The organism is Lysinibacillus sp. NPDC092081 (assembly GCF_044755845.1).
Classification (GTDB): Bacteria; Bacillota; Bacilli; order Bacillales_A; family Planococcaceae; genus Lysinibacillus.
Genome location: NZ_JBIVRU010000015.1, coordinates 1 through 55221, shown reverse-complemented (window position 1 = coordinate 55221; position 55221 = coordinate 1). Strand labels below are relative to the sequence as shown.

At 35.8% G+C, this 55221-nt stretch carries 71 protein-coding genes and 4 pseudogenes (1 of these 75 only partly in view); 12 read left to right on the top strand and 63 right to left on the bottom strand.

Annotated elements, in window-relative coordinates; translation table 11 throughout:
• The 19 genes from ACIQLB_RS18610 to ACIQLB_RS18520 all read right to left on the bottom strand — a co-directional run.
• A protein-coding gene (locus tag ACIQLB_RS18610) for a phage protein (protein WP_400729050.1) crosses the window boundary here: on the bottom strand, positions 1-351 show its 5' portion. Its footprint begins 486 nt before the window's first position; only the first 351 of its 837 coding nucleotides appear in the window; it begins with the start codon at positions 349-351; its stop codon lies beyond the left edge, outside the window.
• Positions 344-670: a phage baseplate plug family protein gene (locus ACIQLB_RS18605; protein WP_400729047.1), complete on the bottom strand. Its 327-nt coding sequence runs from the start codon at positions 668-670 to the stop codon at positions 344-346. Before ACIQLB_RS18605 ends, ACIQLB_RS18610 begins: the two co-directional genes overlap by 8 nt.
• Positions 667-1176 carry a phage baseplate protein gene (locus tag ACIQLB_RS18600; RefSeq protein WP_400729044.1) on the bottom strand — a complete coding sequence of 170 codons (510 nt, stop codon included), beginning with the start codon at positions 1174-1176 and terminating at the stop codon, positions 667-669. Before ACIQLB_RS18600 ends, ACIQLB_RS18605 begins: the two co-directional genes overlap by 4 nt.
• 11 nt (positions 1177-1187) lie before the next feature.
• Entirely contained in the window at positions 1188-3248 is a 2061-nt protein-coding gene (locus ACIQLB_RS18595; RefSeq protein WP_400729041.1) for a tape measure protein, read from the bottom strand.
• 183 nt (positions 3249-3431) lie between these two features.
• A complete protein-coding gene (locus ACIQLB_RS18590) occupies positions 3432-3698 on the bottom strand; it encodes a hypothetical protein (protein WP_400729038.1) in 267 nt (88 codons plus the stop codon).
• A 5-nt stretch (positions 3699-3703) separates the two neighbouring features.
• Positions 3704-4096 carry a phage structural protein gene (locus ACIQLB_RS18585; RefSeq protein ID WP_400729035.1) on the bottom strand — a complete coding sequence of 131 codons (393 nt, stop codon included), beginning with the start codon at positions 4094-4096 and terminating at the stop codon, positions 3704-3706.
• Positions 4097-4109: 13 nt separating this feature from the next.
• The gene (locus ACIQLB_RS18580; RefSeq protein ID WP_400729032.1) at positions 4110-5132 is read right to left on the bottom strand and encodes a DUF3383 family protein; all 1023 of its coding nucleotides are present in this window, start codon (positions 5130-5132) and stop codon (positions 4110-4112) included.
• Between the two features lie 4 nt (positions 5133-5136).
• Positions 5137-5619 carry a phage neck terminator protein gene (locus ACIQLB_RS18575; protein WP_400729029.1) on the bottom strand — a complete coding sequence of 161 codons (483 nt, stop codon included), beginning with the start codon at positions 5617-5619 and terminating at the stop codon, positions 5137-5139.
• Complete coding sequence (locus ACIQLB_RS18570) at positions 5616-5975, bottom strand: hypothetical protein (RefSeq protein ID WP_400729026.1); 360 nt, start codon at positions 5973-5975, stop codon at positions 5616-5618. The genes ACIQLB_RS18575 and ACIQLB_RS18570 overlap by 4 nt, the downstream gene beginning before the upstream one ends.
• Entirely contained in the window at positions 5975-6436 is a 462-nt protein-coding gene (locus ACIQLB_RS18565; RefSeq protein WP_400729023.1) for a hypothetical protein, read from the bottom strand. Before ACIQLB_RS18565 ends, ACIQLB_RS18570 begins: the two co-directional genes overlap by 1 nt.
• A gap of 1 nt (position 6437) precedes the next feature.
• The gene (locus ACIQLB_RS18560) at positions 6438-6797 is read right to left on the bottom strand and encodes a DUF4054 domain-containing protein (RefSeq protein WP_400729020.1); all 360 of its coding nucleotides are present in this window, start codon (positions 6795-6797) and stop codon (positions 6438-6440) included.
• Between the two features lie 11 nt (positions 6798-6808).
• Entirely contained in the window at positions 6809-7120 is a 312-nt protein-coding gene (locus tag ACIQLB_RS18555) for a hypothetical protein (RefSeq protein WP_400729017.1), read from the bottom strand.
• 13 nt (positions 7121-7133) lie between these two features.
• The gene (locus ACIQLB_RS18550; RefSeq protein ID WP_400729014.1) at positions 7134-8039 is read right to left on the bottom strand and encodes a DUF2184 domain-containing protein; all 906 of its coding nucleotides are present in this window, start codon (positions 8037-8039) and stop codon (positions 7134-7136) included.
• A 14-nt stretch (positions 8040-8053) separates the two neighbouring features.
• Positions 8054-8500: a structural cement protein Gp24 gene (locus tag ACIQLB_RS18545; protein ID WP_400729011.1), complete on the bottom strand. Its 447-nt coding sequence runs from the start codon at positions 8498-8500 to the stop codon at positions 8054-8056.
• 13 nt (positions 8501-8513) lie between these two features.
• Positions 8514-9593 (bottom strand): DUF2213 domain-containing protein, encoded by a 1080-nt coding sequence (locus ACIQLB_RS18540; RefSeq protein WP_400729008.1) that lies wholly within the window; start codon positions 9591-9593, stop codon positions 8514-8516.
• A 15-nt stretch (positions 9594-9608) separates the two neighbouring features.
• Positions 9609-10394 (bottom strand): minor capsid protein, encoded by a 786-nt coding sequence (locus ACIQLB_RS18535; RefSeq protein ID WP_400729005.1) that lies wholly within the window; start codon positions 10392-10394, stop codon positions 9609-9611.
• A complete protein-coding gene (locus ACIQLB_RS18530) occupies positions 10387-11721 on the bottom strand; it encodes an anti-CBASS protein Acb1 family protein (RefSeq protein ID WP_400729002.1) in 1335 nt (444 codons plus the stop codon). The genes ACIQLB_RS18535 and ACIQLB_RS18530 overlap by 8 nt, the downstream gene beginning before the upstream one ends.
• Positions 11722-11729: 8 nt before the next feature.
• Positions 11730-13193: a phage terminase large subunit gene (gene terL / locus ACIQLB_RS18525; RefSeq protein ID WP_400728999.1), complete on the bottom strand. Its 1464-nt coding sequence runs from the start codon at positions 13191-13193 to the stop codon at positions 11730-11732.
• Entirely contained in the window at positions 13174-14076 is a 903-nt protein-coding gene (locus ACIQLB_RS18520; protein ID WP_400728996.1) for a terminase small subunit, read from the bottom strand. The genes terL and ACIQLB_RS18520 overlap by 20 nt, the downstream gene beginning before the upstream one ends.
• Positions 14077-14158: 82 nt before the next feature.
• On the opposite strand from ACIQLB_RS18520, the gene ACIQLB_RS18515 reads away from it, so the two are divergent.
• Complete coding sequence (locus ACIQLB_RS18515) at positions 14159-14335, top strand: hypothetical protein (RefSeq protein WP_400728993.1); 177 nt, start codon at positions 14159-14161, stop codon at positions 14333-14335.
• 133 nt (positions 14336-14468) lie between these two features.
• On the opposite strand, the gene ACIQLB_RS18510 is transcribed toward ACIQLB_RS18515, so the two are convergent.
• The 5 genes from ACIQLB_RS18510 to ACIQLB_RS18490 all read right to left on the bottom strand — a co-directional run bounded on the left by ACIQLB_RS18510 (position 14469) and on the right by ACIQLB_RS18490 (position 17099).
• Positions 14469-14633 (bottom strand): hypothetical protein, encoded by a 165-nt coding sequence (locus tag ACIQLB_RS18510; protein WP_400728990.1) that lies wholly within the window; start codon positions 14631-14633, stop codon positions 14469-14471.
• Between the two features lie 81 nt (positions 14634-14714).
• Positions 14715-15476 (bottom strand): hypothetical protein, encoded by a 762-nt coding sequence (locus ACIQLB_RS18505; RefSeq protein WP_400728987.1) that lies wholly within the window; start codon positions 15474-15476, stop codon positions 14715-14717.
• Positions 15477-15633: 157 nt separating this feature from the next.
• A complete protein-coding gene (locus tag ACIQLB_RS18500; RefSeq protein ID WP_400729202.1) occupies positions 15634-15837 on the bottom strand; it encodes an Acb2/Tad1 domain-containing protein in 204 nt (67 codons plus the stop codon).
• A 20-nt stretch (positions 15838-15857) separates the two neighbouring features.
• Positions 15858-16103 carry a DUF2829 domain-containing protein gene (locus ACIQLB_RS18495; RefSeq protein WP_400728984.1) on the bottom strand — a complete coding sequence of 82 codons (246 nt, stop codon included), beginning with the start codon at positions 16101-16103 and terminating at the stop codon, positions 15858-15860.
• A 498-nt stretch (positions 16104-16601) separates the two neighbouring features.
• Positions 16602-17099 (bottom strand): sigma-70 family RNA polymerase sigma factor, encoded by a 498-nt coding sequence (locus ACIQLB_RS18490; protein WP_400728981.1) that lies wholly within the window; start codon positions 17097-17099, stop codon positions 16602-16604.
• 149 nt (positions 17100-17248) lie between these two features.
• On the opposite strand from ACIQLB_RS18490, the gene ACIQLB_RS18485 reads away from it, so the two are divergent.
• Entirely contained in the window at positions 17249-17536 is a 288-nt protein-coding gene (locus ACIQLB_RS18485) for a transposase (RefSeq protein WP_400728978.1), read from the top strand.
• Between the two features lie 27 nt (positions 17537-17563).
• Here ACIQLB_RS18485 and ACIQLB_RS18480 read toward each other — a convergent pair whose 3' ends face one another.
• The 21 genes from ACIQLB_RS18480 to ACIQLB_RS18380 form a co-directional block, all read right to left on the bottom strand.
• Entirely contained in the window at positions 17564-18067 is a 504-nt protein-coding gene (locus tag ACIQLB_RS18480; RefSeq protein ID WP_400728975.1) for a hypothetical protein, read from the bottom strand.
• 395 nt (positions 18068-18462) lie between these two features.
• Entirely contained in the window at positions 18463-18879 is a 417-nt protein-coding gene (locus tag ACIQLB_RS18475) for a RusA family crossover junction endodeoxyribonuclease (protein ID WP_400728972.1), read from the bottom strand.
• 78 nt (positions 18880-18957) lie between these two features.
• Entirely contained in the window at positions 18958-19449 is a 492-nt protein-coding gene (locus ACIQLB_RS18470; RefSeq protein WP_400728969.1) for a dUTP diphosphatase, read from the bottom strand.
• A gap of 200 nt (positions 19450-19649) precedes the next feature.
• A complete protein-coding gene (gene ssb / locus ACIQLB_RS18465) occupies positions 19650-20156 on the bottom strand; it encodes a single-stranded DNA-binding protein (protein ID WP_400728966.1) in 507 nt (168 codons plus the stop codon).
• Positions 20153-20539 (bottom strand): YopX family protein, encoded by a 387-nt coding sequence (locus ACIQLB_RS18460; RefSeq protein ID WP_400728963.1) that lies wholly within the window; start codon positions 20537-20539, stop codon positions 20153-20155. Before ACIQLB_RS18460 ends, ssb begins: the two co-directional genes overlap by 4 nt.
• Positions 20536-20775: a hypothetical protein gene (locus tag ACIQLB_RS18455; protein WP_400728960.1), complete on the bottom strand. Its 240-nt coding sequence runs from the start codon at positions 20773-20775 to the stop codon at positions 20536-20538. Before ACIQLB_RS18455 ends, ACIQLB_RS18460 begins: the two co-directional genes overlap by 4 nt.
• A complete protein-coding gene (locus ACIQLB_RS18450) occupies positions 20772-20978 on the bottom strand; it encodes a hypothetical protein (protein WP_400728957.1) in 207 nt (68 codons plus the stop codon). Before ACIQLB_RS18450 ends, ACIQLB_RS18455 begins: the two co-directional genes overlap by 4 nt.
• On the bottom strand, positions 20975-21397 hold the full coding sequence (locus ACIQLB_RS18445) for an ead/Ea22-like family protein (RefSeq protein WP_400728954.1): 423 nt from the start codon (positions 21395-21397) through the stop codon (positions 20975-20977). The genes ACIQLB_RS18450 and ACIQLB_RS18445 overlap by 4 nt, the downstream gene beginning before the upstream one ends.
• A gap of 133 nt (positions 21398-21530) precedes the next feature.
• The gene (locus ACIQLB_RS18440) at positions 21531-21779 is read right to left on the bottom strand and encodes a hypothetical protein (RefSeq protein WP_400728951.1); all 249 of its coding nucleotides are present in this window, start codon (positions 21777-21779) and stop codon (positions 21531-21533) included.
• 35 nt (positions 21780-21814) lie between these two features.
• Positions 21815-22621, bottom strand: coding sequence for a DnaA ATPase domain-containing protein (locus ACIQLB_RS18435; RefSeq protein ID WP_400729199.1), 807 nt, complete (start codon positions 22619-22621; stop codon positions 21815-21817).
• Positions 22569-23360, bottom strand: coding sequence for a DnaD domain protein (locus ACIQLB_RS18430; RefSeq protein ID WP_400728949.1), 792 nt, complete (start codon positions 23358-23360; stop codon positions 22569-22571). The genes ACIQLB_RS18435 and ACIQLB_RS18430 overlap by 53 nt, the downstream gene beginning before the upstream one ends.
• A 15-nt stretch (positions 23361-23375) precedes the next feature.
• A complete protein-coding gene (locus tag ACIQLB_RS18425; RefSeq protein WP_400728946.1) occupies positions 23376-23771 on the bottom strand; it encodes a hypothetical protein in 396 nt (131 codons plus the stop codon).
• Between the two features lie 68 nt (positions 23772-23839).
• Complete coding sequence (locus ACIQLB_RS18420) at positions 23840-24808, bottom strand: DNA-methyltransferase (RefSeq protein ID WP_400728943.1); 969 nt, start codon at positions 24806-24808, stop codon at positions 23840-23842.
• Between the two features lie 194 nt (positions 24809-25002).
• Positions 25003-25806 carry a recombination protein RecT gene (gene recT / locus ACIQLB_RS18415; RefSeq protein WP_400728940.1) on the bottom strand — a complete coding sequence of 268 codons (804 nt, stop codon included), beginning with the start codon at positions 25804-25806 and terminating at the stop codon, positions 25003-25005.
• Positions 25807-25808: 2 nt separating this feature from the next.
• Positions 25809-26738: a YqaJ viral recombinase family nuclease gene (locus tag ACIQLB_RS18410; protein WP_400728937.1), complete on the bottom strand. Its 930-nt coding sequence runs from the start codon at positions 26736-26738 to the stop codon at positions 25809-25811.
• 68 nt (positions 26739-26806) lie between these two features.
• Positions 26807-27031, bottom strand: a complete 225-nt coding sequence (locus tag ACIQLB_RS18405) for a YqaI family protein (protein ID WP_400728934.1) — start codon at positions 27029-27031, stop codon at positions 26807-26809.
• Positions 27032-27558: 527 nt separating this feature from the next.
• Complete coding sequence (locus ACIQLB_RS18400; RefSeq protein WP_400728931.1) at positions 27559-27813, bottom strand: hypothetical protein; 255 nt, start codon at positions 27811-27813, stop codon at positions 27559-27561.
• Positions 27801-28094 (bottom strand): helix-turn-helix domain-containing protein, encoded by a 294-nt coding sequence (locus ACIQLB_RS18395; protein ID WP_400728928.1) that lies wholly within the window; start codon positions 28092-28094, stop codon positions 27801-27803. Before ACIQLB_RS18395 ends, ACIQLB_RS18400 begins: the two co-directional genes overlap by 13 nt.
• Positions 28095-28286: 192 nt before the next feature.
• The gene (locus ACIQLB_RS18390) at positions 28287-28508 is read right to left on the bottom strand and encodes a hypothetical protein (protein WP_400728925.1); all 222 of its coding nucleotides are present in this window, start codon (positions 28506-28508) and stop codon (positions 28287-28289) included.
• Positions 28505-29284 carry a phage antirepressor gene (locus ACIQLB_RS18385; RefSeq protein WP_400728922.1) on the bottom strand — a complete coding sequence of 260 codons (780 nt, stop codon included), beginning with the start codon at positions 29282-29284 and terminating at the stop codon, positions 28505-28507. Before ACIQLB_RS18385 ends, ACIQLB_RS18390 begins: the two co-directional genes overlap by 4 nt.
• A gap of 64 nt (positions 29285-29348) precedes the next feature.
• Positions 29349-29585 carry a helix-turn-helix transcriptional regulator gene (locus ACIQLB_RS18380; protein ID WP_400728918.1) on the bottom strand — a complete coding sequence of 79 codons (237 nt, stop codon included), beginning with the start codon at positions 29583-29585 and terminating at the stop codon, positions 29349-29351.
• A gap of 165 nt (positions 29586-29750) precedes the next feature.
• On the opposite strand from ACIQLB_RS18380, the gene ACIQLB_RS18375 reads away from it, so the two are divergent.
• From ACIQLB_RS18375 to ACIQLB_RS18365, 3 genes are all read left to right on the top strand, one after another.
• Positions 29751-30257 carry a helix-turn-helix domain-containing protein gene (locus ACIQLB_RS18375; RefSeq protein ID WP_400728915.1) on the top strand — a complete coding sequence of 169 codons (507 nt, stop codon included), beginning with the start codon at positions 29751-29753 and terminating at the stop codon, positions 30255-30257.
• Between the two features lie 20 nt (positions 30258-30277).
• Entirely contained in the window at positions 30278-30718 is a 441-nt protein-coding gene (locus ACIQLB_RS18370; protein ID WP_400728913.1) for an ImmA/IrrE family metallo-endopeptidase, read from the top strand.
• A gap of 94 nt (positions 30719-30812) precedes the next feature.
• Positions 30813-31973 carry a tyrosine-type recombinase/integrase gene (locus ACIQLB_RS18365; protein WP_400728910.1) on the top strand — a complete coding sequence of 387 codons (1161 nt, stop codon included), beginning with the start codon at positions 30813-30815 and terminating at the stop codon, positions 31971-31973.
• Between the two features lie 1025 nt (positions 31974-32998).
• Here the strand turns inward: ACIQLB_RS18365 and ACIQLB_RS24645 are convergent.
• Positions 32999-33160 (bottom strand): annotated as a pseudogene (locus ACIQLB_RS24645) (hypothetical protein); the annotation flags it as partial.
• A gap of 322 nt (positions 33161-33482) precedes the next feature.
• Positions 33483-34097: a helicase gene (locus ACIQLB_RS18360; protein WP_400728907.1), complete on the bottom strand. Its 615-nt coding sequence runs from the start codon at positions 34095-34097 to the stop codon at positions 33483-33485.
• A gap of 1433 nt (positions 34098-35530) precedes the next feature.
• On the opposite strand from ACIQLB_RS18360, the gene ACIQLB_RS18355 reads away from it, so the two are divergent.
• From ACIQLB_RS18355 to ACIQLB_RS18340, 4 genes and pseudogenes are all read left to right on the top strand, one after another.
• Complete coding sequence (locus ACIQLB_RS18355) at positions 35531-36166, top strand: GDSL-type esterase/lipase family protein (RefSeq protein WP_400728904.1); 636 nt, start codon at positions 35531-35533, stop codon at positions 36164-36166.
• A gap of 401 nt (positions 36167-36567) precedes the next feature.
• Positions 36568-37089: pseudogene (locus ACIQLB_RS18350) on the top strand (LysE family translocator); the annotation flags it as partial.
• 424 nt (positions 37090-37513) lie between these two features.
• Positions 37514-37660 carry a YjcZ family sporulation protein gene (locus ACIQLB_RS18345; RefSeq protein ID WP_400728901.1) on the top strand — a complete coding sequence of 49 codons (147 nt, stop codon included), beginning with the start codon at positions 37514-37516 and terminating at the stop codon, positions 37658-37660.
• Between the two features lie 140 nt (positions 37661-37800).
• Positions 37801-38322, top strand: a complete 522-nt coding sequence (locus ACIQLB_RS18340; protein ID WP_400728898.1) for a GNAT family N-acetyltransferase — start codon at positions 37801-37803, stop codon at positions 38320-38322.
• Positions 38323-38560: 238 nt separating this feature from the next.
• On the opposite strand, the pseudogene ACIQLB_RS18335 reads toward ACIQLB_RS18340, so the two are convergent.
• From ACIQLB_RS18335 to ACIQLB_RS18320, 4 genes and pseudogenes are all read right to left on the bottom strand, one after another.
• Positions 38561-38851, bottom strand: a pseudogene (locus ACIQLB_RS18335) (phosphoenolpyruvate hydrolase family protein); the annotation flags it as partial.
• Between the two features lie 174 nt (positions 38852-39025).
• Positions 39026-40203 (bottom strand): annotated as a pseudogene (locus ACIQLB_RS18330) (RNA-guided endonuclease InsQ/TnpB family protein).
• 934 nt (positions 40204-41137) lie between these two features.
• Complete coding sequence (locus ACIQLB_RS18325; protein WP_400728895.1) at positions 41138-41707, bottom strand: histidine phosphatase family protein; 570 nt, start codon at positions 41705-41707, stop codon at positions 41138-41140.
• Positions 41708-41805: 98 nt separating this feature from the next.
• A complete protein-coding gene (locus tag ACIQLB_RS18320) occupies positions 41806-42291 on the bottom strand; it encodes an Lrp/AsnC family transcriptional regulator (protein ID WP_400728892.1) in 486 nt (161 codons plus the stop codon).
• A gap of 233 nt (positions 42292-42524) precedes the next feature.
• Between ACIQLB_RS18320 and ACIQLB_RS18315 the strand changes: the two genes are divergently transcribed.
• Positions 42525-43403 (top strand): DMT family transporter, encoded by an 879-nt coding sequence (locus ACIQLB_RS18315; protein WP_400729196.1) that lies wholly within the window; start codon positions 42525-42527, stop codon positions 43401-43403.
• 667 nt (positions 43404-44070) lie between these two features.
• Positions 44071-44529, top strand: coding sequence for a putative iron-sulfur cluster-binding metallochaperone (locus tag ACIQLB_RS18310; protein WP_400728889.1), 459 nt, complete (start codon positions 44071-44073; stop codon positions 44527-44529).
• Between the two features lie 117 nt (positions 44530-44646).
• On the opposite strand, the gene ACIQLB_RS18305 is transcribed toward ACIQLB_RS18310, so the two are convergent.
• The 5 genes from ACIQLB_RS18305 to ACIQLB_RS18285 all read right to left on the bottom strand — a co-directional run bounded on the left by ACIQLB_RS18305 (position 44647) and on the right by ACIQLB_RS18285 (position 48274).
• Positions 44647-45456: a hypothetical protein gene (locus ACIQLB_RS18305; RefSeq protein WP_400728887.1), complete on the bottom strand. Its 810-nt coding sequence runs from the start codon at positions 45454-45456 to the stop codon at positions 44647-44649.
• Positions 45457-45635: 179 nt separating this feature from the next.
• Positions 45636-45929, bottom strand: coding sequence for a DJ-1/PfpI family protein (locus tag ACIQLB_RS18300; RefSeq protein WP_400728884.1), 294 nt, complete (start codon positions 45927-45929; stop codon positions 45636-45638).
• Entirely contained in the window at positions 45923-46156 is a 234-nt protein-coding gene (locus ACIQLB_RS18295; protein WP_400728881.1) for a helix-turn-helix transcriptional regulator, read from the bottom strand. Before ACIQLB_RS18295 ends, ACIQLB_RS18300 begins: the two co-directional genes overlap by 7 nt.
• 47 nt (positions 46157-46203) lie before the next feature.
• Positions 46204-46830, bottom strand: coding sequence for a DUF3267 domain-containing protein (locus ACIQLB_RS18290; protein WP_400728879.1), 627 nt, complete (start codon positions 46828-46830; stop codon positions 46204-46206).
• Positions 46831-46864: 34 nt separating this feature from the next.
• Positions 46865-48274, bottom strand: coding sequence for an aminotransferase-like domain-containing protein (locus tag ACIQLB_RS18285; RefSeq protein WP_400728877.1), 1410 nt, complete (start codon positions 48272-48274; stop codon positions 46865-46867).
• A 331-nt stretch (positions 48275-48605) separates the two neighbouring features.
• Between ACIQLB_RS18285 and ACIQLB_RS18280 the strand changes: the two genes are divergently transcribed.
• Positions 48606-49517 (top strand): DMT family transporter, encoded by a 912-nt coding sequence (locus ACIQLB_RS18280; protein ID WP_400728874.1) that lies wholly within the window; start codon positions 48606-48608, stop codon positions 49515-49517.
• A 301-nt stretch (positions 49518-49818) separates the two neighbouring features.
• Here ACIQLB_RS18280 and ACIQLB_RS18275 read toward each other — a convergent pair whose 3' ends face one another.
• The 7 genes from ACIQLB_RS18275 to ACIQLB_RS18245 all read right to left on the bottom strand — a co-directional run bounded on the left by ACIQLB_RS18275 (position 49819) and on the right by ACIQLB_RS18245 (position 55005).
• Positions 49819-50562: an amidohydrolase family protein gene (locus ACIQLB_RS18275; protein ID WP_400728872.1), complete on the bottom strand. Its 744-nt coding sequence runs from the start codon at positions 50560-50562 to the stop codon at positions 49819-49821.
• A 152-nt stretch (positions 50563-50714) separates the two neighbouring features.
• The gene (locus tag ACIQLB_RS18270) at positions 50715-50900 is read right to left on the bottom strand and encodes a hypothetical protein (RefSeq protein ID WP_400728869.1); all 186 of its coding nucleotides are present in this window, start codon (positions 50898-50900) and stop codon (positions 50715-50717) included.
• Between the two features lie 86 nt (positions 50901-50986).
• Positions 50987-51679 carry an ABC transporter permease gene (locus tag ACIQLB_RS18265; protein ID WP_400728866.1) on the bottom strand — a complete coding sequence of 231 codons (693 nt, stop codon included), beginning with the start codon at positions 51677-51679 and terminating at the stop codon, positions 50987-50989.
• A gap of 25 nt (positions 51680-51704) precedes the next feature.
• Positions 51705-52010: a hypothetical protein gene (locus ACIQLB_RS18260; RefSeq protein WP_400728863.1), complete on the bottom strand. Its 306-nt coding sequence runs from the start codon at positions 52008-52010 to the stop codon at positions 51705-51707.
• Between the two features lie 492 nt (positions 52011-52502).
• Complete coding sequence (locus ACIQLB_RS18255) at positions 52503-53405, bottom strand: DMT family transporter (RefSeq protein WP_400728860.1); 903 nt, start codon at positions 53403-53405, stop codon at positions 52503-52505.
• A gap of 83 nt (positions 53406-53488) precedes the next feature.
• Positions 53489-53809, bottom strand: coding sequence for an ArsR/SmtB family transcription factor (locus ACIQLB_RS18250; protein ID WP_400728858.1), 321 nt, complete (start codon positions 53807-53809; stop codon positions 53489-53491).
• 428 nt (positions 53810-54237) lie between these two features.
• Entirely contained in the window at positions 54238-55005 is a 768-nt protein-coding gene (locus ACIQLB_RS18245) for a GNAT family N-acetyltransferase (RefSeq protein ID WP_400728856.1), read from the bottom strand.
• Positions 55006-55221: the final 216 nt, after the last annotated feature.

Here is a 55221-nt window from a genome sequence, read left to right as displayed (position 1 = left end):
ATGAGTATTCCTTCCGTATGTCCTCTTTATAATCCCTTGTGTATAGTCCAAGCTACAATCAATACACTTGAATGTCGTGATTTTATCTAGATCTTCCCACTTCGTTTCCTTCTTTTTAAGTGTGCCACTGAAGATAACACCACTCTCGTCTACATATCCAGCGCTTAAAATAGCTACTTGATTGGTAGTAATAGCGTTTATCGTTTCATCTTTCAAGTTATATACTTGAATATCAATCGTATCTACCTTTTCGTTGTCACCAAACGGAACATTAAATTTGATAGTTAATGGATCCGTAATTTCTCGGCCACTTACTAAAAATGTAGTTTTACGCATGTATAAATTACTCATCTGTTTCACCTACATATAAAAAGACCGTCTCATTCAGATTTTCGTAGGCGATACGAGTAGCTGAATTAGCTCGGTCTTTAGGTATTAATTGTACTTTTGGCAATTCAATATTTACATGGTTTCGAAATAATGGTCGATTAAGAATTAACTTTTCGCCAATCACTAGTACACCACCATCTTTGAACAAATCAACAGTAAAAAAATCATGAGCTTGATTGTAATTTACTTCTAACTCAAAAATTTCTCCTGCTAACTCAACTTCAAAAGAGTACGGTATTTCATTTTTATCAATATCGATATACTCAATATACTCGTTCACTTACGCCCCACCTTTTTAGACGATTTATTTTTTGGTGGCGTTGTATATTTCTTTTTGCTAGATTTCGATGTAGATTTTGGCGTTTTTTTCGTCTGTTGACGCCCCTTTTTACTAACTGGTTTAGTCTGTTGCTTAACTGGTACTGACACACTCACGAACTTAGCAACCTTAGCTACTTTTATCTGTTTTAGTGTCATTGTAAAAGCATAACCATCTTTGTTTTTGGCTCCGTAATCACGATTAAAATCAGTAATGACAACATGTTTTAGGGTTGTCATATAATTAAAATCGATGATTTCGCCTTTTTCCCTGTATTCACGTAACTTCAAAACTTTCGCCTCTGTATCATCAAGCATAATGCCAGTTAACGAGATAGTGATAGGATTACTTTTCACATGATCAGTAATCTGCTCACCATCTTCAAGAGCATGGTCCGTTGTAGTAGAGGATTCAGGCGCTGATACACCTGTAATTACATCGATTAATACATCTTTAATGTATGGCATTACTTCACCACCTACGTTGTTTGCATTTCAGAATCAAGCATATCGCTTATTACCTCACGAACTTTTTGAGCTATATCTTGAGGACTATCACCTGTAATATGGAAAATAAATTGATGACCGCCACCGCCTGCATTTGGTGATTGCTGATTTGCACCTCCGCCACTGCCATCGCCTCCCATGTTCAGCTCTGGTGTACCATTTGAGTTTTGAGATAACATTCCTGCATTTCTTAGGGCGTTGGATTGTTGCGCTGTCAATACAGATTCGTCTTTATGGAGTTTGGCGAAATACCCATCATAAGGTACCCGTTCTAACCCCGTAGCATGCTCTGGTACTAATCCGCCAGCCGACACCTTATTGATTGCTTTTTTTCCTTGTCCGTTGTTCACATTTCCCCATTCCACCTTGGGGATGATAGGGACGTTCACGCCAGGTATGGCATTAATCTTTTCAATTAACCAGTTGATACTACCAATAACATCGTTAACGGCGTTTGCTGCTGATACCTTGATACCGTTCCAAACGTTTTCCCAAACGCTTTTTGTGCTATCCCATTGTTCGGCCATAGTGACCGCTGTTCGGATAATTTGCCCTATTGGACCCAACACTAATGTGGCTACCCCTTTAAATGCACCAAGTTTATTCCACAACTCTCCTGTTTTTGTTCGCACGATATCCCAATTTTGATATAAAAGTATACCAGCTGAAATTAATAACCCTATGCCAGTTGCGACAAGTCCGATAGGGTTTGCACGTAATGCTGCATTAAAACCTTGTGTAGCGATAGTAGTTAATATTGTACTGTTTTTAAATAAATCTAATGCTGTTTTTACGGTAGAGATAGTTTTAAATACAGCAAAGCCGCCTGCAATACCTGTTGTAGCTGCTATTACGGTATCTTTATTGTCTTTAATCCAACTTAAACCAGTTTTAAATCCTTCTAATGTTGGTATTGCTACACTTTTAACAGTTTCAAATCCTTGTGTTAGTTTATCTCCCAACTGTTTTCCGTCGATACCTTTTATTTTTTCAGCAACAAGACCTAAAGTTTTACTAAATCCTTTACCTATTAAACCAAATATATTCTCAATTGATTTTAATGGTGTTCCCTTGAGTACCTCTTGAATTGATTGGATGATACCTGCAACACCACGCGTAACTGCCGTGTTCATATTACTGAATGATGTACCGATACCAGCACTACCATCTTTAGCAATTTCGGCGAATCCACCGACACCACCATTCAAATCAATAAGTTTATTATTAAATTGATCAAACGTGATTTTACCTTTTTGTAAGGCTTTATATAAATCTTGTTGTGCTGATTTTCCTGTGAAACCAAATGCTGAGGCTGTTTTATTAAGCGCAAACCCCATCGTCTCTTGCAACGTACTCCAACTATCAGCCTCGACTTTTCCTTTAGACAACATTTTTACATACTGATCAAGACCACGTTCTGCATCCATAGCATCTGATCCAGATGCTAAAAAAGCGTTATTTAAGGTTAAAGCTGTGTCAGTCGCTTTATCTAAGTCACCTGTCATAAGAGAGATAGTTTGCGTACTACCTACAATGCCATCTAGTGTCGTTGGTAGGCCTTGAATACCATCAGCAAGTTTGTTAATACCTCCTGTTGCTTGTTCACTAGTAAAGCCCATTTTCTCCATAACCACAGGGAATCCTGCTAATGTATCAACACGATTGATTGCACCATCCACAGCACCTTTAACCATACTCATAGCTTTATCAATAACCTTGATTGCACCAACTGCCGTTCCAACACCGATGATTGTACTTTTTAAACTAGCAAAACCCCGTCCAGTTTCTCCGACTTTCTGGTTGAGTTTTCCGACACTTTGTACGCCATCGTTCATACCTTTACTAACAGATGCAGCCGAACTCACCCCAACTTTCCCCATCGAACTAAAACCAGATGATGTTTTGCCTAGTTTTGTTCCGAGTCCCATTACCGTACGTTCGGCTTCATCCATCTTTTTATCAATTTGATCAAGAACTTTAGATGCTTCGTCTTGAAAGTAAATGCCAACGAACATATCGCGCATGCTACTCATTTAATCACCCCTAGCATTTTTAAGGATGAAAGTGTTTCTAAAATTGTATCGTTATCCCATAGTTCTACAGAATGAGGATCAATTTTATAGTGGAAACCAATTACGTATTTCCACCACTTCTCACTTGCCTTTTTTTCATAAAAAGAAGGGATGCTTTGCACCCCTGAAAGAAATTTTATTTTATTACTGTCCTGTTCGAAGAAAGTTAAAGGCTTCGGTAGTGACCTCCTCTAACTCTTCCCATGTGTCAAAATCGTCCATAGTTAATCCATTTGGTACGACTACAACATGTTCTAGCATTTGAGGCATCATATTAGAATTCAGAACTTTCCCGTGTAATCCGGTTCCGTTATCTATAATTTCAGCTTGTTTCGAATTAGGTACGTTTTGGAAAGTATATTCATTGCCTGCTTTTGATTTAAATTCTTTTGTTTTTGCTGTAAATGCCATATGAATTAATCCTCCTTGTATTGTGCTGCTAAAATTTTGTATTCAACGCCATCAACTTCAGCTCCACGTGAAAAGTTTGGGTTTTTCGCGAAACGACAATCCAAACCATTCACACGTTTCTTACGTTTAGAATCATTGAGCGAAACATTAAATGATTCTTTTGATTTTAATAAAGTATCTAGCATAGGTAATACGCTAGAGTCTTGTTTTAATGTAAATGTAAAGGTGCCTGTTTCATCTGCTGATTCGTTATAAGTAACAGATCCATCAGCACCAACATGTTGACTAAAATTATCTTCGTTTTTCTCTGCCTCAATTGGAGTGCCGTCCATAAATCCGGTTAGAATAATTCCTCCAACGATTGCAACTGTATCTTTAAAATTAAATGTTTCTGACATTTAATAACCCTCCTTAAACAGTTAGTACACCACGGATTTGCACTTTTTCGAATGCTCCTGAAATAGTAGCAGTCCATTGAATATCTGGAAGAATACGTTGAGCAAGTGTATTTTTAGGAATATCTTTTCTTCTTGGGAAAGTAATTGTATACATTGGATTACCTGCTTCATCGCGTGCAATAATGCCTTCTCCAGTTGTTGTGTTTTCTACTGTCGAAGCTAGAACACCCTCTACTTCAGCGACAGCCAAACCGATACCAGTATCAGTACCTGGAACTTTGTCTCTCAATGCAAGCAATCTGAATACACTTTCAGCAATACGTGCTTTAAGATAATGTGTTGCTTGAATCACATCGATGTATTCACCACTTGTTGTAACCCCTTTCGAGTTCAATAACAGACCTGCTTCATTGATGTACGTCGATGCATTTGCCTCATGAATACGATTAATCATTGTATTGTCATACTTTACTGCAGGCACACCCTGTACATTTTTAAATGTCCATGTATAAGCGCCTATTTTCTTCGGTGCACATGTTCCTATTAATCCTTCAGCTACATACGTATCTGGTTTATCATGTACAAGGATAAATGTATTATCGTACAGTCCTTTTATCGTTTCGGCCAATTCAACATTCGAAGTCGTAACTCCGTATAACTTGTCTTGTGTATTGGTCCACTCTGCAAGTGCGGTAATCTCCTCATCGCCTTGTTCAGTACAAACAACATAATAAAAATCGTTATGTGTTTTAATTAATTCATTCATCTTTGCTGTCAGTGCTGTCGCTCCATCTGCTTTTGCATCATAAGCAAATCCGTATACCGCTATTTCAGAAGGTCTTAAAGCCTGACCAAACATTCGAGACAGTAATTTATATTCTCTTGTATTTTCTTTAAAATCAGCAGCTACATCACCAATATCCGTATATTCCTTGTAATCCATTTCTTTACTAGTAGCTAATAACAAAGGTAATCCAAAGCCTTTTTCAGAAATTGGCTTTGTTTCTCTTGAAATTTGCACATCAACATAGCGCATTTAATCACCTTCCTAATTTCATTTCTACTTCTACTTTGTCGAAGTAGTCTACTTCCTTTTCATCAATGTCTAGGTATCGAATAATTACATCAAAACCCCATTTTTCATCGTAAGAATCGACTAAAAAAGTAGTTCGATTATCTATATCTGACATACTTACAATTGCAACATTGATTTCTTCTAAAAACAAAAAACCTCGATATTCAAACCACTTCCGAAGTTTTGTAGCTACTTCAAAAGCGTTATCATACGAAGTTCCGTAAATGTTAAGCGATATGGTTGAATTGCGTTCTTGTATTCGAGTTTCTACTAATGCATCAGGAAAATCAGCATATGAGACATCTTCTTGACCTACACCAAATCGATCTCCAATAACCTTATATGTCACATAAGGTAATTCCGGTAAATCACCTGGTTGATCAGCTCGAATTATCGTTATGTCCGTATCGGTAGCTAACTGATTTCGAATTAATTTTACTAAATTCATTTTTTTCGCCACCTCATGATGTAGATGTGAACGTCAGTGTAATCCGTAAAATCGGTAAAAGCTTGCACAGTGTACTTTTGCTCTTTGTATTCAACTAGAGTACCTTCAGGTATTTCAGTTGTCGTAAGCAATTTCCGTTCTTTAGTAGTGTACTTGCCATTCTCCATATAACTGAGCGCTTCACCAACACTTTTTGTTCCAGCTGTAAGTGGTAAAATAACACCGATTAATTCTTCTGGTTTAGGTATACCGTCTACCCATTCACCATCAATATAACCACCTTCACTCTGCAAATGAGCAATAAATGAGACACCTTGAGACTGGATAATGTCACCGAACAACATTTTTTCTGGCATTATCGACTCACCACCCTATAAGTAATGCGTTGACGTAATCCACCTAACTCAATTAGCGGATTACTAGAGCCTTTTTGGGCAATAGTTGAAGGTGCATTTGGAGGACTTTTGATATCAGTTATTTTCTTTTGAATATCACCAACCATTAGTGCTCCAAGACGTTCACATAATGTACGAGCATCTAATTTTGATTCTAATACAAGTGGTAATTGCTTCTTTACAAATTTAGTCCACGAATCCTGTTTTTCATCAAATGTTGATCGCATGAAAGAGCGTTCAGGAATATTGATATTCGCTTTTTTCGTTCTAATTGTCATACCGAATTCATGAACTCTAGCAATCATTACGTATTCTCCATCACCGAATATACCAACCTCAACAGCGTAGCTTTTTAATTCCTTTAAGGTTTGTTTTAATTGTGGAATCCTAGTAACATTTTTTACTTTTACGTTATTGCCCATATTACATCACCAGCAAATTGATTGTTTTTTTGGGTGTTAATTGTTCATCCAACTCATCTAAAATACGTTGATATTCTTGGCCCCACCTTGTTGCTAGAAGTCCAATATTTTTACTTGGGTCGCTGTATTGACGCTCAATAATGTCCATTTTCTCACGAATTACTGTTTGATCTTTAGAAACGCTTAAAATAGCTAAATGAGCAGCTAAATAACGTGTTAATCGCTCTTGATATAACTCAGGAGCATTTAAAGAGGACACTTCAAGTGAAGCATCCTCAATGTACATCGTTAATCGTTCATCCGAAACCGAAGTAAATTCATCACTAAGCATGCGAATACGTTCAATTGACGTTAATGGCATGTGAATCCTCCTTATTTTTCGGGATTTTTCAATTCTTCAATGCGTTTATCGATAGCATCCAGAACTGTTTTACGGTCCTCTTCAGCTTTCAAAGCTTCAAGCATGTCAATATCAAACGCATCTTCAATCATTGCGATTGCATCCTTTGCAGATGGCTTTGTTTTCTCACTGTCATAGGCAAATTCGCCTTTGTCATTGAGATGTTTCATCAGTGGATGAGTCAGAAAACTTTCAAATTCCTTCTCATCCACTTTATTTGTGCCTGGAACTAGCGTTAAATCATTTGCTGTATACGAGTAATTACCTTTGTTTTGCACTAACATTGATTAATCCCCCTTAAATTCCATCTGCGCGGCAAATTGCCATAGGATATCGAATAATCAAGCCTGTTGTACGTTCTTCAAACGGCACTTTTGTATTTGGGAATGCGTACTCTTGTGGATGACGCATAATATCTAATGGAATCCCAAGCTCTACAACGTCCGGTGAAGAATCAAGGACAACAAAGCATTCTGAATTAGCTAATCCTTTTTTAGCTAAATCGTTTACTGTTTCAATACGTTTAAACCAGTTTTGAGATTTAATGTACTCCAACACAGATTGTTGTGTGTACTCATTGAATGTTTTTTCTAACTCCTCAAATGAGTCTGGAGTTAATAACAATGTATCAGCTTCATGCCCATTCAATTTATTGATCATATTTTTTGCTTTACGAATGTCAGCAACGATTTCTTTACCTGTCTTGTCCTTCCATTTCGTAGAAGTGCCGCCCTCATTATTTGGTGTAGCATATACCTGAATTCCAACTGAATCCGTTAAGCCTTTAATTCTATGAATTTTATCACCTGAGAAGGCGATTTGATTTTCCTTTTCTGCGATTGCTTTGCGAACAGTATCAGCTTTAGTAACATCAATTGGACGACCTGACATCTGTGCCTCACGTACTCCCTGAACAGAAATATTAAATGCCGCAGCAATGGAATAAATTTTAACTGTTTCTTCCGTTAAATCCGCGTCTACCAATGGCACATCAGTTGCACCTGGAGCTAAGATTTTAGCAGCACCTGAGCGAGTCATTACGTCATAGCTGTAAGTTTTAGCTCCTGCTGGAATATCTGTTTTTAAATTAAAAATAGATCGTGCTTTTAACTCTGAAGCGTGTGGTTCGTACACACGCTTGTCAATTGCGTTTAAGTCTTGCGGGCGAATTAAAGCATCTCCGCGATATGATGGAATTGTCATGTAAAGGTTCCTCCTTAAGGTAAGTTAATTTCGATTTCTACTAATTGATCTGCTGTAGCGTTCGCTTTGAATACAGCACCATTGATAGCGATTGCGCCATCTGCAGTAAACTTTTGGGTAGCAGGGTCTACTTTAACAGCTTGACCGTTGATAACATCACTGCCAGCAACAACAAAAATACGACCACGTTTAACAATCGCTGCTGGTTCACCAACAGGATAGTTCTGGTCGTCCTTCTTTTCCACCCAGTCGTGAATATTTTGAGCTAAAGCAATACCAATAACTGCACCACCAGTTGCAATTGGTTTAATTGCTGTGCCAGTGGAATTTAATTGAACTGCTGCACCATATGGTACTGTCGCTTCTACTGCATATGTGTCTGCTGTGTAATCTTGATAGCTAGATAATTGACCAGCTTTACCTGCCGGCTGCATATAATCAGGATAATTTGTAATAGGCATGTGTATGTCCTCCTTATGAACGCATGTTTAAGCGTTTATTTTTAAGATCTTCTAACTGTTTATTGTTAGCTACATCACCTGTGTATGCACTATTAGGACCAGTGCTCGAGAAACCATTTGATTGGACCTGTTCTACAGTTGCATCAAAAAAGGCGTTGATATAGTCATCTGACTTACCATCACCTTTAAATTCTGCTTTAGCAGTCGATATAACAGCCTCTTTAATATCGCGCTCTGATTTGCCTGTATAATCAAATGAATCGCCTAAAATCGGCTGTGACGCATTAATTAAAGCTACTCGTTCTTCTACTTTCTTATCTAACTCATCAGCAGAAAGAGATTTCTCTTTTAAAGTTGCAATCTCTTGATCTTTTGCTTTTAATGTCACATCTAACGCATCGAGGCGACCTTGTAATGCATCTGCACTATCACCTTTCACCTTCGCTGTTTCTTCCTTAGCTTTTAAAGCGTCAATATGTGCTTTTACTGCTGGGTCTACCTCGTACTCTGTACCTTCAATTTTGATTTTTGCCATTTCGGTGTTTCCTCCTTCTTTTTCATCAATTTGCCATGCGTCCGAATCGGAACGTATAGCAACCTCTGGACCTGCACGACCTTTTTCTACAATCGCGATATGATTAATTTCAACATTTCGCTGAACATATTCGTACTGATCGCCGTTGTATGTTCCACTTTCTGCAACAACATCCGATAAGAAACCAATGCTGATTTCGTTGTACCCATCATGTATTTTTTCAATGAGTGCCTTATCTGTCACTGTCAATGAGATATAAAGCTTAAAGTCTTCCACACGTGAATCTGTGTGGCTCATCCCTTTTGCGTAAGATTGATAATTATCAATAGTTACAGGTTCATTAGGATGACCATCTGTAACAGGCTTAGATCGCGCTGAATAGATGGTACGGTCACTAAAGATTTCATCAGGTAACTTCGCCTCCATTTGTACTGTGCCATCTTTGCGCGCATACGGAAAAACACCAGGGCGAGTAATCGGTACATTGACCGTTAAATACCCTTCTGGTGTTTCCATGTAATCTTTAATATAAGATGTGTCGTAGCGTTGTAGTTTCAATGTTTCACCTCCTTCCTAATCTTCATCATCATCAAAGACTGGTATAGCGACACATCTACAACGATAATCCTCGCCAGGTAATACCACTCGACCATTTACAGTAGGTGGGTCATCATAAGAAAATGGTTTATCGCTAAGGTCCTTATGCGAATCTCTAACTCTCTCATCCTGAGATGTAAGCCATTTAAACTTATCTATGCCGATTTGTTGGTGTCTTTCAGCAGTCATTTGACCCAAAATAGAACCTGCTTGGTCAACAGCTATGAATTGAGCTCTACTTTTCGAAATGCCTACTTCATTCATAAGTTGTTCACGCATCGATTTAATAGATGCACCACTTTTCACACCGTCATTAACAACATTCTCAATGCGATTAAAATAGTCCTCGTGTATTGTTTTGATATAGTCTACATTGTCTGAAATTTTCTTGTGCATGAAATCTTTTAACCATGGTTCTGTAGCTACTAGATCAATTCCCTTAACCCTCATCTGTTGCTCAAAGTTATGACGATTAAAACGATTGATACTATTTACGAAAGACGATGCAGCACGTTCACTTTGAGTAGTTGTGAAAATTTTACTCGCTTTATTTTTCAAAGAATGAAACATTTTCTTTAAGCCATCTAATATGCCATCTTCAGTATAATAAGCATCTTGCCTTGTTGTTAGTTGAGGCACAACGTGCTTATCGAATAGCTTTAATGTTTCGGCACCAAGTGCTGTAATCATCTTTTCTATAGCTCGACTGTAAGTAACTGTTGCGGCATCTGGAAAACGAGTGATTGGTACTTTTTTAACCATTGCGCTCACTGTATCCTTTGTACACGCTATCAGCTAGGCTCTTGAGGTCTGCTTCATCTCCACTAAATTTAAGAGTATCTGATAAACCAAACTGACCGAAGCGTGCCTCACGGATTTCATCAGATGTAACGATATTGTTGAGTAAGTAAATCTGATCCGTCTCTGCTACAATCTTTCTTATTTCAGCATCTGTTTTAGCATCCACATTCCAAAGAGGGTTGAATTGTATCTCCCATTCCAATGATTCAGGGTCAATACGTCCTCCAAGCTCTTTTTCAGCCATCAACAACATACGAATTAGCTTTTCTAAGTGAGGCTTCATTTCACTCTCTTGATCTGCAACAATACGAGTATAATAGTTCATCACATCATACTGCGCTCCTGCTATAGTACCCGACTCTTGACCTTTGATTACTGTTTTCGGCATTCGTGAAGCACTAGCTAACAAATCCCACACATAGTCTAGTAGATAATTAATGCCGCCGACGGATGTTGTTTCCTTTTTCAACTCTTCATCTGCAGCAATCATAGCTAGTGCCTCAGTTCGGAACATAAAATCCATAATCATTGACAGTTCTTTTTTGTCCTGCGAACTCATTTCTTCAATATCTTTCGATTTATACACTTTAAAAGTGAAGTCGTGAAGAATCTGACCAACAGACCAAACAGACGTATCAAAAACCGTCAGAATGTCGTATAACGGTTCTAAAAGCGAGCGCCCTTGCGCTTCTCCTTCGAATCGCCTTGTCTGGCTGTGGAGTAATCTAGAGATGTGTACAGATGATTCCGTTGTTTGTGTCTGCAAACCGTGACTAGATGCTCGATTAATACATAATTGCTCCAACTGTCCATATTTAACATCGAATACGTCCTCGTTAATCAGGAAGTCATTTACTTTCATGGAACTGAAAGCGTGCAAATAATCAACCGAATACAATTTATCCATTTCTAACTTTTTATCTAACTCGAATTTTGGGAATTGTGTCACTCCTAAACTAATAAAACCATCTCCACGGAGACGGTCATAAGTAAACATTTCTTTAAATGCTTTCTTTGCATTAAGATCAGCAAGCTTACTCATAATATTTCGGGCCAATTGCTCATCTTCCATCTTTAAAGTAAACCAGTTACGCGTCATATCCTCTGCAGGTATATCGATGATATTCTGAACAATGCGGCTATCACCATATAAGTTCGTTATTTCATCATGCGATAACTTCCGACCAACACCAGCGACCTGTCTGGTCAGTTTATCTTTTTTATTTGCCTTGCCGTTACCTTGCATAAAGTCATTTCGCATTTCCTTTACTCTATCTAGCAATTTCATTTCCTCACCTACTTTCCTAATAAGTTTTTATAGCGATCTAATGGATTAGAATTGCTTGTATATAGCTGATTCAATGCTTGTGTTGTCATATCCACCAAGTCGTCATGTGCTGCGTTAGGGAATGATACGAGCTCCTCTATTAGGTCCTCAACCCAAGGACACATGTTAGGATGAGGTAAATATACATTTCCAGCCTCAAACAAAGGAGACACCGCATTAGCACGTGCCTCCTTTCCTCCATCTGGATCGACTGGAACAATACCGCTAATCTCATCTTTTAACATTTCGATGATAGCTGTACCGTTTGCCTTATCCTCAATATATTTACTTCTAGCTTTCGGCCACTTGTCGGACATAGCGCGAATCGCTTTCATAGTATCCGCAAAGCCCATTCTTCTATGGTCAATATCGAACAAGAAATACTGTGCTTTTTTACGGCCCCACACGCCACCAGCAACAAAGTCGCTAGTATCGGTACCTTTAAAAGTACAATCCCATGATTGAGCCATTTTATCAAAATGAATCGGCAATACTACTACATCTTCACTTAAGCCCCATTCACGATGTTGCTCTTTAGTGCGGACATAATAACGAATCCATTCACGCTTAAAGATTGAACCGCCTGCCGGAGAAGGTCTTTGTTGGTATAATGCGTTCCATGTACGGCTTCCGACTTCAGATTTTTTATCTTCTGCCCACTTTTCGTTAAACCCCAGCTCTCGACATAACGGCTCTCCTGGTGCACGTCCTAATAAATCATCTTCATCCTCTGCAATAGCAGGCAATCGTAACCTAACCCAATCACGCGGACTACGTGCAAGTAAGCGACCAATTAAATCATCTTCGTGCCAACGGGTCATAATCACAATAACTGATGCACCATCATGTAAACGAGTAGAAAGAGTAGCCTCCCATTCATCCCATATGTTATCTCGGATAGTTTGTGAGCTTGCTTCTTTCATGTTTTTAATAGGGTCATCGATAATCATTAAATCGGCACCTTGACCTGTAATAGAACCGCCAATACCCGTAGCAATCATGCCACCTTGTTTACCTTCAACGCCCCAGTCTTTAACTGCTGCATTCGCTTCTGATAAATGAACGTCAAATAATTCGTGAGCATATTCATTAAACTTATTACGGTTCAATCTACCGAACTTTTTCGCTAACCCATCAGAATAAGCTGCCGCAATTACTCGTTTATCAGGATTTTTCATTAAATAGTAACTAGGGAAGGATTCGGTTACTGTCATTGATTTACCGTGACGAGGAGGCATTTCTATTAACATCGAAAGTTGCTCACCGTTTGCAATACGTTGTAGTACTTCACAAATTAGCTCCGTATGCCTGTAGTGCTCGTAATGACCATTATGAACAAACTCTACATAATCACGATAAAACTGACGAGCGAGTTCTTTGCTTGCTTCATAGGCTAGCGCATCCAATTGCTCATCACTTATTTCTTGCAGCAAGTGCCCTCAACTCCTCTGTGGTTAAACTACTTAAATCCACTGTACTAACAGTTGCATTGCCATTACCTTTTGTTTCAGAACGAGTCTTCACTATATCAACTTTGATTTTTTCTTCTTTTAATTTCTTCAACTCATTTTCACTAAGCAAGTCAGTATACTTAGCCAAGAAAGCCATCGCGGTCATTTTATCAGCGAGCTTAACTTTAAACATTCCGTCTTTACCTTTAGATAATTCAGTAATAAGTGTTCCATCAATCTCTTCTGAATGGTGCATCGAGAATTTTGTGTACGTGTATGGTACTACTTCTGTTTTCTCGGACTTCTTTGAGCCATCAGGATTATATTCAACTGATGTTTCTGTCGCTTCTGACTCGACTTGAGTAAAGTCAATAAAGTCTGTAATGTCAGCAAAAGCTATGTCGATGTACTTTTGAAGAACAGCTCTGGCATCAATCAAAATGCCGTTAGCTATATCTTCTTTCATACGATTGATTTCGGTTTTAATGCTATCATTTGCTATCAGTCTTGCACCATTTGCTCTACCTTGATTGTAAGGAACTTCATAGGCTTTTTGATAAGCTTTTGTAGCATTCCAATACTTAGTGTAATACAAACAAAAAAGCCATTGCTTATCAGTTAAATCACCATTTTCGTTAGTGGTAATCTCTTCTGATTCAACGGCTCTTTTCATTAGAGTTGCATCCTCTTTTACGGTTGCAACCTTTTGTATTTTGGTTGCATCCTTTTCAGTTGCATCCCTCGACCATTTCTCACGGCTCTTACGACTCTTCAATGTACCAAGTTTTATATCATGCTTTTCAGCAAGTGCTTTAAGCGTTATATCAGTTGTCTCATACTCATTTTTAATTTGTATCCATTTCATTTTACATTAAGCACCTACCTCCAATATAATTAAAATAGTAAATATTAACATTACTAATATACTTTTCAGGAGCGTGATTTCTATGCAACACGATAAAGCACATGAATTAAGCGAAAAATGGGGTGATAAGCCTTGTGATCACCCTCGTTTACAAAAAGAATACATGCTTGGCGCTCATACAGGTGACTATATCTGTACAACATGTGGTAGAACAGGATGGGGTAGAGATTGGCCTGAAAAAGAAAAGAAATCAGTATAACTTTTAACCACCTTTTTGGTGGTTTTTTTTGCTCTCAAAAGTAAGTACCGTTGTCCAGCAGTCAAAGTGGGGGAGACTGCTCGATACTCACTTTTCAGAACAAAATAAAAAGCCACTCGTTTGAGCGACCTTATCATTTTAACCATTTTATTTTTCTTAGATTTTTTTCTAACCAATTCACTATTTCATATATTTTAAATGCTTTAATTAGTTCGGTTTTTAAGTTATTCCACGCTTCTTGAGCTAATTTTCGTTGCTCTTCGCGTTTCTTGATTAATTCATCGAATTCACGTTCCAACACCATCACCTCCATTATTTGTTTGTTTTATAATCACCCCATTATGCTATTTGCTTAGTGAAATAAAAAAAGACACCTAAATCAGATGTCTAAATTCCGTCTGTTAAGTGCTATTCTAAGCTCGCCGTTAAAAAAATCTGTTATTTTAAATTTAGTAGCGATATCAGAAATATCGCCTATATCTAATACATATGGAGTTTCAGAATAAACGTTATCTAGTAATATTCGATACTCGTTTTGACATTTGAAGAAATCGTCTTTTATAAAACAAACATTAGGGCTTTCTAAATCCCGATACTTTTTAATGCGGCTTTCATAATTTTTACTAAAATCAAGATACTCAACTTTATTCATTTTGCATTTAATGTTTAAATCTTCACATTTCCTTTTTACCCTTAATGCAAATTCGTATGCATTGAGAACATACATGTTATCCCCAAAATCCTTTATAAGTTTTTCGAGTTCGCTTTTTTCAAGATGCGCAATAGTATAAACATAATCCTCATCTTCAGAAACAACCTTTAGGACATCCTTGTCCACTGCAAACATACAGAAAACAGGTGTGTTTACTCTCTCAATTGAATGAAAATTTAGTTTTGCTATTTTCCCATCAGCAAGGACTTCATTTGTATCAGGGTTTATTAATGACGCACTCACTTCTGAATATACAGCAGATGCTTCGTATGCGTCACCTACGCCGCGGATACCACTTTCTTTTTCGAGATCAATGAAGTACTTTAATGTATTCATATAAAGTTTCCCATCAACAAATGAATCTTCGAATTCTGGTTTTATAAACTTTAGTAAAAAAATAGACTTACCTTTTGGTAATTCAATAGCCATATATCTCACCTCCAACCCAATCATAAACCAGAAGGTGAAATATATGTAACAACTTTTTGCTCTCAAAACCACACCAAACTCTGCCCTCTCAACTCGTAGTGTTTTGGCTGTTTGATGCAGTTTTCAAAGCAAAAGAAAAAGCCTTCGAAGAAGGCTCTTAATTACGTGCAATTGAAGCATTAGCCCACATTACAGCAGTTTCTAAATTAGTCATAGCAACTGACTTCTCACGGCTGTTTGGACATAATTCGTCAATCATGTGTGCTAGCTCTTTCGCCTTTTCGCGAATAGCCTCATACTTTTCTGGTTGCCCATCTTTTGGAGCATGATACTTAAAGTTATTCTCGATCTGTGGGTTAATGTAATCTCCTGGCTTTAGCATTATTCAACAACCTCCCAGTCCTCTGATAACATATCTGTTTGTGAAGCTAACCAAGGAACACGACTTTTCGGAGCATTCTCATTGTCCGTTTGAAGTCCTGTCGTATCAATGTAGATGTAATGATGCGTCATTTTAGAATGTGTATCAGGCACTTGCAACTCCACGAAAATACCTTTGCCATTCCAACCTTTTCGAGCTACTTTCTCGCCCGATTTTAAAGCTTCAATTGCTTGACCAAAATTCATCTTAATTCCTCCATTAAGCATAATAAAAAGCCTTACCGTGCTAGGTGTAAGGCTCGTCTACTGCGGTATAATATTTAATTGTCGAGTTAGCTCACTTTCGACATCGTGGTAGAGCTGCACCACGTTATTATTGTAAAGCGAATTGTGTTAGTGCATTTCCGTGCACTTGTTGCTCAGTAAGTTTGTTTTAGTAAGTTTGACTGAATTATGGAAAGTGGACGAAGTTCACATAATAACCACTCCTTCAGTTTTATTTGCTTTTTTCCCTATATCTCTTAAAAAAATATAGGCCGGCTGTGTTTGTCTTGCCTCGAACAAGTTTATGAGGCGCAGGTCGGTCGTCGGTCTGTCTTTCCCTAATATTTAGGATTTTATAAATACCAAGGAAAGAAACATTTACCTGTCCGACCTCCCCTCCATTTTACACTTCGTATTTTATTGGAAACAAATATGCATGATTTTGTCTCATTTGTCTCATCTGTCGCATTTGTCTTGGAATTAATCTAAATCTCCATATAACAAAAACGTTTCCATCTGTTCATTTTCCAATAGCTGTTGAATGATATCTTTCTTCTGTCTTTGTACATTGTCCTTAGAGATCATAAGGTGTAAAGCTATCTCTCTGTAAGACATTCCCTCCAGTAAACAATCATAAATAACTTTTTGAGTTTCGTTTTGAAGCGTATCACCTAGTGTTTCTAGTAGATAAACCTCTGTCTCGTAACGTCTTAATCGGTTATTGCGTTTTTCCTCAAGTGATTCAATGCGTTTAATCTCTGCCATACTTTTGCCCTTAGAACCTCTTGGCATTGCTGCCTCAACTCCATATTGTGCTACACCCCAATTCTGAATAGGTAAGCTTTGTCCGTATAAAAGTTTTTGAAGCCTTTGGACCTCGTTACGCATCCATTTGAAGTCCTTAATCATTTGAGTGATGATGTTGAACATATCACCCTGTTCTTCCATTTTTCTTGCTGTAGATTGGTTAGTTAACATAGTTTTGCCCTCCTATGTGGTATAATGCTATTACTGACTAAACCACAAAAGGGTAACCAATTCTGAGCTGTAGCGTCTGAACACGCTGCGGCTTTTCTGTTTATCTACAAATCCTCAAGGGTATAATGTGTAAAAAAAGGAGTGATATTTTGAAAATCTTATTAGTTTCCTCCAGCATAGTTGTGCCTGTGGTTATGCTTTATCTACAACATAAAAACGATAAATTCAAGATGATTTTTAATATAGCTGCTGTTATATCAACAATAATTTTCGGTAGTATTGCGTCCACAAAAATTTACCAAATCATTGTCGATGATGCTGTGTTTATGACTACAATTCATGCCATCTTTTTAAATCCCGTTTTCTTGGTGACTGGTGCTTACCTTGGGGTATTCATCATTTTCAGATTAATGATTCTGACATTGGAAGATAGATAACATTTTCCTCATATTGTGCAGTAGTCACTATTTATCTAAATCAGTTTCTTCCCACTTACACCATGCTTCAAAACCCTTTTCTGTTGGATCATCTTCTCTATCCTTATCTTCAACAATGTAAGCTACCTTTTTAACCTCTAAAATATATACATGTTCATCTCCAGACAAGCTCTCTTCCATGATTGACTCCTTAGCAGCCTCATAATCCTTCAATGCCTCTTTATAAGTATCATGTAAGTTAAATTCGTTATAAGTTGAATCATATACAGCAAACTTGTCTGGTCTAAGAACTAACTTGCTGTACTCTAATTCATTAGCATAGCCCTCACTAAATGCTAAGGCTAAAATACAGAATGTTTCTTCGTCACCATACTTATTAATTGCTTCACTTGGTACACCTACTGCATTTAACTTTTCGTGATTAACTGCATTATTTTCAACAAGAATATAAGCATCTTCTCCACCATTTTGTTCGATTACCTCTAAACCGTTTAGGACATTTAAGATTGCTTGTTTATCAATTGTTTTCATACTTGTTACCTCCAATTGTTTATTTGTATTTGTTGAACAATTTCTTTCTATTAACCTTTACGAAAGTTTTCAGAAAAGTTACACTATTGATATCCTTAATAATATTTATTTTTTCCTCGAGAAGGTCTTGCTAGGACTCCCTTTCTCGAGGATTTTTAATTTTCAACTAACCTGTTTCCCTAGCAATCCACCAGCTCGCGGCCTAATCTTTCCTGTCATTTCTAAATCCATTGCAATCAACGCCACACTCACCTTACTTGTATTAAGCCTTTGAGCTATCTTGTTGATTGAATGCCCTTAATTCCACATGGCTATAAAGTTTCCAATCTGTTGTACTGTAAAATCAAACTTAACCGTTTCATGAACTTCACCTGTAAAAAGGATGTACCTACTATCTACTTTTCTACCCATTCAATCGTCACCTCGGCTCTAGGATTATCTGAATACCACTTACGAGCAACTAACTCCGTTACTTGGCTATCGTCATGCCATATAACCTTGCTCAAACCGTCTTTAATGCCCTTTGCTAGATTGTCGATGTCTGGTTTGGTTGTTGGTCTTAAAACGCCATCAACGGCTTGCTGATGCTTCTTTTTACTGTTGCTGATAGCTTTTGGCATCTTACGGTACACATCAATGCTCAATCTTATTTCCTCGGTAATAAGCGTATCTGGCGCAACCTGTGAGGCTACCAACCTCACGAATGATTTATAGTCCTTAGATTCTTTTGGATCAAATGTGCCGTTTCGTGTCACTCGTGGTCGTTGCTGTGCCTGTACATCACCTGGTATTTCAATTTTGAGTACGTTCATGTTTGCCCTCCTGTTAGCGCTCTTAGAAGTCTGCTGATAAAACAACCAAATGCCGTTCTACCAGCAGCGTGTATTTAGTTAATAATTATTGTTTTGGCGATTATGATTCACTTGCATCTTCTTGTAATAAGCGTTAACTAATTGGTCTACTGTATAAAAATCTTCAGCAAGCATTAATGGCAGCATAACTAAGTAATATTCGTCGAATTCTTTATTTGCCAAATCACTACTTAGCTCAGATATGATAAACAAGACATTATCTGTATTGATATATTTGTTTGGTTTTTGATAATCATTCTGCAGATTAACCAAGTTGTCAGTAGTAACACCTTCTTGCAATCCAATACTTAACCCAAAAGCCAATAAATCCGCTAATTCATCAAGTTGCTTTTCTTGCGACTTCCCTTTGTTTTGTTTCCAATCTTTGAAAAATTCACGCGTATTGATCCACTCGATAAATTCCACTAAGTACGCTACCCTGGTACTCTTTTCATTTTCAAGTACCACTCTGCTATCAAATTCTTTTTGAGTGTTTAATAGTTTTTCAAAAGTTTTAACTGCTATATTCATAAACTCACCTGTTCCCTTTCTGTATCGAATTGCATTAATATTTGATATGGTCTTGAGTGATAAGGAAAATGATTAACTCTACTTGCTACTTCTCAACCTCTCTCCATATCATCAGCAATCATTCGATCTAATTCTTGTGATGTTCTAGCCTTGGTGATTTTCTTTAGTTGCGCCATATTTATCACCTCGAATATTTTTATTTAGAAAGGCAAATCATCCTGACTTACCTCAATCGGTCCCTTACTATTAGCAAACGGATCTTCATCTGCTCTTGTATAATTCGGCTGATTATTACCGTAATTCTGACCCTGTGGAGCGCCTGTATTTGCTCCGTGATAATTTGTACTAGATTCGTAGTTTGAAGTGCCCTGTGAGCCTCCTGTGCTGTTTCTCGGCTCTAAAAACTGAATGCTATCGGCAACAATGTCTGTAGTGTATACACGTTTGCCATCCTGCCCCTCATAGCTGCCTGTTTGGATTCGCCCTTCCAAACCTATTAGGCTAGCTTTCTTCATGAAGTTGGCTAGATTCTCAGCTTGCTTCCGCCATGCTTGACAGCTAATGTAGTCTGCCTCACGATCACCCTGTTGGTTTTGAAATGTTCGATTAACTGCAACCGTGAACCGACATGATGCAACGCCATTTGGTGTATAGCGCAATTCAGGATCTTTTGTAAGTCGGCCAACTAATACGACTCGGTTAATCATGCTGTTTCCTCCAACAATTCAGGGTTTTCGTAGATGTTGCCGATGACTTCATATTCTTCAGCTAACTCTAAGTTTTCAGCAATTCCATGAGAAATGCCTCGTTTTCCTTTACCTACACAATGCATAACTCCACAAAAACCATATTCAATGTACTCAACTACTAGGTGATAATTGTATTCACCCTCATCTTGGTAAGGATAACTATCAGCAGTTAATATATCCCCCTCATAAATCTCCTTGCAGTTCTTGTCCTTTAAGCCTGTGTATTGCATCAGTACGCGTTCATCTGTCTCACTAACAACATCATTAGTCACGAAACCGAAATTAGTTAACATTTCACATTCGTTTTTCAACCAACTACGAAACTTAATCTCTCTACTCATGCCGTTGCCTCCCTCTTATCCCACTTCTCAGTGATTCTATAGCCTGCTTTTTTCAGCTCTTTGAAATCCGGATGCATCAGCGGAACCATGGTCCAGATTTTTTGACCGCCATCACATTTGTACATAGTCACATAAACGTTGTACTGGTTGTATTCTGAAGGTTTTTTAGTTTTTACCATTGGTGCCTGATTACGAGCACCAGGAATATCTATTGGAATGCCGTTACGTTTTCTCACGCAATCAACTCCTCTTTCTGAGCCGTGTAATAAACCCTTGGCTCATATTTGTGGTAGAAATCGCTTGGCTCTTTATGACGATCAAGCATTCTTTCGATGTCCTCGTCATCGTTGCAAATTGTTCGATACTTGGCCTCATCACCATCGCGCCAGATGATAACTGCGTATGGAGTAACACCGTAGCCTAAAAATGTTGGAATCATTTAGATTCACCGCCTAATGCCTGACGTGCTTTTTCACCCGCATCTTGCATTACAAGTGATTCTGCATGCATATCAGCTCTGAAATGATTATTTTCACTTGCATAAAACTCAAGAGCTTTCTTAAAACTGTTAATTTTGTCGGTTGCTTTAAACGTTGCTTTTTCCATAATTTCATAACACTTTTCTGTTTGCGCTAGTCTTTTTTGCAACCTCTCAACCTCTGCAACAAGCGCTGGCACATCTTTATGAGCATTGGCTATAAATTCAGCATCGTTAACATCATAGGTATGTGCTACGAACTCTTCCTCATTTCCTACCGAATAATGTGTTCTAACGTGACCGGTGTCCATGCTTCTCCATTCTCCAGGTGTAGCATTCCCCACACGTTCTTTAATGGCATTCAACTGTTTTTGATCCATCACTCATTCACTCCCCAATAATTTGTTAAAAGCCTCACGGTCCCTAATAGCCAAAGCCTTGTCGATGGCATTAGCGATGTTAAATGCTTCAATTTCAATCATGAGGCCGTCCATTTCTATTTCACGATTAATTTCAATTGCTTTTGCTACCACTGAGAAAAAGTCTGAAAATGAACCAAAGCTGTTCATTTATTGCACCTACCTTTGCCTCTTTATGGATTTCATTCAGTGCAAAATAACACTCCTGTCCAGCTGTTTTAGCTATATCCAATGCTTCATGAGGCGTGTAGCCTTCTTCTTCAACCAAGGCTGTTAATCCAGTAACAATGAACATCATGCCTTTGCTTGAATGTAGCTTATTGTGAAAATCATTGCGGTTCATCCCTTCGCCCTCCAATCAAGGGGCTTTGCGCCCCTCTATCTATTTTCAAATACCTTGCGTAATCGATAATTCACCTTCATATCCTTCGGAATAGTTACCGTGAAATCTTGAGCCATTTCAAACAACCGACTCGTTAACGCCTCATCGATGTATAGCATGTCATCTAATGATAATTCGCTGGATATAAGCAACGGCTTGTTGTTAAGGTAGCGATAGTTAACCACTTCAAAGATGGATTCAGCCTGCCAAGCTTTTACATCAACCTTTCCTCCAATCGGCTTGAATAGGTCATCGATAAACAGAACATCAACTTCCTTCATACGGTCCATAATTTCGTTTTTACGTTCAAAGTTGTTAGCAGCAAGATTGTTCATCCCATCCTTGTAAAGGAAATAGAGAACAGGCACTTGCTTTGTATGAATCAGGTAGTTTGAGATAGCCGTTAACAAATGTGTTTTGCCGCAACCAGGTTGTCCAATTAACATGATGCTGTTCTGTCTAAAACCTTTAATCTGCTCAAATGCTGCATAATATTGATTCGCCTTACTTTTCATTTCAGCGATCTTTGGATGTACACCATCAGTCGAGAAGTTTTTAAAACTCATTTTCTGGAATTCTTCTGTAATTGCACTAGATTTAATGAGTCTATTAATCTTGAGCATTTTGCTACACTCACACTCGACGTAATAGTCTTGTTCAACTTCAACCCCTCGGATAAAGTAACCGTTCTTTTTGCGGACTAAGTAACTGCCAGCATCTTTGCATCTAGGACAGTTGTAATCAGGTTCCTCAGCTACTGTAGTCTCCGAACACAACTGGCTTCTCGCTCGAAGTTCCTCCATTACTGCTGCCATTCGGTCGCCCATTCTTTCCATCAATCTTCACCTGCCAATCTGCGTATGATTTAACTCCTTTTTCAGTGGACCAATTATGAAGAATACCTCTTACATACTCGACACTTGATTTACCTAAGTCTGCAGTAAGTTTGATGGCTTCGATAATGAGTAAGTAGTCAGGATACAGTTCTAGGAGCATGTCCATTTTTCGATGATCCGTAAAGTTACTGATTCGAATTGTTGAATCATAGCAATTTTTAATTTCCAAGAACGGATTGACCGACCGACTCTCTTCTCTCTCTGTCAGTACTTGGTTATTATCAGTATTTGGTTTATTCAATACTTGGTTATTATCAGTACTTAGTAGTGTTCGATTTTCTACTTCTTGAAAACCTACTTCTTGGTTTTCTACTTCTTGCTTTTCTACTTCTTGAAAATCGGTAAGTAGAGAATTTATAGGTACTTCATGAACGATCGTTTCCCATTCTTTAATTCTTTGCCCTTCACGAATAGGTTTCCGTTCGATGTATCCGCATGTCTTTAGCTCATTGAAACCAGCTCTGAATGATGCCTTGCCATCTGTTGAGTGAGTCATTAATTCGTCCATATAAAACACCCAATCATCTGGCATTGAAAGCATGTATGCCATTATGCCTTTAGCTTTCCAAGATAGCCGGTTGTCGTTCAATGCCGTTCGATTCATCACTACATAGTTGCTGTTCTTAGCCACTCGGATGATACCCATTTGCCCTCACCTCTCCTACTTGCTTTTACGGTGTGTTAATTGCTTCATTCGTTTAAATCGTCTTCGTTCTTTCTGCAGTGCTTGATTGAAGTGATTTTCTGCGTGATTCCACATACCGTTGATCGCTTTATAATTCAAAGAACGATTACTTGTAACACTTCGATGGAAACCTTTTGTTTTGAACTCAGTTGTTAGCCCATACGTTTTAATTGACCAACAACCATTTGTGCAATGCTTGGTTTCGTAACCCGTTTCATGCCACTCTGAATAATCAACTACTTCAGAACCGCACACTGTACACTTTTTATCTTTAAAGCCCCAAGAATACTGGTCATATGCTTCTGATTTCCCAAACTCTCTACAAAGAGCTGAGAAAATTGCTCGTTTACGTTCTCTGTATATTCCAGTCATTTGCCATCACCTCTCCTTATGTCGCAATATTCGAATTTTTAACCATAGGTTTATAAATCCACATTAGTTCAGCAACCTAATTCGTGAATTAATTCCAGCTGTACTTCGCTTAATCGCTTTTCTGCAATTTTTATATATTCAGGATTAAGTTCTATTCCAATAAAATTACGGCCATGTTTTAGAGAAACCAACCCTGTAGTTCCTGACCCAAAGAATGGATCCATTACAACCCCATCCATTGGACATCCTGCTAAAACACACGGCTCTATTAAGTCTTCCGGAAAGGTGGCAAAATGAGCTTCTCTTAGTGGTTTTGTTGTAACTGTCCACACTGAGCGTTTATTTCTTTTTTCTCGAATTGCTCTAAAAGCCTCGTTACCATACTTACCATCAAAGGAACCTCTAGGCTTATTAGTACGCCTTGCTTTTTGAGGTTGTCCAAATGCTCCTCGAGATCCCTTAATATCTTGTGTCCCATAAATTGCTGGCTCTTTTATTGATTCATTATCGTAATAATAAAGTTGAGATTTGCTTAGTAAAAAAATATATTCATGGGATTTAGTTGGTCTATCTTTAACCGATTCTGGCATAGGATTTGGTTTACTCCAGACTATATCTTGTCTTAAGTACCAACCGTCTTGCTGTAATGCGAATGCAACTCGCCAAGGAATTCCTATTAGATCCTTCGATTTAAGATATTCATGAGAGCCTCCACCAGCTCTTAACATATAGTCTTTACTTTTCCCAGTATTCCCGATATATTCTAAGCCGTTCTTACTTCTATTTGCCCAATAACAATCGCCAAGATTCAACCAAACTGTCCCATCATCTTTTAATATCCTTTTAATTTCACGAAACACTTGAACCATATTTTCAACATATTTTTCTGGAGTTTCTTCAAGCCCGATTTGACCTTCTACTCCATAATCACGAAGCCCCCAGTAAGGTGGACTTGTAACCACTGTATTTACAGTTTCGTTAGGTAAAGTTTTAAGTATATCTATACAATGCCCTTGATATATTTTATTGAGTTCCAACTTGTCACCACCCTGTTGCAAAAATTTCTTATAACAGCCCGTCATGCCTCTCGCAAACTGCGAAACTACCACTCACTTTGGTAACTCGATAGTTTGGGTATCTAGTCATGTATTGCAGCACCAGACGTCTGATTTCATCGTTATCCTTCGCCCGCTCAAATATCCAAGCAGGCAGAAGGACTTTGTGTGGTACGTTATTCATTCACTTCTTCTACTACAAGTTCAGGTGCATCAACGAAAAATTCTGTTTCTGGAGTGATGTCTTTCATTTCACGTTTTGGTGCTGTACCCTCGTCATAAGCTACCTGTTGTTGCATTTCCACGCTAATCGGAAGGTACTTCCACATGTGTCGTACAACGGTCTTTTTAGCCATCTCTTCGTAATCTGTAGCCCATGGTGAATATGATGAATTGGCAGCCTTTGAGCGACCTTTACGCTTCTCGATATCGGCTTTTGACATGAACTCAAATTGATAGCCTCCATCCTTGAAATGAGCTACTGAATAAGCACCTACAAAATTGCCTTTATCTACGTCCATACAAGGCTTGTGCTTTAACTTAGGGTCTAATCCTAGTTCGTACTCAAACTCATCTTTCTCGTACACTGCATGAGCGTAAATCGACTGTATATGACCACTACGTCTTGCAAGGTCAATCATGCCTTTATATCCAATGATGAATTGAACTTCAGTAATGCCCTTTTTGTTATTTTTGAACGGTAGTAAGTAGCAGTGACCCATTAAACCAGGTTCTAATCCTAGTTGGGCAGCTTGCATAACTGCACCTAGTAAACTAGAAACATCTGCATCCTTAAGCGCTGGAGTTGTACGAATAGTAGTCATCGCTAGTCGCATTAGACGGTCAACATCCATGTGTTTTGGTAAAGCTTGTGCCATTGCTGGAGCCATTTGTTTTAAGTAATCATCAATTGTTTTAGGTTTTGCTTGAGTAGATGGTGCTTGTTGCATTTGAGCTTTCAAATCATTTGTAGTTGCCATTGTTAGTTAGCCTCCTTAATTGTTAAACGTCTTGATGGTGATTCTTTGCAATACTTTTTGTACAAGTCAGGATTCTCATCTTTCAATCTTTTGCTATCAAATCGATTGGAGAAGATGGTTTTATATGATACTTTAAAGCGATTAGAGTGCCCTTCGGCAGCCTCTCCAAGAGTCATTTTGAGCTGATTTTCATATTCTTTACGTTGCTTTTCCAATTGCTTTTCCTCGACTTTTATCGATTCGATTGCCTCTATTAATGTGTTGGATTGCTCGTCCAACATAATCGCTGAGCCATCATCTTGTGGGTACATTTTGGCTAGTAATTCTGTAGCCGATGTACTACCATCAATAACCGGAGGCTCATTAGCTAATACATGATTCTCCCAAAACTCTTTCTCATGTTGGATCATCAACTCGATAAATTCATCATCCCTTGCAACTTCTTTCCAAACGAACTTGTTACCACCTATTAATACAGCGATATAAGCTTTTTCGTAGCCAGTTACCGCAAGATAATGTTGCAACTGACAAAGGTATGCTGCTGGAACATCTTCACCATTCCAACTGTCCTTCAAGTACTCACTTGCTGTTTTGCATTCCAAAAATGCTTTTTCACCAACAACATCCCTATCTAAGTTTGCTGTCATAAAATAATGATTAGGATGTCGCAGCATTCTATTGATCTTCCGAATTTTCTTGCCTGTTCGTTTTGCAAACTCTCTAGCTACAACATCTTCAAGAACATTGCCCCAGTATGCAGCCTCGCTATCTGATTCGTCGATAATATCCGATGTCTTTTCAATGTATAGTTGAAACGCTGATTTCCAACGATTAAAACCAAGAATTGCTGATGCATCAGAACCACCAATACCACTCTTACGGAGCTGTAGCCATTCGATGCGATCCATTTCTAATGTAGAAACTGCTTCCATTCTTTTGCCCTCCTGTGCTAAAATCTGATTAATAAATGTTTTTCTAAGCCACTATTGTGAGTAGTGGTTTATTTTTTTGTACAAAATTCTGCTCCGAAGCAATCTTCTGCATAAGTGTGTAAGTTGTCCAAATGAACAATGTCATCGTTCGGAAACCTCATGTAGTCATCGTTACTAACTATTAACGAACCATACTTATCACGAAAATCTCTTTCGACATATCGGAATGTCGGTACCTTATTGATAGGTTCAATTGTTCCTAACACCATCGGATTTTCCACTAGTAGATTCATATTCTCACCTTCTTTCTGATGGATAACCACCAATCTACTTACAAAACTGTCATCGCATCTGGGGCCGTTTGGCTGTCGCTCGCTCCTAAAAGCAGGTCATGGTGTACTGTGCTAGGCTTTATAAATAGATTGCTAGTCCCATCAAGCAGCTCATAATGTGTTTGGCTAACCAACCAATTCGAGAAGATTATGAACTGCTTGACGAGAGCGAGTTAACACTCGCAAACGTCTGTAATTTTTGTTGACTATTTACTTTTTCTGTTTTATATTTACAATATCCATGTGCTGTTTAACAGGAAACTGTTAGGCAGCCTTTTTTTACTGTTAAGCCCAATGATTGGTTAAAAATATATCTTTCTCCTTTTCTGTGTTATAATAAAATAGATTTCATAATTATTTTCATGCTGTTTAATCGTTCCTGCGATTAAGCAGCTTTTTTATTGCCATTTAACTTCTCCAGCATGTTCTTATCACAATAGAAATGCACATATATTAACCTCTGCTTTAATGTCATGTATCGCCATGCTCTAGGCTTGATGCGCAACCTTCTTCACCACCTCTATGTTAATTCCTTTGTCTACAAACTTGAGTGCTGTTAAGTACAACCCTTTTTGTCGTTCTAAATGCTGAATACGAGCTATTGAATTTTGCATGTCACAACCACGATCTGCAGCTAGTTGATAACGACCATCTTGCGTATGGATTGTTACCTCTTTAACTAGGTCCTCGATACATGCTTTCTCTTTTATAATTTGGTTGTTAATTAGTTTTAAAGCATCCAACTTATAAACCCTCCTACTATTGATGGAACTGTTTGTGATAAGTGTGCAAGCATATTTGCCATTTCCATTCCGAACATCAAAGCTGTTCCAGCAAGCTCCGAATCAGTAATTTTCAACCATGAAGCGAAGGTGAAAATATCTATTGTCTTTCTGCCACTTTCTAATTTACTTACAGCTGATTGTGTACTATCTAATCGCTCCGCCATTTCTTCCTGAGTAATATTTGCATCGATGCGGAATTTCTTTAACATCTTTCCGACTTTCGCAAAATCTGCAACCATATCTTTTTGCCCCTTTATTCCAATTTCGAATATATTCCTTTATCGAATACCAATTTCGACCAAGTTAACTTAATATAAAGATAAGAGGTAGATTTGCCCCTACCTCTTAGATTTCTACTAGATTGGTAGTTTGACGAGGCCATTTGCCCTGGCCTCTCCTATTAAATTGCACCTGCTCGTGCTTATATATTTTTAAGACCATTCATTCATAATGATATTTTTTATTGTTTCTTTTGTTGGTTCTGCAAGCCAAACCCTCTTACTACGTGGTTTTGGCTTTCTTTCATAGCGTTTAATTCTTGGATCGCGCAGTAGATTAGCTTCAAGGAAAGTTTTTCTGTATCGTGTTTCTCGAATGATGTCATCTATATCCCAAAAAAGCGTTACTTCATCTTTGATTTGATCTTGAATCATATAGCGACCACCTTCGTAAGGAACTTTTTAATAAAATAGGCTTGTCCTTTTCCGGTGATTTTTGATGTTCTGTTAATACTAATTTCTCCACTATTGTGGTAAATTGGCGTTTCTTTAATTTCAAACAATCCTAGTTCCATTGACTTTTGTGTAGGTGAGTTATAATCAGAGCCTTTACGTTTGATTAAATAGCCATTATCTCTAAGCCATTCGAATAGACGTTTTTGCCCAACATCTACTCCGTTTTGTTTTAGGATTTTGGCAAACTCACCAATTAAAATTGATGTATGGCTTGCTTGTACTGCTTCAGCGAATATTACTTTTGGATTTTGAGCCTCAATTATTAGTTGTTGCTCAACGATTTTTTTCTTGTTGTTTTCGATTGTTTTATTTGCAATAAGTAATGCTTTGGCCATGATTGATGCTTCATCGTCATTTTCATCAGTAGCGATGTATCCACCGTTGAGGCGAATTTCTTTCAAGATGTTTTTGACCTGTTTTTTGAATTGTTTAGCGATAGGTTTACGTGATTGCATTAACACTTCGTATAACCCGTTTTCTGTTAAGAACCATGATTCACGATTTTGACCTGATAGGAACAATGTTCGTATCAGCTTTTCATCTTCATCTACTGAACGAATCATTTTTGATGTGTCACTATGTTCAATCCAATTAGCAACATCCTTTGCTAGAAATAATGGATTTTCTAGTGTTCCATATACTTTGAATTTTTTTGTTAATACAGCTTGTTCATGGATAACTTGTAATTGGTTCATAATAAAACCTCCTTTTTAAAGTCCTTTCAATCAGCAAACTTTTGGATGGCGATTTAGAAAATATTTAAATAACTTTTCTTTTATCACGATGTAAACTATGTGCAACATCATGGGTAAAAAAAATCTCCCTTGGATCTTTATCAAAGAAATGCCCGAGCTTTAAAACCATTTCTGCTGTGGTATTTCCTCCTTTTTCAATTGAGATAATGGTGTGTCTTGAAACACCAAGAGCTATCGCAAGTTCTTCTTGGGTTAAATCAAATTCTTTACTAAGGCGAAGATACTTAACAACGTTATACATTTTAATTCACCTCGTTTCCGTTGTTGTACATTGTTTACATTTTCATAGTAAACTACGTACAACACATTGTCAACTATGTTCTACAAAAAAATTAAGATAATTACTTAATATTTTGTAGTATATGTTTTACAATATGGTAAATAGAGTTTACAAAGGAGGGTTAGTATGAACGAGAACGAACTAGGTGACTTATTAATTAAACTTAGAGGAAATCATTCTTTAAGGGAAATTGGGGAATTAACAGGATTAAGTCATACCTACATATCAGATGTTGAAAAGGGGTATAGAAGAGGGTCTAAAAAACAGTTAAAACCTTCTCCGGATACCTTAAAAAGACTCGCTAGTGCCTATAATTATCCGTATGAAGAATTAATGAAAATTGCAGGATATCTTGAAACAGAAACTACAACAGATTATATTTCTGAAGATAAATCGACTAATGGTTCACAATTAACCGAAAAAGATGAACGTGATATCGGAAAGAGAATGGCGAAAATCAAAAAAGATCTAATAGAAGGAAGTAGCGATGACAACCAAGCTGCACTGAGTTTTATGGGTGAACCAATGAGTGAAGAGGCGATTGAGTCACTTTTAGAAGCCTTGGAGCATGCTGAAAGGTTAGCCACACTCGCAAATAAAAAATATATCCCTAAAAAATACAGAAAAGATTAGTTATAAAGGGGTTGACGAGTATGTGGATTAAAAACATCGTTCAAGACTTGATTAATCAGCATCAAACAACTGATTTTACTGTAATTGCTCAGCAGATGAATATTCAAATAGTAGAGCATGATCTAAATGAAGAAATATATGGCTTCTATCGTTATGTTAGAAGAAATAAATACATCTTTATAAATTCAAATCTTGCTGAACATAAAAAGAAGTTTGTTCGTGTCCACGAACTTGGACATGTGGTATTACATCCTGATTTAAATACCCCATTTATGAGAAGTAATACTTTTTTTTCGGTAGATAAAATAGAACATCAAGCAAATCGTTTTGCGGTTGAAATGTTAATAACCGATGAACTTGCACAAGATTATCTTGCTGAAAATATGACAATATATGAAATAGCTTCCTTACATCAAATCCCAGTGGAACTGGTGAAATTGAAATATAAGGGGCTATTTTAATACAGAAAAAGGGAACATATATTCCAATTCGAAAGGAGTGATGCTGACGATTTTCTTCATTGTACCTGCTCGTGCTTAATCGGAGGAAATCACATTGGTTAGAAAACAATTTTTTAATACAAAAAAGGATTGCATTTACTGGTACAAAGATTCGGAAAATGAAAAGAAGTTTGCATTTCGCTATAAGTACTATGATCGATTTGGGAAGCGAAAAGAAAAATCTCAACAAGGTTTTGATACTGAACACGCAGCAGAGCGTGCATTAATTGAAGTAAAAGCAAATGTATTAGATGGAAATGATAGATATGTAGAAAATGCGAATTTAACGGTTGCACAATGGATGGAAATTTGGTTTGAAATGAAGAAAAATGTATGGCGTCCTGGCACGTATATACATTATCAAGAATCTTACAATAATCATATTAAACCACTTATTGGCCATTACAAAATACAAAAAATCACTAAAATGACTCTTCAAAGAGAATTGATTGATAAGTTAGTATCATATAAGTTAAAACGTGCAACCATTCAGGGTGTTTTTAGAGTTTTCAAATCCGCTGTTTCGTATGCTGTCGAGGAAGAAATCCTGCCGAAAGATCGTTTTAAGAAAATGGACTTTAGTGCTGCACCAACTGGTGATAAAGAGAATTTTTATACTGAGGAAGAACTGAAAACATTTTTATCATGTGTAAAAGAAAATGACCCTACTACTAGATATACTGTTATTCTTACTTTAGCGATGACGGGTATGCGTAAAGGTGAAATGATGGGGTTAACATGGAAAGACCTTGATTTTAAAACCAAGTCTATTACGATTAACAAAGCTCGTACAAGAACAGGACTTGGGCCACCGAAGAGCGATAATGGTTACCGGAAAATTAGCATGAATAACGAATTATATGCTCAGTTAAAAATTTATAAAGCCTGGTGTATAAAAAAGAAATGGGAAAACAGCATGCAACATAAAGATGAGGATTTTGTTTTCATTTCTAGGCAAGGATGCCGTCCAATCGGCTTAACTTATGTCGAGGATGCAATTGATATGATTTGTAATAAGTATGAAGTACGAAGAATATCACCTCACGGATTAAGACATACAGTTGCTTCCATTTTACTCGCTCGAGGCGAAACGCTTGTGACAGTAGCAAAAATACTTGGGGATGATCCAAACACTATATTAAAAGTATATGTTCATTCATTTGAGAAGGATGAAATTAAATCTATTGATTACATGAATCAATTTGCAAATGGATGAAATACAAAAAAATAACGACATTTAAACAATTTGGGGTACTTTTTGGGGTTCACTTTTACCGGGGCCCCTCCCCTTCCTTATATATCAACGTTTTATTCTCCTTTCCATCCAAATGATGTAGTTCGCATGATACACCACGCCCATTTGGTCGGTCTCAGCATATCGAATTTCGATTTGTTTCTCACTAACAAACATTTTCTTCACCTCGTCCTACATTATAGCGTAAAAATATTGATTTGGCGGTGTTTTTGCTCTATCAATAAAAAAAGATTAAATAATAAATACTTGAAATTTAGTTCAGGGAAAATATTTCGTGAAAAATGTTAGTTTCCGTTTTCACCCGTTGTACCCCACTTATTTGGGGTACAAGTTGGGGTGCAGTACAAAACAGGTGATTCCCGACCAATTTATTCCTAATTTCATCTGGACTTACATTATTTAGTTACCTATTATTAATATGAGGTGATACTTTGTCAGGCATTTTAAAATTTACAAAATACATTCTTATGCTCATTTCTGCGAGTCAGTTAACTAGGTTCAGTCAAAATATTTAGAACCCATACTTCTATATGAGTATCTTGTGTTTATAGCATTTTGTTTTTTACTTGGTATATTGGAAGATTTTTTTAAACCTAGTAAAAAAACAAATATTTTAGTACGTGTAGTAATTATCATTTGTTCTCTTGTTTTATTGATTACATCAGTCTCTATCAAATCCACTACTACAATTATTTTTTCTATAGTAATGTTTATTGCAATTAGTTTCTCAGTATTTTTAGAAATCAAGCAAAAGGATTAATCACCTTTTGCTTTTTACCTCTCTCCACTAAATTGTTTTTTCCAATCCTCGCAGCTCACAAATGGCACTGTAACTCTAGGTGCTTTACCTCAATTTACGCCTTATTAAATGCCCGTTCATACGTCATTCCCATGTCCTCCATTTATACTATTTATTGTATATAAAACAAATAACCATAATAATATCTTGATATAAAAAAAAGCACTGTTTTAAAGTGCTTTACATACTATCTGTATTTTCTATATACCTTCTCAGCTAAATCTTTAGCCAATTGATCTGAAATTTCCCTATCCATGATTCTTAGGGCCTTTGCCAAATCAATTATTAACTTAGGTCGTTGTTCAAAATTAATCAGTTGCATCAATGTATTTAGTGCCACCAGTAGTTCTTGATAATTATCTCGTTACTTTCATAAACAGCAGTATATTCATCCCTATCTAAATAATCGCCAATAATAATTTGGTGTCTACAAGGATGATTTAGTTGAATAAGAATCCGTTCCACAACTCTTAAAAAATATGGGCCGGCCATGTTTGTCGCGCTCCGGACTAGCCTGTCAAGCGCAGGTCTGTCTTTCTCTAATATTCAGGATTTTATAAATACCAAGGGAGGAAAACCTTACCGTGCCGTCCTACCTCCGAGTTTACATCATATTTTTTCTATTTCAAAATATGCTACATGTTTTACATTTGTTCTTTTTATTACATCTGTTACATTTGTTCCTTTTGTTGGAATAACGCATTCACCTTATTCATATTTTCAAATTCTTTATAATTGTCCTGTAGTGTTTTTTGACAAAATATAAAATGATCATTAGGGTTCCAAACGTGTAGATAATCAGCACAGTATCCACGAAGCCACAAAACACCGTTAATTCGTCTAAGGTAAAAGCCTTTCGGAAATTCATCATCTTCAGTTAGAATCTCCGATGCTATTGTGATGGAACCTGAAGGAGCTTGTTGTTGCTGTAAAGGATTGCCGGAATAACCTTCAAGCTGATCCAGGTACTCCAATCTTAGGTGAGGTCCTAACTCAAGCGGGCACAATTCCAAACCAAGTTCCCCAGCTCTTTTATAGATTTGAGTCATATTAGCTCCTTCAGGAAAACCAAGGTCTTCAACAGTTAGTTCAACGGTCTGTATGCTGTACTTCGTATCAGAAGTCATAAATTTATCGTCTGCAAATAGCCTCTCTCCATACTCATTCATCAAGATAGAGTATTGTTGCAATTTCTGGATAAGCTCCGATTTAGTAAGCCCACCAACTTCCACCGTTCTACTAATAAATGTGCAATAAGGATATATTTTATCATTTTCAAAAAGCATTTGTAGTCACTCCTATCAAATTTTTGTAAATAGAAATATTCTACAATTGCCTATAAAATTCCTTGGCCACTAAAAATGAAGAAGCCTTCCGACTACTTCTTCATCTGTCTCAAAATACTATTTCTTACTCTGAAAATTGTCCAGAAAACCAACCTTTATACGTAGTGTTGCTGATAAAACAAATGATACTTTTTTCATATGTATATTCCCTTATATATTCATTATAACTTTACTTCAGGAATCGTTACCACAATGTCCAAAAGATATCCTCTCATTCACATATAATTTATAAGGGATAGCAAACAGTGAAACACAACCGCACGTGCTGTGAGCTATTCCCATCTGATTGAATCTGATCAGAACTAATCTTTTGTAAAATACTACGGGTTAATTTGACAATAAGTGAAGAAGTTAATTCAGAAAAATTCCTCATTTTTATTTTATCTTCATATGTTGGTTTTGGTTTCTGACTATTTTTAATAAAAACTACCCAATCATTTTCTATCTCACTAATATTTTTCCCGTATACTTCCTCTATTTTCTTTTCTACATTCTTATCGTTGTATATCTTTTCAAACTTTTCTATTCCATAAGTGTCGATTAAATAATAAATAAAAGGGCATAAACCAATTCGAAGCTGTAGCGTCTACAAACGCTGCGTCTTTTTTAATGTATAGGTATCCTCAATTTGCACAAATTAATATTGAGTGTATCGCACGCACTTATTAGGTTGTGGCGTTAGTTGACCGTCACGACCTCCCCCATTTGTTACTTAGGGTATTCATTCATTTCATATCCGTGACCCTTTAAAATTTACCATTATTACATATAGAGGTGCTTTAATTGACAACATTCGGAAAATGCTTATATATCGCTTTCTTTGTAACACTGTTTTTATTTACTACTGTTTGGGATTATTTTAAAAACGGTAATTTGCCTTTGCTTGAAAATTTTCTCTTTTCCTTTTGGGTAGCAAGTTTTTTATTCATGGCATTACTACTGAGAAGTAAAAAAGATGAAACGGAAAAAAGCTAAAAACCAGAAGCTGATTTGAATATTCTAATCAGTTTTTTTACTCCACATTTCCCTCTAATTGTTCAGTAGTTATTCTGTATAAAGCTCACTGTACCAACCACCAAGACCTATATAGTTCCAACAATTAGTACTGACAATCCTTAACACTGCGGAGAACCTTATCATAAGTAAGTGAGATTTTTTATGATGTCTAAAAAAGCTGGACTATACAAGATAATTGATTACGCTGTGGATATTTCAGCTTAAATAAATTAAGAAGTAATTATTCTTTTATTATCGATTCTTCGTGTCGACAATTGCTAGTTTGTCTAGGCATCGTTTTCCCATTCTTTTAATGCTTCTCCATTCATCTTTTACTTGAATATTATAAGAATATAAATAATGAGTTGAGGTGAAATATGGATTTCAATCATTTACGTTATCTTGCGATAGGCGATTCCCTTACTGTGGGTATCGGTGTTCCGTTTTTGGATCCTGGATTTGTTGAATATTACAGATGTCTAAGCCAGCAAGCTTTAAAAAAGCGTATTTTTTATCAAAAACATGCACGGTCAGGAGCAACGACAGCGGATGTTTTAACTATACTCAATGCCCCGATTGTTACGGAAGCTGTAAAGTGTGCAAATATCATCACGATAACAGCTGGAGGGGATGATTTAATAAACGCTGCTAAAGAATTTCTAATCAATAAAAACGAAGAAAGTATATCTCGTGCTATTAAACAATCAGGAAATAACATCTCAAAAATATTAGAAAGAATTCACCATCTAGACAAACAAGATAAATATATTTTACGGTTACAGAATTTATACAATCCATTTAGTGATATTCCTATAGCAGATGAGGGGATTAGAGCGTTTAATTCATTGATTAAAAGTTTTGGTCGGGAATTGAATGTTAAAGTAGCTGATATCTATAGTGTATTTAAGGGAAATGAAAAAGCTTTACTATCATCAGGAGGAGTTCATCCTAATAGTAGGGGATACTATCAAATGGCATTAGCTCTTAGTAAGCTCGGATATTCCCCGTTATAGGGCTAAAGGTGTAAGTATAATCTAATCCTTTTCGTTTTAGGCTGTTTCCTCAAAGATTGTTTTGATATTTCGTGAATCAAAAATATTTCTTCAATATCCTGTTATTCCTTTTCTATCGCGCATATTACAATAAGATGAAAAAACTGATTATTTATGGAATAATATACTATGATTGAATTGACTTAGAAACAAGAAACCGCTAGAGAGTGTAATCCTTCTCTAGCAGTTTTATATTATTCTGAAAGTTTGATCTTCAACTAACCTGCCCGTTAGTGTAAAAGCGATTGCTCTAATTGAACAATCCCTGTTAGTTTAAGTGAATTTTCTCACAAATTGATATTATACAGTTGAATAGAAAGACAAATTAGAATTTGGAGGTTCAATATGAAAAGTGAAGATAAAAAAGAGCTGGTATTTATTCTGTGTTTGGTATTATTACTGGTTCCTTAGTTCATACGTTATTAGTTTCTTTTGGCTTATCGCTCATTCTTACAAAATCTATTGTATTATTTAATACCATTAAAATTATTGGTGTTATTTATCTCGTTTATCTAGGGATTAAAATGATACTGGATAAGTCAAACATAGGTTTCGAAGCGTCATCTAATATATTAAACTTAAGAAAAATTTATATACAGGGACTTTTAACAAGTCTAACGAATCCAAAAGTTTCTTTATTTTTTATTGCGTTTCTCCCACAGTTTATAGATGTTAAAGCATCCGGTCCTATTCCTTTTTTAATTTTAGGACTTACTTTTACAGCGACTGGACTACTATGGTGTTTATTTGTTGCTTATTTCTCTTCGTACGTTACTAAAAAACTAAGAGGAAACCAAAAGGTAGGGATGATCCTGAATAAGTTAACTGGAATGATATTTATTGGTATGGGGATTAAGTTGCTTCAAACAAAAGCCCCTCATTAAATTTGTATAACATTGCCCCCTATTAAAAATGTTATATTGAATTTAAAGTAGTTCACTATTATTGAACAGTCCTTTCAAATTGAAGGGACTGTTTTCTTATTGATCCATTCCTTTTACTGCACTTTTTCTCATTTTGTTCTCTAGTTTAATGTAGCATGTGACGACGCTACATTTTTTTATTTTTAAAGCTATTTCACAGGCAATTCACTATACAAACATAGCTATCACATCATAGTAAGGTAAAGCTAATTTAGCCTTACACCTCCGAAACTTTTTTCTAAGGGACACTCCTATCCCAAGTGACCCTTTTTTATTGTCGTATCTCACAAAAATATCTTTCTTAATGCCTACAGCTGAATGGTTTAACACCCTACCCCTTCTCTACTGCTTACATATAATACATTGTAGAAAGGAGGGATATTTTATGGGATACTGCGGAAACGTTGGTGGTATAAATAATGGAGGCTACTATGGTGGCGGATATGGTGGCGGTTCATCATTTGCCTTAATTGTTGTTCTATTTATACTTCTAATTATTATCGGAGCTACTTTCCTGAATAGAGAGTATTAACATTTCCGATTTAAGGGTCGCCACCAGCCTGGTGACCCTTTTATAGTTACTTTCCTCATATCGTTCAGTAATTGCCTGTATTATACATATAATTTTTGGTATATTATGATATACAAAAAGTTTTGAAAGGGGTACATATTTTGGATACAAACAATTTATCCATCAGGAATATGACTGATAATGATTATGATTTAATGGCCAAATGGTTAAGTACGAAAGAAGTTTTAGAATTTTATGGGGATATTAATTCACCATTTACAAAAGAACAAGTAAGGAAAAAATATGAACCACGAGTTCATGGTGAAATCCCAGTTTTTCCTTTCATAGTTGAGTTAGACGGTTCCCCAATAGGATTTATGCAATACTATAAACTTCAAGAAGAAGAACAAAAAGAATTAGGATATTTAAATAATCAAGTGATTTTTGGAATTGACCAATTTATCGGTATCCCTAAACTGTATAATAAAGGCTATGGAACGATTATGGTTAGTAAATTTATTGAACTCATTATGAACATTACTGACGCTGAAATAATAATATTAGACCCTGAAATTTCTAATGAAAGAGCTATTAGATGTTACGAAAAATGCGGGTTTTCAAAAGTTAAAAAAATTAATAATGAAAGTGCTTTGTTAATGGAATTGAAAAATACTAAAATCTAACTCTATATTATTATTTGATGTACAATTTCCCCCAAATATTCAACATTTCTAGCCGTTTCAAGATCTATAACAATCAATGCTATGCTTACCTTAATTAAAAAAGCGCAGAAATCAATTTTAGAAACGTTGATTTCTTGCGCTTTTATGATGTGAAATTGTTTAATTTTGCTTTGAAAATATACTTATGTCCCAGTCTCTTTCAGACTTTCGAGAAAGGAAATTGTCTTCGATATGAAAGTTAATTACTATTGTTTATACCCTTAAAAGCTTCGGTCTGCTCCTTAATTCCTTTTTCTGCGGCAAATCTCTCAATACTAAATGCACCAAAGAATCCAACAATTCCATCTACTCTTTCGATAATATAAGCAGCATCTTCCGGTTCTGCAATTGGACCTCCATGGCAAATTGCTAAAATATCAGGATTTACAGACTTACCAGCATGAATAATTTTTTGGATTCGATCTACACAGTCATCTAAAGTTAATGCTGTTTGTGCACCAATCGTTCCTTTTGTTGTTAATCCGATACGAAAAACATACACATTTCTTAAAAAATGTAGACATCTCTACTGTGACACAACTTATATCTTCCGACTTTCGTATTTGTGTCTTCCTTATTCTCCGAGTCTGATTTCGCATAAAGCTACTGCCATTTTGTATGACTCTCCAAAGGCTTAAATTCCGCAGTATCGTTGCGTACACATCTAAGGTTTAGTGTCAGTTAAATCCCTTAGATTGAGTAATTTGCTAAGTATAATGCTTGCATTCGAATCTCTATCCAACTTTAACCACAAGGGCAGATATATAATCTGTTTTTCAGTTTCAAATCGGTTTTGATTTGTCCACAACTAGAACAAGTTTTTGATGATGGAAACCATCTGTCAGCTTCAACAAATTCAATTCCGTATTTTTGACATTTGTATTGAATTTGCCGTTTGAACTCATGTAGCTTTTGCCCGGCTACCGCCTTTGCCAGATGTTTATTTTTCATCATACCTTTTACATTTAAATGTTCCATTACAATACGAGATGGCTTGGTTTTCACGATCTCATTAGAACATTGATGTAAATGATTTGTTCGGATGTCGTTAAGTCGCTTATATAAATTACGGATTGCTGTGTTTTGTTTTTGAATATTTTTCATATTCTTTAAAGGTGTTTTATAGATTGGCTTTCGGTTTTTAGTGTACTCTTTCGTGTTGGCTACCAGCTTACGAGCTAGTTGTCGTTGTTCTCGTTTTAACTTTCGCTCTAATCGTTTGACTTCTTCGGTTTTGTTGATGTTCTTTTTGAACTCACCATCAGAACAAACTGCCAATTTATTGATTCCTACATCAATCCCTAAACTTTCGCCTGTCAAATCAAATTGGTCAAATTCTTGCTCATATCCAATTGATAAGAACCAATTTCTCCCGTCAAAAGAGATACGTGGATTCGAATATTTATGACCTTTTTTAAGCTTAGGAAGCGCAATGCAAGTTTTTACACTGCCAATCTTTTCACCTCTAAAACCTTCATTTGTTCGTTTTAAACTTTCGTAATTTACATAAAAACTAACTTTACTTCTTCGTCTGCTTTTGAACCTAGGCTTTTCAGTCATGCCTTCGAACCAACGCTTTCTAGCCATATCGGCATCTTTTACCGCCTGTTTCATCACATTGCTTCCGACTTCTTTTAGCCATTTATTCGTTGTTGGTTTCAGTTCGTTATTGATTTTCTTCCGAACTTCGCCCTCTTTGACGGTACGCTTCTCGTCGTTATAAATACGTTCACTTTCAGCCAAGAAATAGTTGTAAGCCCATCTCGCAGTCCCCGCAGACTTCCAAAACAAAACCTCTTGTTCTTTAGTTGGTTTTAATCTTATCTTTGTCGCCAATATCATTGTTTTTCACCTCGTCAATCAATCGTTTAGCTTTCTTAGACCGTTGACTGGATAATCTATTTGCAAAGACCGTGACAATGAGTTACAACATTTACACCAACACGTTTAGCAAATTTTCCAATGGACATTAATTCCATGCGTACCACCTCTCTTTCACTATGATAAAATCACATTACCCTATTTAGAGAGGTTGTTAACATTTTTATATTTGTATATATTTTTCTTGTTCACACGAAGGAGCAACCCTTCATGCAGTCTTTCTCTCACGAGTAGACCTCTTATGCTTTCACATAAGCACAGACTATATCTTCATCTTATCTTCTAATAAGAGCCACATTTTTCTTCCGCCATTCACTTGCGGTTTTACTCTCCCTCAAGGAGATAGTCGTTGAACGTCTTCCTTGTCTCATTAGAGATTTAGGAGTTCGCTGCTAAACATCCATTGCCAAAGCACGTAGCGCCACCGTTTTCCGTTGTCACGATGATCCTTTACGGACACTGAGTAATTTTTTTAGCTTATGCCATCCTTGTTGTCTGCGTATTTAGCTGTCATTCCAGAACCCGCAGCGACACCTAAAATATAACTATTTTTATTAATTTGTTTTTTAATCTAATTGTTTATTTCATACTTCTTATTTAGCTCTTCCTCCATGTAATTTTCACCTCTACTAGAGTTATGAATCATTTTGTTCTTTTAGTGTAATGTACATTATCTCTTATCCAAAAGCTATAAATGTTACTAGTCTTTACAGATTACCTAACTTTAAACTTGTTCGTTTTATTCATAAGACAACATTTATAAAAAAACACCGACCCTTTATTCGAAACCATTGAAAAAAGTCGATTTACACCAAAATTTTCAGTGCAAATCGACTTTTTATATTAATAAGTTACTATATTTTTTAGCAATTCATAAGTTTTTCAATACTCTTCCTTAAATCTCCCATAATCTTTTTACATCGACCAATTCTTGCCCATCGAATTCCATTCTGTATATGTCTGGCTTTGTTGTATGTAATAAAAAGTTTAAATCATATTTACTATCATAAAACCCCATCATTAAAGTCATAATAGCCCCATGTGTGCCAATTACTACTTTCTGTCCTTGATAGGCGTTTAATAATTCTTGTAAAACTTTTATAGCACGTTTCTGGCAGTCAGCATTAGACTCTCCTCCCTCTAAAGCATAGATTGGGTCAGAAAATGACTTTTCTAATAAAGGGAATAATTCCTTGTCAGAGATTCGCTTTTCTTCAGCACTAAAAATTTGCTCTTTAAGGTCTTCAAATACAATTACTTCTTTTTTTATTTGTTCAGCTACTTTCTGAACAGTTAGGATTGAACGACTATACGGGCTTGAAATAACAGTATCAATGCCCTCTTTTTGTAGAATATCAGTTATTCGTTGAACGTCAAATCTACCTTTTTCAGTTAATTCTCTCGTTCTCTCATTTCCGTCTTTTGGTGAATCACCGTGTCGTACCATATATATGAATGTTTTCATAACGTGCCTCCTATAATTTTCATACTTTCAGTGCTTGAGGTTTTGACCTAAAGCATTTATGTGACGAAGCTAAAAATCCATATTGCTCGAAAGAACTTCTACTGTTCATCCTCTGATATCGGTAAGACTGTAGAATATTTAACTTCTCGTAAAGATAAGTTAGTTTGAATGCGGGATATGCCCAGCCTATTTAATTTTCTTATAAAATTATCTAATTCTTTTCGATCTCTTATAATAACCTTTAAAAGATAATCATACTCTCCAGTTAAACAATGACATTCTAATATTTCAGGCATTGTTTTCAAGGTATTTTCCAAAGCTTCTAATTCCTTTGATTGATGAATATTTGTACTCATGAAAACGTAGCACAATAAATCGAATCCTAGTTTCTCATGATTTAAAATGGCAACTTGTTTGTCAATAAATCCTTCACTTTCTAAACGTTTTATCCTTGTATGGGTTGCCGGTGGCGACAAATTCACCCGTCTTGCTATCTCCGCATTACTTATTTGAACTTCTCTCTGCAAAATATCTAGTATTTGAGTATCAACACTATCTAATAATTTTCTTTCAACATCTCTCATGCAATTTTCTCTCCTTTTTTTATTCGAAAATTTAGCCAAATCCGACAACTATTATTAATTTTATTCTGTAAAATTCTATTTTTCTTACTATTATTTTGATTTTCATTCATCTTACAAAATATTATACTGCCAATAAAGCAAAAATGTTATGATTCTTTTATTAAATATAACTTGATTGTACATACGACAATCAAAGGAGAGATCGTGAATTGCCGAATGTCTATGTTTTATTAATGCTTTTAACTAGTTTACTTTGGGGAGGCAATTTTGTAGTTGCCAAATCCCTTGTTGATCATGCCTCTCCGTTAACATTGACAAGCTTAAGATGGCTCATTGCCGTCGTTGCACTTCTTCCAATGGTTTGGTGGAAAGAAAAAAGATTGCTTCCCTCTCGAGATGCCCTTCTCCCTTTATTTTTAATGGGCGTTACAGGTGTGGTATTGTTCAATATCTTTCAATTTTTAGCATTGGAAAGAACAACATCGACGAATGTTGGCCTTATTTCAACATTAAATACAATTTCTATTGCGTTTTTTTCATTTGTTTTTCTAAAAGAGAAGATTAATATTTTTCAAGCTCTTTCAATGCTTCTTTCGTTATTTGGTGTTTTTCTCGTACTTTCAAAAGGGAATATCAACTTATTATTGTCTTTTCATTTTAATGTGGGTGATTTATGGATGATTGCAGCTGTATGTGTATGGGGAGTTTATTCCGTTTGTAGTAAATGGGCAATGAAAACTACCTCTCCACTAATGTCTAATTTGTATTCAGGAATATTTGGTCTTCTTGTACTATTACCGTTTAACCTTAAGGATTTTTCAATTTCCAATGTTAATCACTCTTTTATTCTATCGCTTTTATATACGGGGTTAATCTCCACTGTCGTTTGTATGGTACTTTGGAGCATTGGTATTCAAAAACTAGGAGCTACAACATCCGGTGTTTTCCTTAATTTCAATCCGATTTTCACGGCACTTTTAGCGTTTTTATTTTTAGGAGAGAGTATCTCTTGGAAACAAGGAATTGGCGGATTAATTGTTATTATTGGATGTTATTTATTTTCACATTTTAAAAATAAAGCAACTTTTTTAAATACCTCCCTTACAAGTTAAGAAATTAGTATTTTTATCTAAATGTAGCTAAATTAAAAAAATGTCAACACAATTAGTTGACACTTTAGCGAAATTAAAGTGAATTATATTTTTTCACTTCTAAAGGAATAGATAGTAAATATAAATCTATAGCATATGTAGTAATCATAACCCCTTTACCTTTTTCAGTAAATTTTGCTTAAAAAAAACGTTCCGAAACCTTTCTTTTCCCCCATTTTTTAGGGAACCATTCAAATCCTAAAAACATAATATGTATCACCTTTAAGTATTTTCTTTTATATGACTAAGACAATAATTTGAACTGCATCCCAGTTGTTAGACCTACTAACGATTGGGATGAGTTCATTTTATAAACGCCTAGTTTATTTGTTTATAAAAGTTCTCTTTCCTCTTTTGGAATTAATTTCATTGTAAAATAAAGTTTGATAATTTACAAAATAGATTTCCAATTTTCACTTGAGGTCTTTCTTTTTTTTGCGTGTTCACTTTCTTGTTGATATTATGACTCTACTAATAAAGTAAATAAGTGTCCTTTTCCCCTTTACCTTCGTACATGGGTTATACTTTATGTATGAAGTACTATGAGTCCTAACCAAAATTTAAAGCACGAATGTCCTACTATTGATACTTCTTCGACTGAAAATAAAATGTACGAGGTGAAATGAAGATGGAAAATTGTTGTAGCAACCTAAAAAAAAATACTAATGAAAACACTATTGTTTGTCCCTCTTGCAAAGATAAAGCTAAAAATGTACAACTAATAACAATTAAATCAATGATAAAACCATCTGTATTAGGATCAATAAATGCTTTGGAAAATCACTATTTTTGTTCTACTAAAGATTGTAATGTCGTTTATTTTGATACGCTTAATAAAGAGTACACTCTATCTAATATAAAGGTAGTTGTGCATCAAAAGGATGACTCATTCAGTACACCGGTATGTTATTGTTTTGATTGGACTAAAGGAAAAATTAAACAATATGTTGAAAATGAACTCACTCCTAATCCCTTAGAACATATTCGTGCAAATATTAAAGAAAATCGCTGTGGCTGCGAGGTAAACAATCCCCAAGGTAGTTGTTGCTTAGGTAATGTTACGAAATATATTAAAGGTCTAGCCTAAAAAGAAGTAATAACGGTCCTAAAAGCCTGTGAAAAAGGGGTTTTAGGACCGTTTTATTAATCATGGTATATGGTTACCGCTATATTTTTTAAAATTAATCCTCCCTTTCGCATCCATTTAATCAATTAATTGATTAAACTTCTCTTTAGGGAAATCAACTCCTAATTCCTCCATTTGTGTTTTTGCTTTCTCAATTAATTTTGTAGCCTCTTTTTTAGTTTCATCATCTAAATTTGTGATTCTTTCGCCTTTTCCAATATGGGGTGGAAGAGATACTCCAAGTTCTTTCAGTTGTGTATTCGCTTCCTCTTGAGTTAAGGAATCATCTTTAAGTTGTTTCATTATTTCTTGTACCTTTGTTTTTGTTTCATCATCTAATTTTGCGAAATTATTGCCTTTTTCAATATGAGCTGGAAGAGATACTCCAAGTTCTTTCAGTTGTATATTTGCTTCCTCTTGAGTTAAGGAATCATCTTTAAGTTGTTTCATTATTTCTTGTACTTTTGTTTTTGTTTCATCATCTAAATTCGCGAATTTATCGCCTTTTCCAATATGGGTTGGAAGAGACACACCAAGTTCTTTCATTTTTGCATTTCCTTCCATTTGAGTTAAGGAACCATCTTTAAGTTGTTCCATAATTTTTTGTACTTTTGTTTTTGTTTCATCATCTAAATTCGCGAATTTATCGACTTTTCCATTATGTTTTGAAGATAATGACACCCCTAAGTTTGCTAGTTCATTCCTTAGGTTGTTTAAAATTTCATCAACTTTTTGTTGTGTTTCAGCATCTAGATTTGTGTGTTTTTCTTCATTTACTGTCTCATTCTGATTTGTAGCAGCAAAAGTTGGAATAGTTGTACCGCCAAATATCCCTAATGATAAAGCTCCTGTCATAGCATAAGTCGAAATCTTAGTTCTTATTTTCATTTTTATTCACTCCTTGAATTAGTGTAACGAGGTATTTACCCCTAAGCTTAGATTAAACTAAGCTGTATCTACACTTTATCGGAGAATTGTGTCAGCTGTATGTCAAAGGGACAGAAATTTCAGATAAATGTATTATGAGTCAATTTCACAAAAGTCCTTCATCGCAAAAAAATGATATATTACTTTTCATAAAAGCCATTTTTATGGAAATCATACCATTTTTGAATCTTCTCTTCTGAATGTACTTTAAGAGAAATCATAATTTCTTTTGCAAACTCCAATGTAGCAGTTCCATTTGCTGTTATGAAATCATCAGAGTTGACACATTGCTTCTCTATATAAAATTCACTTCCACTATAATTTGGACAACTATTTGCAATAAACTCAAGAGAGTTGCCTGTATGCTCTACTTTATTTAAATACCCGTTATATGCTAAAAACGTAGTTGCATCACAGATAGCTGAAATTAACACAAATCAATAGAGAAAAACTTTTTATCAAGTTTATAGCTGGCTAAAATTCCTAATCCACCACCTTGACCTGGATAACTCACTATAGGAATTCCCGCTAAATTCAGTGATTCAATATCGCGATAAATAGTTTGTTTCGACACTTCAAGCTTTTCGGCCAATTCTTGTGCTGTGATTTTCTGATGATTAACTAATAAATTTAAAATACTAAACATTCGGGTTGATTTCATTTCTTCTTCCTCTTTCAATGTTTCTATTACTGTTTTATTCGTTATCTTTACCCTTTTTGTTCAGCCTGAGCGTTTTTCCAATAAGTGTTTGGTCCATTACTTGTTAAAGTTGCATTTTTCGGTACTTGTTTCATTATTAAAAGAAGATTTAGTAAATCCACTGACGATCCCATCGCGTTTAGAATGATCAAGAACTTTAATGTCGTTGTTAAGAGTCCAAATGCACTGAAAATTAGTGGGAAAATTATTGAAAGTATCATAAAAGGTGCAATCGTAATGAATATATATCTTGATTTTGGAATCTCTTCTTCCGAAATTACAAAACCCCCGAACAGAGTAAGCCCTACAGAAATTTTTTCTGACTTCATAAAATTAGGAATGAACACTAAATGAAGTAATTCATGAATTATTAATAATAAGACGATCCCCAAAATAACGCTTAAGTTAATGGTTATTGATATTCCACCAGATGTAAATCCAAAATCTCTCAAAGAAATACTAGAAAAAATATTTATTACCCCAATAGAGATCATTGAAGCGACAATCATTAAAGGGATAGATAACAATATAGCACTTATTAAATTCTTAGGTTCTTTCATCGGAATCCAACCATTTTTAATGAAGTCTACATGTAAATTTGGGTTACTTTTTGGCAATTTGTTTAGTATTTTCATTTAACCACTCCATTTAATTCAAAAATTTTATGATCTATTGATTTTTAATAATTTCACTTAATTGGAAAATTCCTTCTTTCATTTCATCGAGTGAAGCATACCCATAGGAGATTCGTATAAACTGTCCTGACTTTTCAGCATAAATACTCCCGGGATTTAGAAGAATATTGTTGGATAATGCTTTTTCAAATAGCCTTTTTACTTTAAATTCAGGCTTTATTTTCACCCATATGAACAATCCGCCTTTCGGGATGTCCCATGTAGCGTAATCACTCAAATATTTGTCCATTGCATCTAAAGCAACTTTTCTACGAATGCTAAGTTGTTCTCTTACTTTATCAAGGTGATCATCATAGAAATTACTAGATAGCCACTCTGCAGCAACGAGTTGTGAAAGAGAACTTGATCCATAATCGGATTGCATTTTTAAATCTGCTAATCGATTAATAACTGACTCCGAGCCAACTATCCAACCAATTCGTAATCCTGGACTAAGGGTTTTCGATAAACTTCCAACATACAATACATTGCCGTAATGATCCATGGCTTTTAGTGGTTTAGGTGGTGGGCTGTCAATCCATAAATCACGGTACACATCATCTTCTATAACTGGCAGTTGCTCTCTTTCACAATAGGCAATTAATTTTTCACGTCTCTCTTCTTGCATTAAGGCGCCTGTTGGATTGTGGAAGGTTGGAATCGTATATAAAACATTCTTCCCTTTTTCCTTTATCGGATAAATTGAATCGATGATAATCCCCTCATTATCCATCGCTAATCCTTGCAACTCCATCCCCGCAGACTCAAAAACAGTCAACGAGTAAAGATAGGACGGCATTTCTAGCAATATCGTTGAACCTCTTTTTAGGAGTCCAATTGAAATTAGATGTAAAGCTTGGAGCGCACCAGAAACGACAAGAATGGACGACGGAGATGCTTCGATTCCTCTTACTTTTAAATAGTCACTAATGGCTTGACGTAATATTATATTTCCTTTCGGCTCTTCATAGCCAAAAGTAGTTAATTGATTCGATACTTTTTGAACAATGACTTTCATCTCATCTAAAGGGAACATCTCAGGTGATAACTCCCCTTTACTCAATTGAATAAGATTCGTATTCGATTCCGCTTCGTTAATCTCCTGCACCATAGAAACACTGGGTTTATGAATGCCTACAGTGACATTTTCATTCCAGTTAGTCGAAGATTTTGCACCCATCAAAGTCCAAGTATTATTGGTGACGACTGTTTCCTTCCCTGCTTTACCTTCAATTAGGCCTTCCGCCATTAGTTCCTCTAATGCTGTTATGACAGTACTACGATTAACCTCAAACTGTTTTGCCAGTTTACGTTGACTTGGTATGGGACTACCGATAGCCCACTCTCCTTTAGCAATTTTTTCTTTTATAAAATCAATAATCAATTGATATTTTGGTTTTTTCATAAGTACGCTCTCATTTCGTTCAATTATGCCTTGGCATAATTGTGTCCGGAATCGGCTTTGTGCTAGCACAAAGAACTCCTTTCCGATTCCGACATCCGCCGGAGGCTTTAGGCCAACACGACGTTGGTCACTCAGGCATTTTCACAGGATGTGAAGGTCTTAGCCTGAGTTCCTCTTCTTTCAGCGGATGTTTGGATACCCGCTGAAAGAAGTTAAACTGGTTGGTTTTTTTCATTATAACCTGTTGGAGAAATTTTACCAAAATCCTATTAATATTAAAAACATAAATTTAATTGGATGGATTAGAAAGTAAAACGAACGAGGTGTATTCATGTTAAAAACATTAGATTTTAAGATTATTTCTGCTCATTTCATAACAATCATTTTATGGGCATCAGCTTTTCCAGGAATACGAGTGGCATTGACGGCCTATTCACCTGAACATATATCACTTTTACGATTATTAGTCGGCTCATTCGTATTAATAATCGTAGCAGTTATTATAAAAACTCCTTTACCTGCGTTAAAAGATATCCCCATTATTTTATTACTTGGCTTTTTAGGTTTCACCGTGTATCAAGTAGCACTAAATTATGGAGAGCAAACGATTAGTGCTGGCGTTGCAAGTTTACTTGTTTCCACAACCCCAATATTCACTGCATTGTTAGCTGTATTCTTTTATCGTGAGAAGCTTGGATTATGGGGATGGCTTGGTTCACTTGTTGGTTTTTGTGGTGTAGCATTTATTTCTGTAGGAGGTTCAACTGAAAGTTTTTCTTTTAATACTGGGATTATCCTAGTTTTAGTAGCATCCCTTTCAGAAAGTATTTATTTTGTTTTTCAACATCATTATCTAGAAAAATACGGTGCTATTCCCTTCACAATGTATGCCATTTGGTCAGGTACTATTTTTATGTTACTTTTCTCACCTGGCCTAAGTGAAGCAATTATGGATGCCCCGATCAATGCAACGCTAGTCACTTTGTATCTCGGAATTTTCCCAACAATCATTCCTTATTTTACGCTAGCCTATGTTACCTCACGAACAGGAGCAGCTGAAGCAACAAGTACGCTTTATTTAACCTCTGTTTTCGCATTTCTTATCGCATGGGTTTGGCTTGGTGAGGTTCCACATTTTTCTGCCATAACAGGTGGCTTAATTACTTTAGTAGGTGTATTTATTTCGAACATAAAGAAAGAAGATATTATGAAAGAAAACAACAATGCTGAGAGTTCAAACTAGCTGTCTCGATTGAATAATTGCTCCATTAATCATTATAGACTGTTGACAACAGGTGTTCTATACCTGTTGTCATTTTTTAAGAAGCATTTTCTAACATTTGTAGATGATGTTTGATCGTTGGACATGTTGCAGTAATAACACCTTTTTGCTCTAATTAACTTTCAAAAGCCTCGAGAATTATAACACTCTCGATTGATCTCACAAAGCATAATAAAAACCCTCCACAATTGATGTGAAAGGCAATTAGCGATTTTAAAAATTTCATTAGAATTGCAGAAAAACAATATATCTAGCAAAAAACTCACTTGAAATAAAAATTCATCGCGTTTTGATAAAGAATTTTCTCCACTGACGTTGCATCAAACAATTCTTGAATTAGTTCAATATCTGCATAAGCAAAAGGTCTTTTTGCTCGTGTGGACGGCAAATCTGTACCAAACATTAATGCATCAGGATTAACAGCATGAATAGATTTCAAAGCTTGTTCTACATCGAGATCCACACGACCAAAACCTGTCGCTTTTACTCGTATACCTTTTTCTACGAGGCGCAACAAATGAGGTAGGCCTTCCTCGGATAACCCTAAATGATCAATTGAAATCGCTGGTAATTTTTCAATCGTTGGGGCAATTTCAGGCAAATCTTTTGCGTCGATATATAATTCACTATGCCAGCCAACTAAATCATAAACACGTCTAGCAAAATAATCGAGCTTCGTTAAATCTTCGGAGCCGCCACGCTTCACATTGAATCGTAGTGCGCGTACACCTTTTTTATGTAAATCCATAATCTTATCATCTGTCACCGCAAATGGTAGTTGGGTAACACCACAATATGCAGATCCCATTTTTTCTAAAGCATTCACTAAATAATCTTGGTCAAAACCTTGAAAAGAACCTGATACAATTGCCCCACCGACAATATGATAAGCCGCTGTTTCTTTTTGGTAATCTTCTACAATATAACTAGGTGGTACATATCCTTGATTTTCGGTAATCGGAAAATCAAAATCAATAATGTGAAAGTGTGCATCAAAAATTCTCATCTTTCCCGCCTCCTTTCTTTTACATTATCAAATACCGAGCATAAAGGAAATTTATGATTTTTTATGTAAATCCATAATTTTTACTTATCACACAGAACATTAAACATTGCAAAAATTCCTCCCAAAAATGTTTTGAGTCTAAATATAATTCCTTATAAGAAATACCTTAATGCGTTGCTTCCAGATGTAATTAACGCTAGAAAGCCTGCAATCATACTCCATATTGCATAGCGATTCTCTTCTTGTTTTCTCTTGCTAATCCAAATTAATATTATGCTGATTAATAATAAAATGACACCCAAAACTGCTCCTGTAATAATGCCTATAATCATTCCCATTTCTTGTTCCTTCTCTCTTTACATAATTATTGCTAAAACTCTTCCGTTTCACTTAGTCTTTCGATTCTGTTTTGCCGTACTCCAAATTACATCACATCTACGTTTTCAATATTACGAATACCTAGATACGCAATTATTACTCCAACTGCTGCAAACCCTAATTGCAGTGGTATGAAGGTCACCAATGATATTTCTGGGTTATAAGCACAAGCAATTGCCACCACAAGTAGAGATGAACCAATAGTGGCCGGAACAGAATAATTACGCATTCCAAAATATAATGGAATTAAGCTTGTTCCTGTTGTGGCAATAGCAAAAGGTACTATATCTATGACTTCACCTATGAACTGGTTTGCAGTTATTGTAAATGGAACGATAGAAAAATAATTATTAATGATTGAAAATAGACCAGCAACAACGATATTTGACAATATCGTAGTCATGAATGTTAATAAAGCGATCAAGGTCAATTTACTAGCAATCAGTTTCTTTCGACTAACAGGATAAGAGAACATAATCAATATTGTTCTGTTTTTATATTCTTCAATAACTAGTTTCGCTATTAATACAGAGGCAAACACAATAAACGTTGCCCTTACGCTTGCGCCAATCAGTACATAAACATCTTGATACGTTGAGATAGGTATATCCCCCTCTCTCTGTGCTATATAAATTACGGAACACACTACTGCAGTTATAATAATGTTTCCGATCATCGCACCTTTTACATACCAACCTAAGTTAAATTTCTTCAATTCCAGCTTTAGTAGATGTAGCATAGAACCACCTCTCCCCTTCAGTTTGTTATTGCATGAAAATATAAACAATACTCATTATGTTGAATATTGATAGCCTATAACTATTCTTGTATTCATCAATTATTAAACGTAATAAAATAATAGCTAAAATAATCGTCAATATTGTTTTAAAAAGAATATTCAATATTGGCATTTGTCCTATATACTCTGAGAACATCAGTCCGCTTACAACTTTTAATCCAAACGGTACAAGATTAACCGGAAGATAGGTTGCCACAATAAAAATGATTATTCCTGTAAAATATTTAGATAAATGATATTTTTTCCATCCTAGTTCCATCAGTTTAAGCATGGATTCTCTCTCCGTTCGTTTAATTAAGAAATACTCCTCTAAAGAGCTATGTTTTTTCAGAGTAGTTGACATTAATTGATATCCTTTCAGCACTCTTGATCCAAAAAAACAATAGAATTTCACCTTTCTCCACATACATGATTTATATCTGAAACAGTCCCTTTCATGTACTTTAATTGTACGAATCGATCATCTCTTTTTTCTTACTCATTCCTTACAAATTTATTAATTGTAAAAATATGATTCATTTTAAAACGAGAGAAATTATCTAAACAAAAAATACCAGGCTCAAATTAATGAGTACCTGGTTTCTTTAGATCAGTTTACCTTATGACATTGAAAAGTTTACATTTATTGAATACCACATCGTTCTAAATATAAAGCATTTGGAGTCGGGTTATTTGTTAATCCAGAAGTATTATGTTTCTTTACCTATTTAAAATGATTATGTATTCTCTATAATGCTTTTACCTGACTGCGTACTGAATTACTTTAGTTTGTTTTATTAGTAGCAATATAAACACCTACCAGCACCATTATCATCCCAACGATTTGTATCAATGTAATTGAGCTGCCATACGCAATAACTGCAAGTAATGTTGCGACAATAGGCGTCAAGTTTAAATACAAGCTCGCTTTACTACCTCCTAAGCTCTCTACACCCTTGTTAAAAATAACATAGCCAATCAATGTCCCACATACAACCATATAAAACATTTCAATCCAACTTTGAACTGACATATTGACTATTTGACCCCAACCGCCTTCAAATACCGTACTAATCGCTAGGAACACAGCACCAGATAACATCATGATAGTATTCGATAACATCACTGGTATACCTTTAATCATGGATTCACCCATTAATGCATAAATAACTCCGCACAAAAGTGCCCCAACAAAAAGCAAATCTCCTAAGTTAAAAGAAAGAGAAAACAAAACAGAAAATGATCCTTTGACAATAACAATAATTACCCCAATCATCGATATAGCTAAACCTACTCCAGCTTTATTGTTCCATTTTTCTTTAGCTAATATGACAGCCCCTAGCATAGTGAATACAGGCATCGCAGCTATTATTAACGCACCGTTAGTCGCAGAAGTATACTTCAATGCCGTAAAAAAGAAAGCATTGTAACCGAAAATTCCGATAAAGCCAATAAATAATAAACCTTTCCATCGATTTCTGATTACTTGCCACTGCCATTCTTTCTGAATTGTTATGATTGTAAAGAGTATTATTCCAGTTATGCCAAAACGTAGTGTAGCTGCAACAAGTGGCGGAACTTCCGTAATAACATGCTTCGCTGTCGCAAATGCACCACCCCAAAACAAAGGAACGAGCAGCATTAATAAATACATGTTTCTTGATTGATTTTTGTTCTTATTCTCCATTATTTAATCCTCCTAATCTTCCGAATAACGTTCATACGTTTAAAAGTTTAAACATATGAACGTTATTTGTAAAAAAGAACAAATCAATAGCTTTGCTCAATAGTTTGAATTAGCTCTTTGATTTGTTTTAGAAACTCATTAGAACTCAATGAATAGTATTTTTCATTCCCATTTCGATTAAAAGTAATCAAACCTGCTTGTCTTAAAATTTTCAAATGATGGGAAACAGCTGGTCTAGAAAGCTCAATTCTTTCTGTTAATTGATTTACATTTAAGCTATCATGTGTCAGTAAAAGCATGATGATTTGTTGACGATTAACATCACCAAGTGCTTGGAAAATGGGGGTTGATAATTTAAATTTTTCTAAAACTTGTTCTTTGTTATTGCAATTAAAATTTTCCATAATTCCCATCCCTATGTTTAAATTTTTAAACATATTTAATTTTAATTAAAAAACATAATTTGTCAAGATACTCTTTATTTTCTCTATGAAACCCTTTTAGAAAACTATTTCCAAAAGGTTACAGCGATACAGCTTTTATAAAGCTCCATTCATCAAAAAAAAGCTAGGCTCACAAAAAATTTGTGAATACCTAGCCGTTTTTATGCGTGTTCATTTGTTAACCATGACATAACTAGGTTACCACATCATTCTCAACAAATTCTGAACAAATCATGAAATTCTCTATTTTTTGATCTTATAATGTATGTTTGTTTTACTAGACAAATGGCATCGAGAGTGCCTTCTGATTCATTTAGCTTTCAAGTCACAATGCATTTTTACTCATTACTTTCAACCTTCTGCCTTTTAGATGGATATTTTATAGCACTTTATTTTTCTATAAAATACGTATCGTACTCTTCTTTCAACACATAACCTAACTTTTCAGCTAACTTAACTGATGGAGAATTTGCCCCATCCCAGTTTGGGTAAATTCGTTGCTCTATACAGTCTAAAATTAGCGATGCAGCTGTTAACGCCGCTAAACCTTTACGCTGGTTTCTTTCGTCAGTTGCAATTTCAATTTCAATGCCAGCATCGTATATACTAAAAGAAGTTGCACCACAAACTGGAACATCTTTATACGTAACACAATAGCCAATGCCACGCGCCAAAAAATCATCATGTGACTTAAACTGACTGAAAAAATCTTCAGAAAGTGTTGAAAATGCAGAGTGATTGATAATTGTAGCATTTATTTTTTGTAGCTTATAATCTTCTGGTAAATCATTAATTAATTGTGTTAATTTCTCTTGATTAAAATGAGTCATGTCTCTTTTAAATCGATAGCGCTTAAATTTATGTGCCTGTTCTTTGTATTCAAGTTCAATACTATTTTTCCATTCATCCGTATTCACAATAACTAATGGATAGTCCGGTAAATTGCGTAGTAATTCCTGGGTACCTGGTACACCTGCATCTCCTGCATAAAAAACAAATATACCTACGATAATTTGAGCTGCCTTCGGATTTTCTAAACTATCAACATAAGCAGTTCCCATATACCCCTGTAAATACGACTGAACTAATGTATCCCCTATGTTTTCAAATATCTTAGTTACGTTTTCTACTACTGGCCCTTTTACCTCATAAATCATACATTAATCTACTCCCTTATACGTTATTGGTACATAATAAAAAACCTTGTGTTCTTGAACTGCGCCCCAATTGTTAGACACATCTAACAATTGGAGGTGCAGTTTTTGTATGGTCAAAAAGTATACTGCCAAAGATAAATTACAAGCTGTTGAGCGTTACTTAAATGGAAAGGAAAGTTCCTATGATATAGCTAAATCTATGGAGACTGATAATAA

Bases quoted from the DNA above. Each gene is read 5' to 3' on its own strand.
- ACIQLB_RS18600 (WP_400729044.1), bottom strand. From the start codon at position 1,176: ATGCCATACATTAAAGATGTATTAATCGATGTAATTACAGGTGTATCA.
- ACIQLB_RS18595 (WP_400729041.1), bottom strand. From the start codon at position 3,248: ATGAGTAGCATGCGCGATATGTTCGTTGGCATTTACTTTCAAGACGAA.
- ACIQLB_RS18590 (WP_400729038.1), bottom strand. From the start codon at position 3,698: ATGGCATTTACAGCAAAAACAAAAGAATTTAAATCAAAAGCAGGCAAT.
- ACIQLB_RS18585 (WP_400729035.1), bottom strand. From the start codon at position 4,096: ATGTCAGAAACATTTAATTTTAAAGATACAGTTGCAATCGTTGGAGGA.
- ACIQLB_RS18580 (WP_400729032.1), bottom strand. From the start codon at position 5,132: ATGCGCTATGTTGATGTGCAAATTTCAAGAGAAACAAAGCCAATTTCT.
- ACIQLB_RS18575 (WP_400729029.1), bottom strand. From the start codon at position 5,619: ATGAATTTAGTAAAATTAATTCGAAATCAGTTAGCTACCGATACGGAC.
- ACIQLB_RS18570 (WP_400729026.1), bottom strand. From the start codon at position 5,975: ATGCCAGAAAAAATGTTGTTCGGTGACATTATCCAGTCTCAAGGTGTC.
- ACIQLB_RS18565 (WP_400729023.1), bottom strand. From the start codon at position 6,436: ATGGGCAATAACGTAAAAGTAAAAAATGTTACTAGGATTCCACAATTA.
- ACIQLB_RS18560 (WP_400729020.1), bottom strand. From the start codon at position 6,797: ATGCCATTAACGTCAATTGAACGTATTCGCATGCTTAGTGATGAATTT.
- ACIQLB_RS18555 (WP_400729017.1), bottom strand. From the start codon at position 7,120: ATGTTAGTGCAAAACAAAGGTAATTACTCGTATACAGCAAATGATTTA.
- ACIQLB_RS18550 (WP_400729014.1), bottom strand. From the start codon at position 8,039: ATGACAATTCCATCATATCGCGGAGATGCTTTAATTCGCCCGCAAGAC.
- ACIQLB_RS18545 (WP_400729011.1), bottom strand. From the start codon at position 8,500: ATGCCTATTACAAATTATCCTGATTATATGCAGCCGGCAGGTAAAGCT.
- ACIQLB_RS18535 (WP_400729005.1), bottom strand. From the start codon at position 10,394: ATGGTTAAAAAAGTACCAATCACTCGTTTTCCAGATGCCGCAACAGTT.
- ACIQLB_RS18530 (WP_400729002.1), bottom strand. From the start codon at position 11,721: ATGAAATTGCTAGATAGAGTAAAGGAAATGCGAAATGACTTTATGCAA.
- ACIQLB_RS18520 (WP_400728996.1), bottom strand. From the start codon at position 14,076: ATGAAATGGATACAAATTAAAAATGAGTATGAGACAACTGATATAACG.
- ACIQLB_RS18515 (WP_400728993.1), top strand. From the start codon at position 14,159: ATGCAACACGATAAAGCACATGAATTAAGCGAAAAATGGGGTGATAAG.
- ACIQLB_RS18505 (WP_400728987.1), bottom strand. From the start codon at position 15,476: ATGGCTATTGAATTACCAAAAGGTAAGTCTATTTTTTTACTAAAGTTT.
- ACIQLB_RS18495 (WP_400728984.1), bottom strand. From the start codon at position 16,103: ATGAATTTTGGTCAAGCAATTGAAGCTTTAAAATCGGGCGAGAAAGTA.
- ACIQLB_RS18490 (WP_400728981.1), bottom strand. From the start codon at position 17,099: ATGTTAACTAACCAATCTACAGCAAGAAAAATGGAAGAACAGGGTGAT.
- ACIQLB_RS18480 (WP_400728975.1), bottom strand. From the start codon at position 18,067: ATGAAAACAATTGATAAACAAGCAATCTTAAATGTCCTAAACGGTTTA.
- ACIQLB_RS18475 (WP_400728972.1), bottom strand. From the start codon at position 18,879: ATGAACGTACTCAAAATTGAAATACCAGGTGATGTACAGGCACAGCAA.
- ACIQLB_RS18470 (WP_400728969.1), bottom strand. From the start codon at position 19,449: ATGAATATAGCAGTTAAAACTTTTGAAAAACTATTAAACACTCAAAAA.
- ssb (WP_400728966.1), bottom strand. From the start codon at position 20,156: ATGATTAACCGAGTCGTATTAGTTGGCCGACTTACAAAAGATCCTGAA.
- ACIQLB_RS18460 (WP_400728963.1), bottom strand. From the start codon at position 20,539: ATGAGTAGAGAGATTAAGTTTCGTAGTTGGTTGAAAAACGAATGTGAA.
- ACIQLB_RS18450 (WP_400728957.1), bottom strand. From the start codon at position 20,978: ATGATTCCAACATTTTTAGGCTACGGTGTTACTCCATACGCAGTTATC.
- ACIQLB_RS18445 (WP_400728954.1), bottom strand. From the start codon at position 21,397: ATGGATCAAAAACAGTTGAATGCCATTAAAGAACGTGTGGGGAATGCT.
- ACIQLB_RS18440 (WP_400728951.1), bottom strand. From the start codon at position 21,779: ATGAACCGCAATGATTTTCACAATAAGCTACATTCAAGCAAAGGCATG.
- ACIQLB_RS18435 (WP_400729199.1), bottom strand. From the start codon at position 22,621: ATGGAGGAACTTCGAGCGAGAAGCCAGTTGTGTTCGGAGACTACAGTA.
- ACIQLB_RS18430 (WP_400728949.1), bottom strand. From the start codon at position 23,360: ATGGGTATCATCCGAGTGGCTAAGAACAGCAACTATGTAGTGATGAAT.
- ACIQLB_RS18425 (WP_400728946.1), bottom strand. From the start codon at position 23,771: ATGACTGGAATATACAGAGAACGTAAACGAGCAATTTTCTCAGCTCTT.
- recT (WP_400728940.1), bottom strand. From the start codon at position 25,806: ATGGCAACTACAAATGATTTGAAAGCTCAAATGCAACAAGCACCATCT.
- ACIQLB_RS18410 (WP_400728937.1), bottom strand. From the start codon at position 26,738: ATGGAAGCAGTTTCTACATTAGAAATGGATCGCATCGAATGGCTACAG.
- ACIQLB_RS18405 (WP_400728934.1), bottom strand. From the start codon at position 27,031: ATGAATCTACTAGTGGAAAATCCGATGGTGTTAGGAACAATTGAACCT.
- ACIQLB_RS18395 (WP_400728928.1), bottom strand. From the start codon at position 28,094: ATGGTTGCAGATTTTGCGAAAGTCGGAAAGATGTTAAAGAAATTCCGC.
- ACIQLB_RS18390 (WP_400728925.1), bottom strand. From the start codon at position 28,508: ATGATTCAAGATCAAATCAAAGATGAAGTAACGCTTTTTTGGGATATA.
- ACIQLB_RS18385 (WP_400728922.1), bottom strand. From the start codon at position 29,284: ATGAACCAATTACAAGTTATCCATGAACAAGCTGTATTAACAAAAAAA.
- ACIQLB_RS18380 (WP_400728918.1), bottom strand. From the start codon at position 29,585: ATGTATAACGTTGTTAAGTATCTTCGCCTTAGTAAAGAATTTGATTTA.
- ACIQLB_RS18375 (WP_400728915.1), top strand. From the start codon at position 29,751: ATGAACGAGAACGAACTAGGTGACTTATTAATTAAACTTAGAGGAAAT.
- ACIQLB_RS18370 (WP_400728913.1), top strand. From the start codon at position 30,278: ATGTGGATTAAAAACATCGTTCAAGACTTGATTAATCAGCATCAAACA.
- ACIQLB_RS18360 (WP_400728907.1), bottom strand. From the start codon at position 34,097: ATGCTTTTTGAAAATGATAAAATATATCCTTATTGCACATTTATTAGT.
- ACIQLB_RS18355 (WP_400728904.1), top strand. From the start codon at position 35,531: ATGGATTTCAATCATTTACGTTATCTTGCGATAGGCGATTCCCTTACT.
- ACIQLB_RS18345 (WP_400728901.1), top strand. From the start codon at position 37,514: ATGGGATACTGCGGAAACGTTGGTGGTATAAATAATGGAGGCTACTAT.
- ACIQLB_RS18325 (WP_400728895.1), bottom strand. From the start codon at position 41,707: ATGAAAACATTCATATATATGGTACGACACGGTGATTCACCAAAAGAC.
- ACIQLB_RS18320 (WP_400728892.1), bottom strand. From the start codon at position 42,291: ATGAGAGATGTTGAAAGAAAATTATTAGATAGTGTTGATACTCAAATA.
- ACIQLB_RS18315 (WP_400729196.1), top strand. From the start codon at position 42,525: ATGCTTTTAACTAGTTTACTTTGGGGAGGCAATTTTGTAGTTGCCAAA.
- ACIQLB_RS18310 (WP_400728889.1), top strand. From the start codon at position 44,071: ATGGAAAATTGTTGTAGCAACCTAAAAAAAAATACTAATGAAAACACT.
- ACIQLB_RS18305 (WP_400728887.1), bottom strand. From the start codon at position 45,456: ATGAAAATAAGAACTAAGATTTCGACTTATGCTATGACAGGAGCTTTA.
- ACIQLB_RS18295 (WP_400728881.1), bottom strand. From the start codon at position 46,156: ATGAAATCAACCCGAATGTTTAGTATTTTAAATTTATTAGTTAATCAT.
- ACIQLB_RS18290 (WP_400728879.1), bottom strand. From the start codon at position 46,830: ATGAAAATACTAAACAAATTGCCAAAAAGTAACCCAAATTTACATGTA.
- ACIQLB_RS18285 (WP_400728877.1), bottom strand. From the start codon at position 48,274: ATGAAAAAACCAAAATATCAATTGATTATTGATTTTATAAAAGAAAAA.
- ACIQLB_RS18280 (WP_400728874.1), top strand. From the start codon at position 48,606: ATGTTAAAAACATTAGATTTTAAGATTATTTCTGCTCATTTCATAACA.
- ACIQLB_RS18275 (WP_400728872.1), bottom strand. From the start codon at position 50,562: ATGAGAATTTTTGATGCACACTTTCACATTATTGATTTTGATTTTCCG.
- ACIQLB_RS18270 (WP_400728869.1), bottom strand. From the start codon at position 50,900: ATGGGAATGATTATAGGCATTATTACAGGAGCAGTTTTGGGTGTCATT.
- ACIQLB_RS18265 (WP_400728866.1), bottom strand. From the start codon at position 51,679: ATGCTACATCTACTAAAGCTGGAATTGAAGAAATTTAACTTAGGTTGG.
- ACIQLB_RS18260 (WP_400728863.1), bottom strand. From the start codon at position 52,010: ATGCTTAAACTGATGGAACTAGGATGGAAAAAATATCATTTATCTAAA.
- ACIQLB_RS18255 (WP_400728860.1), bottom strand. From the start codon at position 53,405: ATGGAGAATAAGAACAAAAATCAATCAAGAAACATGTATTTATTAATG.
- ACIQLB_RS18250 (WP_400728858.1), bottom strand. From the start codon at position 53,809: ATGGAAAATTTTAATTGCAATAACAAAGAACAAGTTTTAGAAAAATTT.
- ACIQLB_RS18245 (WP_400728856.1), bottom strand. From the start codon at position 55,005: ATGATTTATGAGGTAAAAGGGCCAGTAGTAGAAAACGTAACTAAGATA.